The organism is Allobosea sp. 2KB_26 (genome assembly GCF_052115715.1).
In the GTDB taxonomy this organism is placed as follows: domain Bacteria; phylum Pseudomonadota; class Alphaproteobacteria; order Rhizobiales; family Beijerinckiaceae; genus Allobosea.
Map to the genome: position 1 here is coordinate 1,518,985 of NZ_JBFRHE010000001.1, position 56,131 is coordinate 1,575,115.

54 protein-coding genes and 1 tRNA gene (2 of these 55 running past the window's edge) are annotated in these 56,131 nt (G+C 64.9%); 24 read left to right on the forward strand and 31 right to left on the reverse strand.

Annotated features, from left to right (window positions below; all coding sequences use genetic code 11):
- The 3 genes from AB4099_RS07360 to rpoH form a co-directional block, all read left to right on the forward strand.
- On the forward strand, nt 1-615 hold the end of the coding sequence (locus AB4099_RS07360; protein ID WP_441477539.1) for a heme biosynthesis protein HemY. It extends 1,071 nt beyond the left edge of the window; the window shows 615 of its 1,686 coding nt (coding positions 1,072-1,686); its start codon lies beyond the left edge, outside the window; it ends in the stop codon at nt 613-615.
- 95 nt (nt 616-710) lie between these two features.
- Complete coding sequence (locus tag AB4099_RS07365; protein ID WP_441477540.1) at nt 711-1,763, forward strand: RluA family pseudouridine synthase; 1,053 nt, start codon at nt 711-713, stop codon at nt 1,761-1,763.
- A 215-nt stretch (nt 1,764-1,978) separates the two neighbouring features.
- Nucleotides 1,979-2,875, forward strand: coding sequence for an RNA polymerase sigma factor RpoH (rpoH, locus tag AB4099_RS07370; protein WP_043233872.1), 897 nt, complete (start codon nt 1,979-1,981; stop codon nt 2,873-2,875).
- A gap of 58 nt (nt 2,876-2,933) precedes the next feature.
- Here the strand turns inward: rpoH and AB4099_RS07375 are convergent, their stop codons facing one another.
- Nucleotides 2,934-3,974 (reverse strand): DUF2125 domain-containing protein, encoded by a 1,041-nt coding sequence (locus AB4099_RS07375; RefSeq protein ID WP_441477541.1) that lies wholly within the window; start codon nt 3,972-3,974, stop codon nt 2,934-2,936.
- Between the two features lie 137 nt (nt 3,975-4,111).
- Between AB4099_RS07375 and AB4099_RS07380 the strand changes: the two genes are divergently transcribed.
- Nucleotides 4,112-4,675, forward strand: coding sequence for a gamma-glutamylcyclotransferase (locus tag AB4099_RS07380; protein ID WP_113516075.1), 564 nt, complete (start codon nt 4,112-4,114; stop codon nt 4,673-4,675).
- 3 nt (nt 4,676-4,678) lie between these two features.
- On the opposite strand, the gene AB4099_RS07385 is transcribed toward AB4099_RS07380, so the two are convergent.
- From AB4099_RS07385 to ftsE, 5 genes are all read right to left on the reverse strand, one after another.
- Entirely contained in the window at nt 4,679-5,065 is a 387-nt protein-coding gene (locus AB4099_RS07385; RefSeq protein WP_113516074.1) for a hypothetical protein, read from the reverse strand.
- A gap of 93 nt (nt 5,066-5,158) precedes the next feature.
- A complete protein-coding gene (locus AB4099_RS07390) occupies nt 5,159-5,989 on the reverse strand; it encodes a lysophospholipid acyltransferase family protein (RefSeq protein ID WP_441477542.1) in 831 nt (276 codons plus the stop codon).
- Nucleotides 5,946-6,692 carry a YdcF family protein gene (locus AB4099_RS07395; RefSeq protein WP_113516073.1) on the reverse strand — a complete coding sequence of 249 codons (747 nt, stop codon included), beginning with the start codon at nt 6,690-6,692 and terminating at the stop codon, nt 5,946-5,948. The genes AB4099_RS07390 and AB4099_RS07395 overlap by 44 nt, the downstream gene beginning before the upstream one ends.
- A 135-nt stretch (nt 6,693-6,827) precedes the next feature.
- Nucleotides 6,828-7,787, reverse strand: a complete 960-nt coding sequence (locus AB4099_RS07400) for a cell division protein FtsX (RefSeq protein ID WP_113516221.1) — start codon at nt 7,785-7,787, stop codon at nt 6,828-6,830.
- Nucleotides 7,774-8,463 carry a cell division ATP-binding protein FtsE gene (ftsE, locus tag AB4099_RS07405; protein ID WP_441477690.1) on the reverse strand — a complete coding sequence of 230 codons (690 nt, stop codon included), beginning with the start codon at nt 8,461-8,463 and terminating at the stop codon, nt 7,774-7,776. Before ftsE ends, AB4099_RS07400 begins: the two co-directional genes overlap by 14 nt.
- 249 nt (nt 8,464-8,712) lie before the next feature.
- Here ftsE and AB4099_RS07410 point away from each other — a divergent pair, with 249 nt between their 5' ends.
- The 4 genes from AB4099_RS07410 to AB4099_RS07425 all read left to right on the forward strand — a co-directional run bounded on the left by AB4099_RS07410 (nt 8,713) and on the right by AB4099_RS07425 (nt 12,153).
- Entirely contained in the window at nt 8,713-9,510 is a 798-nt protein-coding gene (locus AB4099_RS07410) for a zinc-ribbon domain-containing protein (protein WP_441477543.1), read from the forward strand.
- A 153-nt stretch (nt 9,511-9,663) separates the two neighbouring features.
- Complete coding sequence (gene hpt / locus AB4099_RS07415; RefSeq protein WP_113516072.1) at nt 9,664-10,224, forward strand: hypoxanthine phosphoribosyltransferase; 561 nt, start codon at nt 9,664-9,666, stop codon at nt 10,222-10,224.
- Nucleotides 10,225-10,227: 3 nt separating this feature from the next.
- On the forward strand, nt 10,228-10,602 hold the full coding sequence (locus tag AB4099_RS07420; RefSeq protein ID WP_113516071.1) for a response regulator: 375 nt from the start codon (nt 10,228-10,230) through the stop codon (nt 10,600-10,602).
- Between the two features lie 183 nt (nt 10,603-10,785).
- Nucleotides 10,786-12,153 carry an Nramp family divalent metal transporter gene (locus tag AB4099_RS07425; protein ID WP_441477544.1) on the forward strand — a complete coding sequence of 456 codons (1,368 nt, stop codon included), beginning with the start codon at nt 10,786-10,788 and terminating at the stop codon, nt 12,151-12,153.
- Between the two features lie 13 nt (nt 12,154-12,166).
- Here the strand turns inward: AB4099_RS07425 and AB4099_RS07430 are convergent, their stop codons facing one another.
- A complete protein-coding gene (locus tag AB4099_RS07430; protein ID WP_441477545.1) occupies nt 12,167-12,676 on the reverse strand; it encodes a TspO/MBR family protein in 510 nt (169 codons plus the stop codon).
- 115 nt (nt 12,677-12,791) lie between these two features.
- On the opposite strand from AB4099_RS07430, the gene AB4099_RS07435 reads away from it, so the two are divergent.
- Together AB4099_RS07435 and AB4099_RS07440 are read left to right on the forward strand one after the other, a co-directional pair.
- Entirely contained in the window at nt 12,792-13,946 is a 1,155-nt protein-coding gene (locus AB4099_RS07435) for a trans-sulfuration enzyme family protein (RefSeq protein WP_441477546.1), read from the forward strand.
- 409 nt (nt 13,947-14,355) lie between these two features.
- Complete coding sequence (locus AB4099_RS07440) at nt 14,356-15,660, forward strand: aminotransferase class V-fold PLP-dependent enzyme (protein WP_441477547.1); 1,305 nt, start codon at nt 14,356-14,358, stop codon at nt 15,658-15,660.
- Between the two features lie 119 nt (nt 15,661-15,779).
- On the opposite strand, the gene AB4099_RS07445 is transcribed toward AB4099_RS07440, so the two are convergent.
- Nucleotides 15,780-17,402: a peptide chain release factor 3 gene (locus AB4099_RS07445; RefSeq protein ID WP_441477548.1), complete on the reverse strand. Its 1,623-nt coding sequence runs from the start codon at nt 17,400-17,402 to the stop codon at nt 15,780-15,782.
- A 171-nt stretch (nt 17,403-17,573) separates the two neighbouring features.
- Between AB4099_RS07445 and AB4099_RS07450 the strand changes: the two genes are divergently transcribed.
- A complete protein-coding gene (locus AB4099_RS07450) occupies nt 17,574-19,256 on the forward strand; it encodes a methyl-accepting chemotaxis protein (protein ID WP_441477549.1) in 1,683 nt (560 codons plus the stop codon).
- 7 nt (nt 19,257-19,263) lie between these two features.
- Here the strand turns inward: AB4099_RS07450 and AB4099_RS07455 are convergent, their stop codons facing one another.
- The 3 genes from AB4099_RS07455 to AB4099_RS07465 form a co-directional block, all read right to left on the reverse strand.
- Complete coding sequence (locus tag AB4099_RS07455) at nt 19,264-20,025, reverse strand: ABC transporter permease (protein WP_113516216.1); 762 nt, start codon at nt 20,023-20,025, stop codon at nt 19,264-19,266.
- Nucleotides 20,026-20,033: 8 nt separating this feature from the next.
- Nucleotides 20,034-20,957: an ABC transporter ATP-binding protein gene (locus AB4099_RS07460; RefSeq protein ID WP_113516215.1), complete on the reverse strand. Its 924-nt coding sequence runs from the start codon at nt 20,955-20,957 to the stop codon at nt 20,034-20,036.
- A gap of 322 nt (nt 20,958-21,279) precedes the next feature.
- Nucleotides 21,280-21,906: a hypothetical protein gene (locus tag AB4099_RS07465; protein ID WP_113516065.1), complete on the reverse strand. Its 627-nt coding sequence runs from the start codon at nt 21,904-21,906 to the stop codon at nt 21,280-21,282.
- A gap of 168 nt (nt 21,907-22,074) precedes the next feature.
- Between AB4099_RS07465 and AB4099_RS07470 the strand changes: the two genes are divergently transcribed.
- The 7 genes from AB4099_RS07470 to AB4099_RS07500 all read left to right on the forward strand — a co-directional run bounded on the left by AB4099_RS07470 (nt 22,075) and on the right by AB4099_RS07500 (nt 27,788).
- A complete protein-coding gene (locus tag AB4099_RS07470; RefSeq protein WP_441477550.1) occupies nt 22,075-23,364 on the forward strand; it encodes a DUF3422 family protein in 1,290 nt (429 codons plus the stop codon).
- Nucleotides 23,365-23,476: 112 nt separating this feature from the next.
- The gene (locus AB4099_RS07475) at nt 23,477-24,094 is read left to right on the forward strand and encodes a glutathione S-transferase family protein (protein ID WP_441477551.1); all 618 of its coding nucleotides are present in this window, start codon (nt 23,477-23,479) and stop codon (nt 24,092-24,094) included.
- A 217-nt stretch (nt 24,095-24,311) separates the two neighbouring features.
- Complete coding sequence (locus tag AB4099_RS07480) at nt 24,312-24,680, forward strand: DMT family transporter (RefSeq protein ID WP_441477552.1); 369 nt, start codon at nt 24,312-24,314, stop codon at nt 24,678-24,680.
- A 3-nt stretch (nt 24,681-24,683) separates the two neighbouring features.
- Entirely contained in the window at nt 24,684-24,818 is a 135-nt protein-coding gene (locus AB4099_RS07485) for a hypothetical protein (protein WP_441477553.1), read from the forward strand.
- 34 nt (nt 24,819-24,852) lie between these two features.
- Nucleotides 24,853-25,845, forward strand: coding sequence for an NAD-dependent epimerase/dehydratase family protein (locus AB4099_RS07490; RefSeq protein ID WP_441477554.1), 993 nt, complete (start codon nt 24,853-24,855; stop codon nt 25,843-25,845).
- Nucleotides 25,842-27,281, forward strand: a complete 1,440-nt coding sequence (locus tag AB4099_RS07495; RefSeq protein WP_441477555.1) for an aspartate aminotransferase family protein — start codon at nt 25,842-25,844, stop codon at nt 27,279-27,281. The genes AB4099_RS07490 and AB4099_RS07495 overlap by 4 nt, the downstream gene beginning before the upstream one ends.
- 126 nt (nt 27,282-27,407) lie before the next feature.
- Entirely contained in the window at nt 27,408-27,788 is a 381-nt protein-coding gene (locus AB4099_RS07500) for a VOC family protein (protein ID WP_113516059.1), read from the forward strand.
- Between the two features lie 7 nt (nt 27,789-27,795).
- Here AB4099_RS07500 and AB4099_RS07505 read toward each other — a convergent pair whose 3' ends face one another.
- The 5 genes from AB4099_RS07505 to AB4099_RS07525 form a co-directional block, all read right to left on the reverse strand.
- On the reverse strand, nt 27,796-29,109 hold the full coding sequence (locus tag AB4099_RS07505) for an FAD-binding oxidoreductase (RefSeq protein ID WP_441477556.1): 1,314 nt from the start codon (nt 29,107-29,109) through the stop codon (nt 27,796-27,798).
- On the reverse strand, nt 29,106-29,996 hold the full coding sequence (locus AB4099_RS07510; protein WP_441477557.1) for a UbiA family prenyltransferase: 891 nt from the start codon (nt 29,994-29,996) through the stop codon (nt 29,106-29,108). The genes AB4099_RS07505 and AB4099_RS07510 overlap by 4 nt, the downstream gene beginning before the upstream one ends.
- A gap of 223 nt (nt 29,997-30,219) precedes the next feature.
- Nucleotides 30,220-30,579, reverse strand: a complete 360-nt coding sequence (locus tag AB4099_RS07515) for a RidA family protein (protein ID WP_113516057.1) — start codon at nt 30,577-30,579, stop codon at nt 30,220-30,222.
- A 116-nt stretch (nt 30,580-30,695) separates the two neighbouring features.
- Nucleotides 30,696-31,085 (reverse strand): RidA family protein, encoded by a 390-nt coding sequence (locus AB4099_RS07520; protein ID WP_441477558.1) that lies wholly within the window; start codon nt 31,083-31,085, stop codon nt 30,696-30,698.
- 161 nt (nt 31,086-31,246) lie between these two features.
- Nucleotides 31,247-31,323 (reverse strand) — tRNA-Arg (locus AB4099_RS07525).
- A 28-nt stretch (nt 31,324-31,351) separates the two neighbouring features.
- Here AB4099_RS07525 and AB4099_RS07530 point away from each other — a divergent pair.
- On the forward strand, nt 31,352-32,134 hold the full coding sequence (locus AB4099_RS07530) for a thermonuclease family protein (protein ID WP_441477559.1): 783 nt from the start codon (nt 31,352-31,354) through the stop codon (nt 32,132-32,134).
- A 4-nt stretch (nt 32,135-32,138) separates the two neighbouring features.
- Nucleotides 32,139-33,617 (forward strand): M48 family metalloprotease, encoded by a 1,479-nt coding sequence (locus tag AB4099_RS07535; RefSeq protein WP_441477560.1) that lies wholly within the window; start codon nt 32,139-32,141, stop codon nt 33,615-33,617.
- A 402-nt stretch (nt 33,618-34,019) separates the two neighbouring features.
- Here the strand turns inward: AB4099_RS07535 and AB4099_RS07540 are convergent, their stop codons facing one another.
- The 5 genes from AB4099_RS07540 to AB4099_RS07560 form a co-directional block, all read right to left on the reverse strand.
- The gene (locus AB4099_RS07540; RefSeq protein ID WP_043233962.1) at nt 34,020-34,622 is read right to left on the reverse strand and encodes a CarD family transcriptional regulator; all 603 of its coding nucleotides are present in this window, start codon (nt 34,620-34,622) and stop codon (nt 34,020-34,022) included.
- A gap of 389 nt (nt 34,623-35,011) precedes the next feature.
- A complete protein-coding gene (gene fdxA, locus AB4099_RS07545) occupies nt 35,012-35,350 on the reverse strand; it encodes a ferredoxin FdxA (RefSeq protein ID WP_113516053.1) in 339 nt (112 codons plus the stop codon).
- 177 nt (nt 35,351-35,527) lie between these two features.
- Nucleotides 35,528-35,839 carry an RNA-binding S4 domain-containing protein gene (locus AB4099_RS07550; RefSeq protein WP_113516052.1) on the reverse strand — a complete coding sequence of 104 codons (312 nt, stop codon included), beginning with the start codon at nt 35,837-35,839 and terminating at the stop codon, nt 35,528-35,530.
- 42 nt (nt 35,840-35,881) lie between these two features.
- Nucleotides 35,882-39,226: a helicase-related protein gene (locus AB4099_RS07555; RefSeq protein ID WP_441477691.1), complete on the reverse strand. Its 3,345-nt coding sequence runs from the start codon at nt 39,224-39,226 to the stop codon at nt 35,882-35,884.
- 587 nt (nt 39,227-39,813) lie between these two features.
- Complete coding sequence (locus tag AB4099_RS07560; RefSeq protein ID WP_441477561.1) at nt 39,814-40,647, reverse strand: DUF3108 domain-containing protein; 834 nt, start codon at nt 40,645-40,647, stop codon at nt 39,814-39,816.
- A 265-nt stretch (nt 40,648-40,912) separates the two neighbouring features.
- On the opposite strand from AB4099_RS07560, the gene rpmB reads away from it, so the two are divergent.
- A complete protein-coding gene (rpmB, locus tag AB4099_RS07565; protein ID WP_113516050.1) occupies nt 40,913-41,200 on the forward strand; it encodes a 50S ribosomal protein L28 in 288 nt (95 codons plus the stop codon).
- 167 nt (nt 41,201-41,367) lie between these two features.
- Here the strand turns inward: rpmB and AB4099_RS07570 are convergent, their stop codons facing one another.
- The 7 genes from AB4099_RS07570 to AB4099_RS07600 form a co-directional block, all read right to left on the reverse strand.
- Nucleotides 41,368-42,375, reverse strand: coding sequence for an esterase-like activity of phytase family protein (locus AB4099_RS07570; RefSeq protein WP_441477562.1), 1,008 nt, complete (start codon nt 42,373-42,375; stop codon nt 41,368-41,370).
- Entirely contained in the window at nt 42,372-44,270 is a 1,899-nt protein-coding gene (gene cobT, locus AB4099_RS07575) for a cobaltochelatase subunit CobT (protein ID WP_441477563.1), read from the reverse strand. Before cobT ends, AB4099_RS07570 begins: the two co-directional genes overlap by 4 nt.
- A 25-nt stretch (nt 44,271-44,295) precedes the next feature.
- The gene (locus AB4099_RS07580) at nt 44,296-44,652 is read right to left on the reverse strand and encodes a GFA family protein (RefSeq protein WP_441477564.1); all 357 of its coding nucleotides are present in this window, start codon (nt 44,650-44,652) and stop codon (nt 44,296-44,298) included.
- Nucleotides 44,653-44,665: 13 nt separating this feature from the next.
- On the reverse strand, nt 44,666-45,649 hold the full coding sequence (gene cobS / locus AB4099_RS07585; protein WP_069878864.1) for a cobaltochelatase subunit CobS: 984 nt from the start codon (nt 45,647-45,649) through the stop codon (nt 44,666-44,668).
- Between the two features lie 171 nt (nt 45,650-45,820).
- The gene (locus AB4099_RS07590) at nt 45,821-46,969 is read right to left on the reverse strand and encodes a glycosyltransferase family protein (RefSeq protein WP_441477565.1); all 1,149 of its coding nucleotides are present in this window, start codon (nt 46,967-46,969) and stop codon (nt 45,821-45,823) included.
- Entirely contained in the window at nt 46,966-48,222 is a 1,257-nt protein-coding gene (locus tag AB4099_RS07595) for a glycosyltransferase (protein WP_441477566.1), read from the reverse strand. The genes AB4099_RS07590 and AB4099_RS07595 overlap by 4 nt, the downstream gene beginning before the upstream one ends.
- The gene (locus tag AB4099_RS07600; protein WP_441477567.1) at nt 48,219-48,881 is read right to left on the reverse strand and encodes a class I SAM-dependent methyltransferase; all 663 of its coding nucleotides are present in this window, start codon (nt 48,879-48,881) and stop codon (nt 48,219-48,221) included. Before AB4099_RS07600 ends, AB4099_RS07595 begins: the two co-directional genes overlap by 4 nt.
- An 84-nt stretch (nt 48,882-48,965) precedes the next feature.
- Here AB4099_RS07600 and AB4099_RS07605 point away from each other — a divergent pair, with 84 nt between their 5' ends.
- Nucleotides 48,966-49,511, forward strand: coding sequence for a hypothetical protein (locus AB4099_RS07605; protein WP_441477568.1), 546 nt, complete (start codon nt 48,966-48,968; stop codon nt 49,509-49,511).
- A 3-nt stretch (nt 49,512-49,514) separates the two neighbouring features.
- Here AB4099_RS07605 and AB4099_RS07610 read toward each other — a convergent pair whose 3' ends face one another.
- The 3 genes from AB4099_RS07610 to AB4099_RS07620 are packed head-to-tail and all read right to left on the reverse strand — an operon-like array spanning nt 49,515 to nt 54,569.
- On the reverse strand, nt 49,515-51,368 hold the full coding sequence (locus tag AB4099_RS07610) for an adenylate/guanylate cyclase domain-containing protein (RefSeq protein ID WP_441477569.1): 1,854 nt from the start codon (nt 51,366-51,368) through the stop codon (nt 49,515-49,517).
- A 16-nt stretch (nt 51,369-51,384) separates the two neighbouring features.
- Entirely contained in the window at nt 51,385-51,834 is a 450-nt protein-coding gene (locus AB4099_RS07615) for a cyclic nucleotide-binding domain-containing protein (RefSeq protein ID WP_113516041.1), read from the reverse strand.
- Nucleotides 51,831-54,569 carry an ABC transporter transmembrane domain-containing protein gene (locus tag AB4099_RS07620; RefSeq protein ID WP_441477570.1) on the reverse strand — a complete coding sequence of 913 codons (2,739 nt, stop codon included), beginning with the start codon at nt 54,567-54,569 and terminating at the stop codon, nt 51,831-51,833. The genes AB4099_RS07615 and AB4099_RS07620 overlap by 4 nt, the downstream gene beginning before the upstream one ends.
- A 159-nt stretch (nt 54,570-54,728) precedes the next feature.
- On the opposite strand from AB4099_RS07620, the gene AB4099_RS07625 reads away from it, so the two are divergent.
- A complete protein-coding gene (locus AB4099_RS07625) occupies nt 54,729-55,703 on the forward strand; it encodes a polysaccharide lyase (RefSeq protein WP_441477571.1) in 975 nt (324 codons plus the stop codon).
- Nucleotides 55,704-55,804: 101 nt separating this feature from the next.
- Nucleotides 55,805-56,131, forward strand: the beginning of a protein-coding gene (locus tag AB4099_RS07630) for an ABC transporter ATP-binding protein (RefSeq protein WP_441477572.1). The gene runs 1,554 nt beyond the window's last position; the window shows 327 of its 1,881 coding nt (coding positions 1-327); it begins with the start codon at nt 55,805-55,807; its stop codon lies beyond the right edge, outside the window.

Sequence of the window (56,131 nt, forward strand, 5' to 3'; positions counted from 1 at the left end):
GCATCCGTTCGCGTCTGCCTTCTCATGGCCGAACTCGAAGAGGCCGAGCATGGTTCGGCCGGTCGGGTTCGCGAATGGCTCTCTCGCGCCACGCGCGCACCGCGTGACGCGGCCTGGGTCGCGGACGGGCTGGTCTCTGACCATTGGCTGCCTGTCTCGCCGATCTCGGGGCGCCTCGATGCTTTCGTCTGGACTGTTCCTCCGGCGACACTCGGCAGCCAGGCGCCGGCGATCGACGATGTGCTGGCCGATCTCGACGATTCCGCGCCGCTGCTGGAAGGGCGCGCCGAGACGGTAGCGGCTGTCGAGCCCGCTAAACCGGCGATCGAGCAGGCAACGCTCGTCGCAACAGAGTCTGCGAAAACCGAGCCCGCGAAGCCTGCAGTTGACGAGAAGCCTGCGACGGAACCTGTCGCCAAGGTTGAACCGGCCGTCGCTGCCAAGCTCCCAGTTCCGGTCATCGAGACGACAGCGGCTCCTGCGGCCGCAGCCTCGGTCCGCGATCATCGCCCCTCCCCGGTGATCTTCCCGGTCTCGCACGCACCAGACGATCCGGGGCCCGAGGACGCTCAACCCGCCGCAGCCGCCAAGGCAAAATTCCGCCTCTTCGGCTGATTGGCGAGCGTGCTGGCCGGGCGCGCGCCGCATCTGCATGGGCGATCGCGCGAAAAGGGGTGCGGGTCTCCCTCCCGCCCCTTATAGCGGTCTGCATGAACACCGAACCAACTGCCCCACTATCGACCTCCTCGGACAACGCAGAGGGCGTCAGCCTGCATGTCGCTCCGGAGCAGGCAGGAATGCGCCTCGACAAGGCGCTCGCCATGCTTGCCGGCGAAATCTCACGCGCCCGCCTGCAGCAGGTCATCCGGGAGGGCGGAGTGAGCCTCAACGGCGCGATCGCAGGCGATCCGAGCCGGAAGGTCGCCGCCGGCGACGTCCTGACCCTGGTCATGCCCGCTGCCAGGCCGCCTGCGCCCGTGGGCCAATCGATCCCGCTCGAGGTCGTCTACGAGGACGATGCCCTGATCGTGATCAACAAGCCCGCCGGTCTCGTCGTCCATCCCGCGGGGGGACATGAGGACGGCACGCTGGTCAACGCGCTGATCGCTCATTGCGGAGACAGCCTCTCCGGCATTGGCGGCGTCCGGCGGCCCGGCATCGTGCATCGGCTCGACAAGGACACAAGCGGGCTTCTCGTCGTGGCCAAGACCGACAAGGCGCATCAGGGGCTTGCCAAGCAGTTTGCCGACCATGGCCGCACCGGGCCCCTGGAGCGCGCCTATCTGGCGCTGGTCTGGGGTACGCCGCGCCGGCCACATGGCACGATCGAGGCCGCGCTCGAACGCTCGCACCGCAATCGCGAGAAGATGGCGGTCGTTGCCGAGGGCCGCGGCCGCGAGGCAATCACCCACTTCACCGTCGTGGAACGCTATCCGCCGCTGCTTCGCGGACAGGAGGAAACCGAAGCGCTGGCCAGCCTGATCGAGTGCAGGCTGGAGACCGGGCGCACGCACCAGATCCGTGTCCATATGAGCCATCTCGGCCATCCCCTGCTGGGCGACCAGCTCTATGGCTCCGGCTATATGACCAAGGCGAGCCGCCTTCCCGGCGGCGCACGCGATGCGCTGGCCGCCCTCGGCCGGCAGGCGTTGCATGCGACGGTGCTTGGCTTCGCCCACCCGGTGACGAACGAAGAGATGTATTTCGAGGCTCCTCCGCCGGTCGATTTTGCAAATCTGCAAGCGGAACTCGCGGCCCTGTGAGCTAATCTGGCCACTTCGCCTACTTTCCGCCAAGCTCGGTTGGCATATAATGAGGCTTGGATGCGGATGGCTTAAGGGGCGCCGCATGGGGCCGGGCTCGACGAACCGTCACACGGTTTGCGCGTTGGTTCAGGCACATCATCCAAAAACCTGCGCGAGGGTCGTTCGCGCGGTTGGCTTGCCGCGAAGCGGGAGCCAGGAAAGGAGAAACGAGCATGGCGATTGCATCGCTGCCCGTCATGTCCGCGGAGGGCGGACTTTCACGTTACCTCGAAGAAATTCGCAAGTTCCCGATGCTGGAGCCGAGCGAGGAATACATGCTCGCCAAGAGCTGGCGCGAGCATGGCGACCGCGATGCGGCGCATAAGCTCGTCACCTCGCATCTGCGGCTGGTGGCCAAGATCGCCATGGGCTATCGCGGCTACGGTCTGCCGATCGGCGAAGTCGTATCCGAAGGCAATGTCGGCCTGATGCAGGCGGTCAAGCGCTTTGAGCCCGACAAGGGCTTCCGTCTTGCAACCTACGCCATGTGGTGGATCAAGGCCTCGATTCAGGAATACATCCTGCGCTCGTGGTCGCTGGTGAAGATGGGCACCACCGCCAACCAAAAGAAGCTGTTCTTCAACCTCCGCAAGGCGAAGAGCAAGATTTCGGCACTTGGCGAGGGCGACCTCAAGCCGGATCAGGTCAAGACCATAGCGACCAAGCTCGGCGTCAACGAGCAGGACGTCATCGATATGAACCGCCGTCTCGGCGGAGATGCGTCGCTGAACACGCCGTTGCGCGAGGATGGCGAGGGCGAATGGCAGGACTGGCTCGTCGACGACAGCGAGAGCCAGGAGCGCCGCCTCGCCGACTCCGAGGAAAGCGATAACCGCCACCAGGCGCTGCGCGAAGCGCTGACCGTGCTCAATCCGCGCGAACGCCGGATCTTCGAGGCTCGCCGGCTGGCCGATGACCCGATCACGCTCGAGCAACTCTCCGAGGAATTCGGGGTCTCGCGCGAACGCGTCCGGCAGATCGAGGTCCGCGCCTTTGAAAAGGTGCAGGAGGCAGTCAAGAAGGCCTTGACCAGGATCGAAGCACCGCGCGCCGCCCTGCCCGCGAACTGAGACCTTAATCCTTCGGCAGCACGATGCGAAAAGGGGGCGGTGACGCCCCCTTTTCTGTTCAGTAGAGCGGCGCCAAGGGCTGCAGGGGCAGCCGGAACGGCCCGAGATAGACCCGGCCCTCGCGCAGGACGACCGGCGGCAGAGGCGTAAGCCCGGGTGTGCCGGCGCTCGGCTTGCCACCAAGCAGTCCGCCAAGACCGGCGGCAAGACCACCGAGCTTTATGCCGCCAATCCGGTCGATGCCCGCCACGCCGGCATCGATCTGACCGGACATGCGATGCGTCTGGTCGAGCAGCAGACGCCCGCTCGCCTCGAGCCGGGCAGCCCCCTTTGTCATCAGCAGTCGCATCAATTCGACCTGCCCGCCGGTGGTGCGCCAGGCTTCGAGTGCCTCGGGATTGAACCCGGCCTTGAACGCCAGCGACTGGGTCAGGCTAGCCTGCATCTCGACATCACCTGGTTCAGTGGTCCCGAGCAGCGCATCGAGCGCGGGCAGCACCGAGCCCTTCGCTGTCAGCGCAAGATCTGCCACCTGCTCGGTCGCAAAACGTGCCGGGTTTCGGCGCAAATGCACATCCAGCTGATTGGCGCGCCAGGTTTCATTGCGCGCGCCCGGCGCCGTCAATGTCGCATTCGGCTCGATCAACACCATGGAGAAACGCTCGGGCTCGCGCTCCTTCAACGCCAGGCTGGCCTCGAGCTGACTCCAGCCGAGATCAAGTTTGCGGCCTTCAGGCAGGGCAGCCTGCAGTGGCCCCTTGACCTCCAGGATGACGAGGCCGGGTGAATAGATCTGCCCGACCGCCACACTCGGGCCGGTCTCGACCTTGACCGTATCGCCCCAGCGCGACGAGGTCAGCGTCAGCCCGGCGCAGCGAACCTCGATCCGAAAGGGAAAGCCTGCGACGGAGCGATCGCTGCAGGTCCATGTGCGGCCCATCTGGGCCTCTCGGGCGACAGCGCGATCGAGCCCCTCGACCACCCGCCCCTTGACGAAGAACCAGAAGCCGGACCAGGCCACGGCCAGCAGCACGAGCAGGGCGAAGGGCGCATAAAGCCAGAAGCGGCCTCGGCGGCGCTCGGAAGGGAGGTCGGTCATGCGGCAGCGATCCATTGCGCGAAAGCGGCGGGATTGTTAGCTCCCGCTCGCAGGAAGCGCCAGACCCGCCATTCTCTCGGCCGATTCGGACGCTTCCTTCGTCAAGCAGCTTCTGACGGCGAAACTGTGGGATAACGATGACAGCGAATGCAGCTTCTGACGATCTCTGGGTCTTCGGCTACGGTTCGTTGATCTGGCGCCCCGGCTTTGCCTTCGAGGAAAGCGTGGCGGCCCGGCTCAACGGATATCACCGCTCGCTCTGCGTCTTCTCGCATGTCCATCGCGGCACGCCGGAACGGCCGGGGCTCGTGCTCGGACTGGATCGTGGCGGAATTTGCCGGGGGCTCGCCTTCAGGGTCGCGCCCGCCCACGCCGCCGAGACCATCGCCTATCTGCGCGAGCGCGAGCAGGCGACCTCCGTCTATCTCGAACGCCATCTGCCCGTCAGGCTCGAGGATGGCCGCCGCATTCGGGCGCTGGTCTATGTGGCCGACCGCAGACACCTGCAATATGCTGGCCGACTCCCGGCCGAGGAATTGCTCAAGCTGGTGCGTCAGGGCCGAGGTAGCTCCGGCGAGAATCCCGATTACGTCCTGCGCACGCATGATCATCTGCGCAAGATGGGCATCTTCGACCCGGTCCTGAGCCATCTGGCTCATGTGCTGGCCCCCGGTCTGCCCGAGCCGCGGCCGCCGCTCTGAGCCTCACACCTGCGGCATCAGGTCGAGCAACGCCGCCCGGCGGCTCAAGCCGTCCTCGGCGAGCAGATGGATATGGATCTCGCTCGCCCCTGCCAGCACGACCGAACGGCGCCAGCGCGTCAGCGCCGCTTCAATCCCGAAAGGGCCGCTCTCGCGCGCCGCGATGATTTGCCGGTCCTCGGATACCGCCAGCAGCACGGCATCACTGAAGCCGAGCGCATGATCGTCCGTGACCGAGAAGACCGAGGCGACATAGCGCCGCCCTGATCGACCGCGCCAGGCGGTGAAGCGACGCTCGCCCAATCCCGCGGCGCTGCGGAGCGGCATTTCGCGCGCATCCGCACCGGGTTCGATGCTCCATTCGTCCAGCTTAAGGGCGAGAACAGGCATTTGTTCCTCCTTTGTTCTGAACAAAAAGAGAACAAATTTGATCGCCTGTCAAGCATGGCCCGCCTTGTAGGCAGGATGCCCACCGAGGCTCGTCTAAGCGAGGGGGTCCTGCCCGATCCTGGCGAGTTCGCCACGCCCCGTAGCGAGCAGCCTGTCGCTCGCAGTCTCGATGCGCTCCTGCAACTGCGCCTGGAAAGCTTCCTTCGACATGCCGGGCAGGATCGGCGGCAGGATCTCGACGCGAATCGTTCCGGGCCGGCGCAGGAATTTGCGGCGCGGCCAGTAGAGCCCCGAATTGAGCGCAACCGGTACACAGGGCACGCCGAGCTCGGCATAGAGATGCGCGACGCCGAACTTGTAGGCCGGTGGCGCCCCGGCCGGGCGGCGCGTTCCTTCGGGGAAGATCAGGAGCTGGCGGCCGTTCTGGCCGAGTTCGACCTTGGCGCGGCGGGTCACATGCGAAAGCGCCCGTGCCCGCGCGCCACGATTGACCGGGATCATGCGCATCTTCCACAGGCACCAGCCGAAGAACGGGATCCACGTCAGTTCGCGCTTCAGGATAAAGACCGGATCCTGGAAGATGGTAACGAGCGCGAAAGTCTCCCAGAACGACTGATGCTTCGCAGCCACCATCATGCCGCCCTGCGGAATATTCTCGAGACCGGTAATCTCGTAGCGGGTTCCAGCCGTCACTCGCATGAGCCACAACGCACTGCGCGCCCAGTTCAGGGCGACCGCCAGCATATAGCGTCGCGGCAAGGCAAGCGCGGGCAATGCCCCGAAGATCAGCCACAGGATCAGGTTCAGATAGAACAGGACGTTGAAAAGGAGCGAGCGCAGAACGAGCATGGCGCGCAAAGAGCGCGCCGGCTCGCCGACGTCAAGCGCCGCGCTCTTCCACCCCCAGCCGCGTGCGCTTTTCATTCTCGGGGCCGAGCACGCTGGCAGGTTTGGATGAGACCGGCTTTCGCCCGCCGATGATCACCGACAGGCGCGATGTTTCCGGATCGTCCTCCAGCATGCTGCGCAGCCGCGCCACCAAGTATTTCACATATTCCGGGACGAGCACCTTGGCGACGCGCCATTCGTTCCACCAACTCGATGCATCGATATGCTCGGTCACCACCGGATGCGGCACGACGCGAACGCCTGGCATGGCGTGGCTGAACTCGGCCAGCGCCCGCGGCATATGATAATTGGAGGTGACCAGCAGCAGTGACTTGAAGTCGTGCCGGCGGACCCAGCGCCGTGCCTCGATGGCATTGCCGATGGTGTTGCGGGCGCGATAGTCGAGATCGACGCAACAGCCGAGCAGTTCGCGCGCAGAGGGGTTGAGCTTCGCAAGTTCCTCGCGGCCCGTGCGCTCGTTGACACCGCTGATCAGCAAGCGAGAGCCGCGCTCGGCCCCGAGCAAGCCGATCGCATCGCCAACACGCTGAGCCCCGCCGGTCACGACGACGATCGCATCCGTGCGCGGCGCGACCGCCGGCTCGCGCTGTTCGATCCTGGCAATGAACCCGGCATAACCACAGGCGAGCGCAATCGCGAGCAGGGCAGCAACGGCAAGCGTCAGGCGCCATGCCCAGACTCCTGCGGAGCTCCTCCTGCTCGTCGCGGTCGGCGACATCGCGTTGTCCCCACCCCTCACCGGCAGCTGTCCGTGTCTGATTCCCATCATCACCATGTCTTGCCAGGCTAAACTGGCAATCGGGCATAAGGGCGACGTGAAAAGCCGTCCTTCGCCTCAGAGATTAAGACTTCACTACCCCAGCACCCGCAAATAATGGCGCACGGTAAACCGCGAAACGAGACCGGATATCGCCGCCACCACCATCGCCACCAGAAGCACGGCGGCATAACCCGACCAGCCGATCTCGAAAGCCCCGAACATGGCCTGAATCTGCTCTGACCCAGGCGAGGAACTCCAACTGGACGCGAGCCAGCCGAGAATGGCGATGGCCACGATCGCAGCAAGCCCTCCAGCCGCCCCTCCCTTGAGCCCGAGCCTGACGAAACGCGCCTGGAATTCCCGCGCGATGAAGTCATCATCAGCTCCGACAAGATGCAAGACCTCGACACTGTCACGGCTGCCGGCCATCGCCCCGCGCGTCGCAAAGGCCACCGCCAGCGCCGCGGCAGTCAGGACCAGCAGCACGACGACGACACCGGCAAGGATGATGGTGTTGGCCATGGTCGAGAGACGGCGCAGCCAGAGGCGGTGATCGTCCAGGCTCGCAGTCGGGACGTCGCGCCGCAGCGTTTCCTTGAAAGCCGCAATTTCCGCGGAGTTGCCGCTTCGCAATTTCAACACGATCAGCCGCGGCACCGGCAGCTCGACGAGATCGAGCCCCGCGCCCAGCCAGGGCTCGAGCAGCTTGTCCGATTCGGCCTTTGGGACGGCGCGAACCTCGTCGACGCCGGCAACGGCACGTGCCATCTCGACCGAGCGCGCGACGTCGCTCTCAATGTTGCGGCGCGTGTCCGGCCTGATCTGGATCGTCATCTCATTGGCGACTGCACCGCGCCACTGCTCCGAGGCATGCGCGGCGAGCAGCGCCGCGCCGGCACTGAGAGCCGCAAGAAAGGTCAGGATCGCAATCACGGCGACCAGCGCCCGTCCGGCAGCCGAATCGACCGGGACCAGCGGCTGGTCCCGTCGGAGATTGAGCGGAAGCGCGCGTTCACGCGGCTCCCCATCCTGCTCGAAGTCAGCCGTCGACATGAAGATGGCCGTCGGCAATGACAAGGCGCGGAGCATCATAGAGCTCCATCAGCGCGAGATCATGGGTTGCGATCACGACGGCGGTGCCGAGCGACTGCAATTCCATGAACAGGCGCAGCAACCGCCGGCCGAGCGCGGGGTCGACATTCCCGGTGGGCTCGTCCGCCAGCAACAGCTCCGGCCGCCCGATCAGGGCGCGCGCGATCGCGGCGCGCTGCTTCTCGCCGCCCGAAAGAATGGTGGGTACGGCATGCATGCGCTCGCCGAGACCGACCCAGCGCAGCAGCTCGACGACCTCGGCCCGGTAGCTCGTCTCCTCCTTGCCGAGCACGCGCAGCGGCAGCGCGACGTTCTCGTAGACGGTGAGGTGGTCGAGCAGGCGAAAATCCTGGAACACCACCCCCATGCGACGGCGAAAGGCCGTGAGCGTCGTCGCATCCAGCCGCGACACATCCTGGCCGAACAGGTTCACCAGCCCACGCGTCGGTTTCAGCGCCATCAGCACGAGCCGGATCAAGGTCGTTTTGCCGGCGCCCGACGGGCCGGTCAGATACTGGAACGAGCGCGGCGCGATGCTGAAGTTGATGTCCTTCAACACCTCCGGGCCCATGCCGTAACGCAGACCGACATTCTCGAACCGAACCAAGCCCTCGTCCCTTCGGAGCAAGCCCGGCAGTCGCGGGCATCCCTTGCGAATCTCGACCGCGATCCTACACCGCAAGCCGGTGCCGGCGGAAAGCCGGCCTATCTTCAAACCATGCAGTACAGGTTCTTCACGGGGCGTTAACCATAAATCCCTCCAATGGGTCGAGACCTCCACAAGCCGCACGCGAGAGCTTGAATCGCACTGCGCCCGGGAAGAAATCTGCAGCGGCACGTGAGTCACGCGTACCGGTGCCCTTGCGAAAGAGTCATTCGCCAAACCATGCTGATCGTCTGTCCGTCCTGCTCCAGCCAATATGAACTCGATGCGGCCAAACTTGGCCCGTCCGGGCGCAAGGTGCGTTGCGCCAAATGCGAGACGCGCTGGCATGTCGAGGCGGAGCCCCAGCCGGTCGCATTTCCCGATGCGCCGAGCAGCGAGGAAACGACCGCGCTGCTCGACGAAGAGCTGCGCCGCGCAGCCGAGATCGAGGAACAAGTGTCCGCGCTCGCAGCCGAGCGGGCAGCCCTGGCCGAAGGCAATGAGCCAGGCCGCCCTGGGGCCAGGCCGCGCGGTCGCCGTTCGGCGCGCACAGGTCGAAAGCCCGTTCCGCTGCCGCTGGGCACCCGCCTGCGAACCATGGCTGCGCCGACGCTCGCGATCGGCGGTCTTGCCGTGCTCGGGCTGCTTGTCTGGAAGCGGGATATGGCGGTCCGCGGCGCTCCCCAGCTCGCTGTCGTCTTCGAGAAGATCGGCCTGCCGGTGAACGTGCGCGGCCTCAGTCTGACGGGCATCGAGAGCGGGGTCGTGCAGGACGCGCAAGGTCGCTTCCTGGTGGTCGAGGGCGACGTCACCAACATCACCAAGACCGTCGCCAAAGTGCCGCAGATCGAGGTTGCAGTGCGCGATTCGGCCGGCCAGACCCTCTATACCTGGGCAACAGAGCCGCCGCGCCCGACCCTGGAACCATCGGAGCTCGTCCGTTTCCGAGCCCGGCTCGCGGCCCCCCCGGAGGCCGGTCAATCCGTGTTGGTGCGCTTCACGGCCGCCAAGTCGGCCGGGATCGCCAGCGCACGCTGATCAGACAACGGTGGAGGTTGCCCGCGCCTTCACCTCGCCGCACTATCCCGCCGCAAGCGATCGTATAAACCTGCGATTAGAACCAGACTGCGCAGCACGCTGCGCCAAAACGGGCGCCGGCAGCCGGCGAGACCCGGAAGGACATTGACGACGATGACTCAGCCCCAACGCATCCGGGTGCTCTACGAAGAGGCGGCGATCGCCAAGCGGAATGAGGAAATGGCGCACGAGATCGCTGCCGCCTACCCGCCCGACCTGCTGGTCGTCGCAGTGCTCAAGGGCAGTTTCATGTTCGTCGCCGACCTCATCCGGGCGATGCATCGCGCCGGCATGACGCCGCAGGTCGAATTCGTCCATCTCTCGAGCTATCGCGCTGCAACCATCTCCTCCGGGCAGGTTGAAATCCTGCGCGACGTGCAGAGCGATGTTCGTGGCCGTCAGGTGCTGCTGGTCGACGACATCCTCGAATCCGGCCGAACCCTTGCCTTTGCCAAGGATCTGCTGGCCGCCCGTGGCGCATCGCGCGTTTCGACAGCAGTGCTTCTGGAGAAGCCGGCCAAGCGCGCCGTCAATATCCAGGCCGATTATGTCGGCTTCGACTGTCCCGACTACTTCGTCGTCGGCTACGGCATGGATGTCGCACATTCCTATCGGCAGCTGCCCTATGTCGGCGTCATCGAGACCGCCGATCAGGCCGGCCTTCCGGGTATCTGAGCGATGTCACGTATTCTGGTCGTCGACGATGAGGAAAGCCTGCGCGCCCTGGTGGCGCGCGGTCTCACGCTTGACGGACATGTCTGCATGATGGCGGGCGACGGCGCCGAGGCGCTGGAGATTCTCATGGCGGAGAAGGGGCGTTTCGACCTCCTGCTCACCGATATCCGCATGCCGCTGATGGACGGAATCGCGCTGGCGCTCGCCGCCAAGCAGGAGTTTCCGGACCTGCCGATCATGCTGATGACGGGCTATGCCGAGCAGCGTGAGCGCGCCAAGAGCCTGGAGGCGATCGTCTCGGAAGTGATGACGAAACCCTTCACCATCGCCGAATTGCGCGCCACCGTCATGCGCGTGATCGAGCGCTCGATCGGCTGAACATCGCAATTATCCCGGTATCACGCTCTCCGGACGATTCATCGGGCCAGAGAACGCCGACCTTTGGCGATAGCCGCAGACTTTCGTCGCGGCATTTATTGCAACCGAGTTGCAGCTGCATTGACGGGTTTTGCTCGACCTGTCATCCTGCTCTTGCAAATGAATTGCAGGTCGGGGTCGAGCATGACAATCGATGTCGTGAGCACGTCGAAGGATGTCGCGGACGCGGCGCACCCCGCCGGGTGGCAACGGCCGCGGGGTGATCCGTCGCTGCTGGACGTCTTTCGATCGATCCCGGTTTCGGCCAAGGCCACTCCCTGGCGCAAGTTCCTCACATTTCTCGGGCCGGGCTATCTGGTGGCCGTCGGCTACATGGACCCCGGCAACTGGGCGACCTCGCTCGCGGGGGGCGCGCAGTTCGGCTACACGCTGCTGGTTGTCGCCCTCGTCTCCAATATCATGGCGATCATCCTGCAGTCGCTTTGCGCGCGGCTGGCGGTCGCGACCGGCAGGGACCTCGCCCAGGCCTGCCGTGATGCCTATCCGCGCTGGGTCTCCTGGCCGCTCTGGATCTTTGCGGAACTGGCGATCTGCGCGACCGATCTCGCCGAGGTCATCGGCACGGCGATCGGCCTCAACCTGCTCTTCGGGATTCCGCTCGAAATCGGCGTATTGATCACCGCGCTCGATGTCTTCGTCATCCTCTGGCTGCAGACCAAGGGCTTTCGCTGGATCGAAGCCTTCATCATCACGCTGCTCGGCGTCATTGCGGCCTGTTTCGCCGTCCAGATCGCGCTCGCCGACCCGGACTGGGGCCAGGTCATTCGCGGCTTCGCCCCGACGACCGACATCGTCACCAATCCCAACATGCTCTACCTCGCGCTCGGCATCATCGGCGCGACGGTGATGCCGCATAACCTCTATCTGCATTCCGGCATCGTGCAGACCCGCGCCTATGGCGGCAGCCTGCCGGAGAAGCGTGAGGCGCTGAAATACGCAACACTGGATTCGACCGTCGCCTTGATGTTCGCGCTGACCATCAACGCAGCGATCCTGATCCTCGCCGCCGCGACCTTCTACAAGACAGGTCAGAACACCGTCTCCGAACTCGGGCGCGCACATGAACTGCTCGCCCCGCTGCTCGGCGCCTCGATCGCCCCATCGCTTTTCGCCGTTGCGCTGCTCTGCTGCGGCCTGAACTCGACGGTGACCGCGACCATGGCGGGACAGATCGTCATGGAAGGCTTCATTGACATCAAGCTGGCGGCTTGGCTGCGCCGCCTGGTCACGCGCCTCGTCGCCATCATTCCCGCGATCGTCGTGACGATCGTCTATGGCGAAGCGCAGACCGGCAAGCTGCTCATCCTCTCGCAGGTGATCCTGAGCTTCCAGCTGCCCTTCGCCATCGTGCCGCTCGTCATGTTCACGGCGTCGCGCAAGAAGATGGGCGAACTGGTCTCGCCGCGCTGGCTGACGGCGAGCGCCTTCGTCATCGCGGCGATCATCATCGCCCTGAACGTCAAGCTGATCTTCGACGTCGCCTTCGGCTGAACCGAGCGGAGATCTATCGGTTCAGCCACCAGATCGAGATTGTCAGCACGGTCGCGAAGGACACCCAGGCGGCATAGGGCCAGAACAGGTTAGCCGCGAGACGATCGAGCGGCGCGAAGCGCTTGATGGTGACCAGGATCATCGCCAGCAGCGGCAGGATCACCACGATCCCGATGAGCGGGCTCTGCATTCCGAAGAATGCGAATGACCACAGCACGTTCAGCAGAAGCTGGACATGATAGGCGATCAGCGCCCCGGACTTGCCGGGAGCCTCCGCTGGCAGCCTGAGGATGCGGTAGACGCTCAACGCCATGCTCGCAAACAGCGCCGTCCAGACCGGCGCGAACAACCAGTTCGGCGGGTTGAATGGCGGCTTGGCAAGTGTCGCATACCAGCCTGGAATCTGCGGGACCGTTACCGCGCTGCCCAGCAGCGAGGCGGCGACCACCGGGACGATCGCAATCAGAAGATCACCCCAGATCGGCCTCGGCGAAGGCCCGGCCTTGCTCGACAAAGTGCTCATGCCCCCAGCATGGGGTGCGTCTGCGGTATCGGCAAGCCGAGACCCTTGCGCCAACCCCCGTGCCTGCGCCAGATGGACATTCCCGTTCCTCATGGAACCTTTCCGGAATCGCTCCATGACCAAGCGCCCGCTTCATCCCCGTTCGCTGGCCGCCCAGGCCATGGGCAAGATCGATCCGCTCACCAAGGGCGTCGTGACGCCGATCCATATCGCCACGACCTATATCCGCGACGAGGACAACGGTTACTCCTCCGGCTTCGTCTATGGACGCCCGGACAACGAGACGGTGCGCGAGGCGGAAACCGTGCTCGCGATGCTGGAAGAGGCGAAGGCAGGGGCACTGCTCTTCAGCTCGGGCATGGCGGCCGCCACGGCTGTCTTCCAGGCGCTCTCGCCGGGCGATCATGTCGTCGCCTCGAAGGTGATGTACTGGGCGCTTCGCTCCTGGCTTCTGACCGAGGCCACGCGTTGGGGACTAAAGATCGAATTCGTCGAGACAGACGATCTCACCGCGCTGAAGGCCGCCGTGAAGCCAGGCGTCACCAAGCTGGTCTGGGCCGAGACGCCCTCAAACCCGCTCTGGACCATCACCGACATCGCCGCCGCGGCCGAGATCGCCCATGCGGCCGGTGCGAAGCTTGCCGTCGATTCGACCTGCGCGTCTCCGGTCCATACCCGGCCGCTTACGCTCGGTGCCGACATCGTCATGCACGCTGCCACCAAGGTGCTGAACGGCCATTCCGACGTCGTCGCCGGCGCCCTCTGCGCCCGCGAGGATGATGCCTTCTGGAACCGCGTGAAAACCGTCCGCAAGATGCAGGGCGGCATTCTCGGCCCCTTCGAGGCCTATCTGCTGATGCGCGGCATGCGCACCCTGCACGTCCGCCAGGAACGCCAGACGGCCTCCGCCATGACGCTCGCCCAGAAGCTCTCCGCCCATCCGCTGGTGGCCCGTGTTCTCTATCCCGGACTGCCACAACATCCCGGCCATGACATCGCGGCGCGCCAGATGCAGAACGGCTTCGGCTATATGCTGTCGATCCAGGTCACCGGCGGCGAGAAGGCGGCGATCAAGGCGGCGGCGCATGTCGAACTCTACAAGCGCGCCACCTCGCTGGGCGGCGTCGAGAGTCTGATCGAGCATCGCGCCTCGATCGAGGGCGCAGGCTCGCCCTGCCCGGTCGATCTGCTTCGCCTCTCGACCGGCATCGAAGATGTCGAGGATCTCTACAACGACCTCGACCAGGCGCTGAAGACCGGACACGCCTAGAACCGGCGCCCCCGGACCATAGCCCGCAGGCGCACGCGCCCACCCTTTCCGCCGCCTTTGAGCGGCGGCGGAAAGGGTCCCGAATTGCCGGTCGTTCGAGCAGCCTCAGGGCTGGAACAGGCCGCAGCCGTGGGAACGCATGCGTCGCCTTGAATGGTATCGTGGCCGCACGCGCTTGCCGCGTGCGAACGGCACGGCCCGCCTCTTCCGCGGGCGGCGTCGTGAAGCCATGGGAGCTCAATCTCCGGGCTAGCCCGGGCGCGACCGCGAAGCCCGTCGGCGCCGACCGCCAAGCGCGATCCTTCCGAGCGTGCCGGCGGACAAGTCTCGTGATCGATCCGGTCGATCGTCACAGGCCTGCAACAGCCGATCGTTAGCTCTGCGCGGCATCAGCGAGGAGATGACGCTCATGACCGGCCAAGCCTTTGCAACGAATCGCCGCACGCTTCTGCTCGGCCTTGGCGCCGCAGCGTTGATACCGCAGGCAATGCCTGCCGCCGCGCGCAGCCTGCCGGCTCTTCCGACCGCCAATCCCGGCACCGATACGAGCTACTGGAACACAGTTCGCGGCCTCTACAGCGTCACGCCCGACATGGTGAATCTTGAGAACGGCTATTGGGGCATCATGGCCGAGCCCGTGAAGGCCGAATACAAGCGCCTGACCGACTTCGTGAACTTCGAGAACACGGTCTATGCCCGCAGCAGGATCGGCGCCGATCTCGACAACGTTCGCACCCCACTCGCCGCATTCCTCGGCGTGGCGCGTGAGGAGATCGCGCTGACGCGCGGCGCAACCGAAGCGCTGCAGGCCCTGATCTCCGGCTACAACAGGCTCAAGCCCGGCGACACCGTGCTCTATGCCGATCTCGACTACGATTCGATGCAGTATGCGATGAACTGGCTGAAGGCCCGGCGCGGCGTCGATGTCGTCAGGTTCGACATCCCCGAGCCCGCCACGCGCCAGGCAGTGCTCGATGCCTATGATGCGGCGCTCAAGGCCAATCCCAGGACGAAGCTTCTCCTGCTGACCCATATCAGCCATCGCACCGGCCTGATGATGCCGGTCAAGGAACTGGCCGCGATGGCCAAGGCGCGCGGCGCCGATGTCATCCTCGATGCCGCCCATAGCTGGGGCCAGGTCGCCTTCCAGGCCCGGGATCTCGGCGTCGATTTCATCGGCTTCAACCTGCACAAATGGATCGGCGCGCCGCTCGGTGTCGGCCTGCTCTACGTTGCCAAGGATCGGCTCGGCGATATCGATCCCTATATGGCCGACGAGGATTTCAAGGCCGACGATGTCCGCTCCCGGATCCATACCGGCACGCCGAACTTCGCCGCGCAGCTCGCAGTCCCCGCCGCACTCGCCCTGCATCAGGAGATCGGCCCGGAGGCCAAGGAGGCGCGCTACCGCCACCTGCGCAATCACTGGGTCGCCAAGGTACGCGAACTCAAGGGCGTCGAGATCCAGACCCCGGACGATCCCGGCATGGTGGCCGGCATCACCTCGTTCGCCCTGACCGGCAAGCGTAGCCCTGCGGAGACCAATGCGATCGTTGCGGAGCTGCGCGACAAGCACAAGGTCATGACCGTTCGCCGCGGCGGCGTCGCCCAGGGCAACACGATCCGGATCTCGCCGGCCCCCTACATCATGGAGGCGGATCTCGATCGCTTCGTCGAGGCCCTGGCGATCGTCTCCGGCAATCGCGCGGGATAATCCCTCGGCCCGCGGGAGCGCGGAACGCGGCCGCGCCGCATCCTCAAGAGGCGACAACGGGGTGAGGCGCGTTGCCGATCCCCGTTCTCGCTTCTCCCTCCCCTCGGAGGAGGAGAGTTTCAGGCCTTCGCGACCTTCTGATAGTCCTTGACGTCGGAGAAGGTGATCTCCGGGACGCGCTCCGCATCGTATTTCAGTGTGAACTGGGACGAGGCCATGAAGACCGGGTCGCCATCGAGGTCGTCCGCCATCGAGGACGGCTTCAGCGCGACGAACTTTGCGAGCGCCGCCTGATCGTCCGAGGAGACCCAGCGCGCGATCGCGAACTGGCATGGCTCGAAATCGACGGGCAGCGAATACTCGACATCCATGCGCTCCTTCAGCACGTCGAGCTGCAATGCGCCAACCACGCCGACGATCGCCGGCGCGCCGTCATGCGGCAGGAAGAGCTGGACGACCCCCTCCTCCGCCATCTGCTGCAGGGCCTCGCGCAGCTTCTTCGCCTTCATCGCGTCCTTGAGCTTGACGCGGCGCAGGATTTCCGGCGCGAAGCTCGGCACGCCCTTGAAGACGATGTCCTCGCCCTCGGTGAGCGTATCGCCGATGCGCAAGGTGCCATGGTTCGGCAGGCCGACGATGTCGCCGGCAAAGGCCTCTTCGGCAATCGAGCGGTCGCGCGCGAAGAAGAACTGCGGCGCATTCAGCGGCATCGGCTTGCCCGTGCGAACCAGCTTCGCCTTCATGCCGCGCGAAAGCTTGCCCGAGCAGACCCGCATGAAGGCGATGCGGTCGCGATGGTTCGGATCCATGTTCGCCTGGATCTTGAAGACGAAGCCGGTCATTTTCGGCTCCTCCGCCTCGACCGCGCGTATGTCCGCGACCTGGGCGCGTGGGCTCGGCGCATGCCGGCCGAGCGCGTCGATCAGGTCGCGCACACCATAGTCACGCAGCGCCGCACCGAAATAGACCGGCGTCAGATGGCCCTCGCGGAAGGACTCCAGGTCGAACGGCTTCAGGCCCTCGCGCGCCAGGAAAACCTCCTCCCGCCAGGTCTCGGCAAGGCCGTTCGGCAGGAGCTCGTCGAAGAGCGGATCGTCCTCGCCCGCAACGGGCGTTCCCGCATCGCTCTCGTCGCCCTTCTGGTTGCGACGGAAGGTATTCGAGGCGAAATCGAGTGTCCCGACGAAGTCGCGCCCGCGCCCGACCGGCCAGGTCATCGGCGCGACGTCGAGCGCCAGCGTCGTCTCGATCTCGTTGATCAGGTCGAAGGGATCGCGCGTCTCGCGATCGACCTTGTTGATGAAGGTCACGATCGGGATATCGCGTAACCGGCAGACCTCGAACAGCTTCTTGGTCCGCGCCTCGATACCCTTGGCGGCGTCGATCACCATCACCGCGGAGTCGACCGCCGTCAGCGTGCGATAAGTGTCTTCCGAGAAGTCCTCGTGGCCCGGCGTGTCGAGCAGGTTGAAGACGTGCCCGCCATACTCGAAGGTCATCACCGAGGTGACGACCGAGATGCCGCGCTGCCGCTCGATCTTCATCCAGTCGGATGATGTCTGGCGGCGGCCCGCCTTGGCGCGCACTTCGCCGGCAAGCTGAATCGCGCCGCCGAAATAGAGCAGCTTCTCGGTCAGCGTCGTCTTGCCGGCGTCCGGGTGCGAGATGATGGCGAAGGTGCGCCGGCGCGCATGCGGCGCAACGGCGGTCGCCGGGGCATCAAGGGTGGAGATATCGGTCATGCCGGTGTCAAGACAGGAAGGGCGCCCGCTGTCAATCATCCGCAGCACGACTCCGATGCCAACCGCCCCCTGGTGGGCGCGCAGATCACCAGGGATTAACCATTCGCAGCCATCATCCGGCGCCGCGATCACATCTGCGCCAGCTGCGGCGGCGCTCCAACCCACGAGCGGATGGCGTCCCTGCGCAAGATTTCGAGCCAGATCTTCGGAGCCGTTCTGCTTCTTGCCGTCACTGCCGCTCTGGCCACCATCCTCGGCGTCCAGGCGCTCGGCCGCTACGCGGCGATGACGGACGAGATGCAACTCGCATCACGCCGCGTGCTCATCGCGGAACGTATCAACGGATTGGTCAACGCCGTCGTGATGGAAACGCGCGGGCTCTATATGAGCCGCGATTCCGCCGATGCCGAGCGTTTCGCCCAGCCACTCCTGGATGATCTGGCTCAGATCCATGAGGTCATGGACGATTGGCGCCCTCTCGTTCAGGCCGAGGACAGCGCAGCCTTTGCCGCCGTTTCCGATCAGATCGAACAATTCATCCGCTTCCGGCGCGAGACGGTCCGGCTCGCGCGCTCGGAAGGCCCGTTTGCAGCCGACAGGCATGGCAATAACGAGGTCAACCGGGCGAACCGCAAGGCCCTGAATGAAGCGCTGAAGCACATCGCGATCCTCAACGACGTCAACAGCCGCATCATTGATGCCCGTCTCGACGCGCTGCAGGACAGCAGCGCCCGGCGCCAAATGATCATCGGTGCCCTGATGATCGCGGCCGGGCTCGCCCTCGCACTCTGGATCGTGCACCGGCGCGTTTCACAGCCGCTCAGACGGCTGGCGGCAACGATGCGTCGGTTGGCGCAGTCGGAACCGGTCGCCGCGATTCCCCTGGCCGCACGCCCGGACGAGATCGGCGACATGGCCCGCTCGGTCGTCGTCTTTCGCGACAACGCCATGGCGCGCGCCGAGCTCGAAGGCGCTGCTCGGGTAACCGAGACGGCCCGGGCCGAGCGCCAGATCAGGATCGACGAGCTCATCGGCAGCTTCGATGCCAGGATCGACGCCGTGCTGAAGACGGTGAGAGCCGGCTCGAGCCAGATGGAGAGCACGGCCCGGACGTTGAACGATGCTGCAACGGCCGCAACCTCGCAGGCCGCGGACGCTCGCGCTGCCTGCCTCGATGCCGCCGACAGCGTTCGCAATGTTGCCGCGGCCTCGGAACAGCTCTCCGGCTCGATCGCCGAGATCACGGGGCGCGTCGCCAAGGCCAATGGTGTCGTTGGCAATGCTGCGCGCGATGCCATCAGCGCGAGCGCGAATGTCGCCAACCTGACCTATGCCGCCGAAGAGATTGGCAAGATCGTCTCGATGATCCGCGACATTGCCGCCCAGACCAATCTCCTCGCCCTCAACGCCTCGATCGAGGCGGCACGTGCCGGCGAGGCCGGACGCGGCTTCAGCATCGTCGCTGGCGAGGTGAAGACCCTGGCGAGCCGGACATCCCAGGCGACGGACGAGATCGCCGCCCAGATCGCGGCGTTCGAGACCGAGACACGCGGCGCGGTCGCCGCGATCGAAGCGATCGCGGCGGTGATGGCCGAAGTGGCCCAGCACACCGTGGCGATTGCGGGGGCGACAGAGCAGCAGATGCAGGCAACCGCGCAGATCGCCCGCAACGCGCAGGCGACGTCGGATGGCACCATCCGCGTCTCCCGCAAGATGGAAGGGGTCACCGCTGCATCCGAAGAGACCATGCTCTCGGCAAGTCAGGTTCTGAAGACGGCCGAAAGCCTGAGCCGTGAAGCGGAGACGCTGCGGGGTGCCGTCGAGACCTTCTTCTCTGACGTGAAGGCGGCCTGAGGCCGGCTCAGGTCTTCAGGCGATATCCGGTCCGGAAGATCCAGCCGACCGTCGCAATGCAAGCAGCGAGGAAGATCAGCGTCATTCCCAGGCTGACCACGATGCCGACCTCGGAGACGCCGAAGAAGCTCCAGCGGAAACCGCTGATCAGGTAGACGACCGGGTTGAACAGCGCCACCGTCCGCCAGATTCCCGGCAGCATGTCGATCGAGTAGAACGACCCGCCGAGGAAGGTCAGCGGCGTCACCACCAGCAGCGGGATCACCTGCAGCTTCTCGAAGCCGTCGGCCCAGATGCCGATGATGAAGCCGAACAGGCTGAAGGTCATCGCAGTCAGGAACAGGAAAAGCAGCATCCACAGCGGATGCTCGACCCTGAGCGGCACGAAGGCCGTCGCCGTGAGCAGGATGATCAGGCCGAGAAAGATGGATTTCGTGGCCGCCGCGCCGACATAGGCGATGACCGCCTCCCACCACGCCACGGGCGCCGAGAGCAATTCATAGATCGTACCGGTGAATTTCGGGAAATAGATCGCAAACGAGGCGTTGGCGATGCTCTGTGTCAGCAGCGAGAGCATGATCAGGCCGGGCACGATGAAGGAGCCATAGGCGACGCCGTCGATCGCCTGCATGCGTGAACCGATCGCGGCACCGAAGACGATGAAATAGAGCGAGGTCGAGATCACCGGTGAGACGATGCTCTGCAGCGGTGTGCGCCAGGTGCGCGCCATCTCGAAGCGATAGATCGCGCGCATCGCGTGGAGATTGATAGCCATGATCAGTGCCGCTCCCTCACCAGGCTCACGAAGATGTCTTCCAGCGAGCTCTGGCTGGTGCGCAGATCCCTGAAGCGGATACCTGCGGTCGCGAGATCCTGCAGGAGCGCGGTGATGCCCGTCCGCTCCGCCTTGGTGTCATAGGTGTAGACCAGTTCCTCGCCCTCGGCCGCGAGCGCCAGATCATAGGCCGCAAGGCCCTCCGGCACTGCGGCTAGCGGCTCCTGCAGGGAGAGCGAAAGCTGCTTCTTGCCGAGCTTGCGCATCAGCTCGGCCTTGTCCTCGACCAGGATGATCTCGCCCTTGCTGATCACGCCGATCCGGTCGGCCATTTCCTCGGCCTCCTCGATGTAATGCGTGGTCAGGATGATGGTGACGCCGTCATCCCTGAGGCGGCGCACGAGCTTCCACATGTCCTGGCGGAGCTCGACATCGACGCCCGCCGTCGGCTCGTCGAGAAACAGGATCTGCGGTTCATGCGCCAGCGCTTTGGCGATCAGCACCCGCCGCTTCATGCCACCGGAGAGCGTCATGATCCTGTTGTCCCGCTTGTCCCAGAGCGAGAGATCCTTGAGCACGCGCTCGACATGGGCCGGATTCCGCGGCAGGCCGAACAGCCCGCGGCTGAAGCTGACCGTCGCCCAGACGGTCTCGAAGGCATCGGTGGTCAACTCTTGCGGCACCAGCCCGATGCGGGCGCGCGCGGCCCGATACTCCTTGATGATGTCGTGCCCATCGGCGAGCACACTGCCCGATGTCGGGTTCACCAGTCCGCAGATGATGCTGATCAGCGTCGTCTTGCCGGCGCCGTTGGGGCCGAGCAATGCGAAGATCTCGCCGCGGCGGATTTCCAGATCGACCGATTTCAGCGCGCTGAAGCCGGACGCGTAAGTCTTGGACAGGTTGGAAACGCGGATGATGGACATGGCCACGATATAGGGGAAGCGAGGGACGGATGCGACCGCGCCGCCATGCGCCGCGAGCACGTCACCAGACCATATGACGACTGACTGATTTCGTCAGTAGTAAAATCAAAATGGCCGGGACAAGCCCGGCCATCCCCGCTCCTCGCTGGCAAATCGTCTCAGCGCATGAAGAACCAGAGCAGGATGATGACGGGAATCGGCACGCCAAGCAGCCAAAGTGCAATCGAACGCATTGGAACAGCCCCTGAAAAATGATCGTGCTGGTGCAACGTCTTTGGGCTGCCGAAGGTTCCGCGCCCCATCCTCCCGCCTCGGCCCACCCTCACGAAAACAGCGTCGCGCTTCCATGCCAGAGCGGTCGATAGCCATTCGCGAGGGCCGCGATCGTCGCAGGCGGCGTCAGCACCAGGACGGCCCCCGATATCCGCCGCCGTCGCTCGATATATCCGTCGGGAGACCAGAGCAGCGCGGCCTCACCGCGCAAGGCCAGCCACTCGCCGGGACCAGCCTCGATCATGGTGCCATCAGGCAATCCAGCGGCCTGGAGTTGGTGCTTCTGCTTGGCTCGCCCGATCCGGCGCTCGCCGTCGAGAATCCGGTCGATCTCGGGGAAAAGCGGCACGGACATGAGACCGAGGCCTCGGACCAGCGCCGCGCGATAGCCCAGCGCATCCGCCCGCCGGCACTCCATGCAGGGCCGGTGCCCGGCCGCAAGCGCCGTCACCTCGTCGCAAAAGAACAGCTCGGTGTAACCCTTGCCCCAGACCTGTCGCCGTCGCCCCTTGAAGGACAGCACGCAGCAGATCCACTGCCGTGTCGCATACGACCGGATCGGTATGGCCTGCGTCTGCGGATCGTGAAACCGGCCACCACGATTGCCGAACAGCAGGCCACGCGCAGGGTCGCGGGCGAGCGAGCCGTCGGGCCTGACACGGTTGGGCAGGGGCATGGGGGCTCCGGATGGGTTCTCTCGTCAGAGCTTGGCACGACATGCTGCCGGATCCTGTCGGCAGCCTTCTCCCCTCCCTGCTTGCGGCACCATGCCCATCTGGCCGGGCACGGAACTTTACGGCAGTCTTGCCCCTCTCGGGAGCGGTCGAATGGGCGTCGGGGCGACATGATCCAGCACCAGAACGGCGGCCTCGTGCCGCACCCGGACCGCGCGGTCATTCTCGCCGAGGTCCACGCCCGCCCCTTCGCGCCGATCGAAACTCCGCGCCGCCTGCTGCATTTCGCCTTCCTGACCAATGCCGCCCAGGCAGCGGCCGACCGCGACGCCTTGGCGCGTTTTTGCTCCGAGCGCGGTGTGACGCCCCCGGCGGAAGGAGCCAAGCATCATCGCGCGCGCGTCGCGGATACTGGCTTGCGCTGGGAGCAGCATAGCGAGTTCACGACCTATAGCTGGGAGTTGTCCGCGCCCGAACGCTCCGCCTTCGTTCCCGCCGCAATCGATCTGCAGCATCCCATGCAGGGGTTGCCACAGCCCGGCCCGCACCTCGTCTCGATCGACCTCCATCTCCTGCCCGCGATCGGGACCGGGGAACTCGATGCAATCTTCGATCCCGCGAGCCTCGCCGCGTCCCTGGTCGATCATTCCGGCGCGATTGCGGCAACCGATTTCCGGGTCGGTGCCGGCGGTTTCGTCCGCATTCTCCTCCTCGACCGCGAACTGACACCGTCCCGTTCGGGAGCCTTGACCCAGAGGCTTCTGGAGATCGAAACCTATCGAACCTTGGCGCTGCTCGGCCTGCCGGAGGCGCAGCGCATCGCGCCATCGGTGCGCGCCACGGAAGAAACGCTGGTCCGTATCGCCTCGACGATGACCGCAACGGAGGGCCTTGTCTCCGACAATGCGCTGCTCGACGAGATGACCGCGCTTGCCGCGCGTCTCGAATCCGAGGCGGCGGCCACGAACTATCGCTTCGGTGCGAGCCGCGCCTATGACAACATCGTCCAGCAGCGCCTGATCGCGATCGGCGAAACGCCGCATGCCGGCTGGCCAACGCTCGCAGCCTTCCTGTCGCGGCGGATGGCGCCGGCGATGCGCACCTGCCAGATGCTGCAGGAGCGCCAGAGCGACCTGTCACGCAAGCTGGCGCGCGCCGCCAACCTGCTGCGCACCCGCGTCGATGTCGCGCTCGAGCAGCAGAACCGCGACCTGTTGGCGGCCATGAACGAGCGCACCCGCCTCCAGCTCCGGCTGCAGCAGACGGTCGAGGGCCTCTCCGTCGCGGCGATCGGCTATTATGTCGTCAGCCTCTTCGGCTATCTCGCCAAGGGCGCGAAGGACGCCGGATTCCTGCCCATCGACGTCGGCATGGCGACAGCGCTTTTCGTGCCCATTGCCCTCATCGGCGTCTGGTCGGCGGTCCGCCGCATCCGGCGCGGGCATAGCGAAGAGAGCTGACCGCGAGCCGCGCGACTCCTGACACCTACTGACATCGAGTGCCGTCAAAACTCCCGCCATCGCCCTGACGACGCACCGTATCGGGAGCGCCGTCCTCATGATGGAGAGAGCCATGTTGACCGTCTACCATGCTCCGCAATCGCGTTCCTTCGGTGTGCTCTGGCTGCTGGAGGAACTCGGGCAGCCCTACCGGATGGAGATGATCGACATTCGCGGCAAGAGCGGCGCGCCCGAAGACTACCGGGCCATCCAGCCTCACAAGAAGGTCCCCGCCATCGTCCACGACGGCATCACCGTCACCGAGCGTGCCGCGATTTGCATCTACCTCGCCGACGCTTTCCCGCAGGCTGGTCTCGCGCCTGCGCTGAGTGACCCTGCGCGCGCCGCCTATCTGACGTCGCTGGTCTACACCGACGCCGTACTCGATCCGATCATCGCGACCAGGGCGACCAACATCGAATACGTCCCGCAGCATTTCTCTTTCGGCTCGCACGAGGACGCCGTCGCCTATCTGGAGAAGCGCCTCGGCAATCATGACTTCGCGGCCGGCGACCGCTTCACCGCCGCCGACACCCAGCTCGGCAGCGGCCTTCATTTCGGCATGAACATCATCGGCGCGCTGCCGCGCCTGCCTGTCTTCGAGACCTATCTCGCTCGCGTATTCTCGCGGCGGGCGTTGCAGCGCACCCTCGAGAAGGATGGTGTCCTTGAAGAAGGGCAGGTCGCCTGAGCACAGGTCTCGGGGACCGGTCGATCTTGCATGCCGCGGCTGCCGCCATGCCCGCCAGAACCGGCGGGGAACAGGGCATGCGAGATCCGCGAGACTTGTCCGCAAGGCCTCAGCATCTTCTTAAGGTTACGGTGAGGTAAGGTCGCTGACGTAAGGCATTTGAAGTATTTTCAGCCGCATTCAGGGCCCGTCAAGAACGCGGACAAATGCTGCCCCGATGAATTCCTACATACCCCTGATTCTGTTTACCGTGCTGACCAATGCAGCCGCACAACTGATGCTGAAACGGGGCATGACCGGCATCGGTAACCTCGATATCGCGAATGACGGACTGATTTTGACCATATTTCGGGTCGTCTTCAACCCCTTCGTCTTCGCCGGCCTCTGCACCTTCGTGGTCAGCATGGCCTCGCATCTGATCGTATTGTCCAAGGTACAGATCAGTTACGCCTACCCGTTCCTGAGCCTCGCTTATGTCGTGGTCGCGGTCTACGCCTACTTCGTCTTCCAGGAAGACCTGAGCCCTGCCCGCATCGCCGGCATTGGCTTCATCGTCCTTGGCACCATCTTCATCGCACAGAGCTGAGTCATGATGGACCTGATCGCACGTTTCGTTCTCCGCCTCGGCACCCTGTTCGAACCGCCCGAGAACAGGCCCGCCTTGCGCCCGGTGCCCGTGCCGGTCCGTGACCGGCGCCCTCGCCTTCCCGACACGTCGCGCTGACGCAGCTCACCATCGAACCGGCGGCAAACAGAGCATGAAACACATCATCATCGGCGGAGACGGCTTCGTCGGCTCGCATCTCGCAGCGGATCTCGCCGCCATGGGCGCGGAGGTGCTGGTCGCGGATATCCAGAAGAGCGGTCACGCTCACTATGCGACGGTCCCCTTCCAGACGATCGACGTAACCAGAGCCGAGAGCGTGGAGAGCATCCCGCTCGGCCAGGATGATCTCGTCTACAATCTCTCGGCCAAGATGCTCTCGCCGATCGTGACCCGCAGGGAACGCCATGATTTCTTCTGGCCGGTGAACTATCACGGCACCGCCAACATCCTGAACTGGATGGAGAAGCGCGGCGCCAACAAGCTCGTCCACTTCACCACGGACATGATCTACGGCCACTCCATCACCGTGCCGCAGGACGAGACCCATCCGGCAAAGCCCCTCGGCGAATATGGCGAGAGCAAGCTCGCCACCGAGACCCTGGCGCAGACCTATCGCGACAAGGGTTTTCGGATCCCGATCTTCCGGCCACGCCTGATCATCGGCCCGGGCCGCCTCGGCATCCTCGTCAAGCTCTTCCGTCTGATCGACATGAACCTGCCGGTGCCGATGATCGGCGGCGGCGGCAACCCCTACCAGTTCATCTCGGTGTTCGACTGCGCCAGCGCCTGCACCGCAGCCTGGAAGGCCGACTTCCCCAACAGCGCCTATAATCTCGGCTCGGATGATCCGCCGCCGGTGAAGACGCTGCTGGGCGACCTGATCAGGCATGCCGGCTCGAAATCGATCCTGCTGCCGACCCCTGCACCCTTGGTCAAGTTCGCCTTGAACACGCTTGACGCGATCAACCTGCCGATCATGGACCCGGAGCAGTACATGATCGCCGACGAAATCTGCATTCTCGATACCAGCAAGGCCAAGCGCGAGCTCGGCTGGGCCCCGAAATACCGCGACGAGGATATGCTGCTCGCCGCCTATACCGAATATCGCAAGAGCAAGGGCGAGCAGAGGAGCAAGGCCGCATGAGCATGCCCGCTTTCAGGAACGACGATTCCCCCGCCCGCCCGAAGCTGATCAGCGTCGAGGAGGCCAAGCAGCTCGACGCCGCACAGGTGAAGGAGCTCTTTGCCAACCATATCAATCCCGGGCAGCTGCACTTCCTCAAGCTGCTCGGCTTCGACAAGATCATCGTCGATCGTGCCGAGGGCATGCATTACATCACCCGGGACGGACGCAGGATCCTCGATTTCTTCGGCGGGTTCTGCTCGGTCGCCTTCGGCCATAACCACCCGCGCATCATCGCCGCCCGGCAGAAGTTCCAGGACGAGAACCGCCACGAGATCTGCATGGCGTTCATGTCGCAATATGCGGCCGCCCTGGCCAGGAATCTCGCCACGATCTCGCCCGGCGATCTCGACATGGTCTTTCTCGGCTCGACCGGCTCGGAGGCCATGGAAGCTGCGCTGAAGGTCGCGGAGCAGGTTCAGGGCCCCGGCAAGTCGAAGATCCTGCATGCCGCGAACTCATTTCACGGCAAGACCAAGGGCGTGCTCTCGGTCACGGATTCGACGCTCTACCAGTCCCAGTTCAAGCTGATCGAGAACCGGGTCAAGGTACCGTTCGGCAATATCGAGGCCGTACGCCTGGCGCTCGAATCCGACCCGGCGATCGGCATCGTCGTGATGGAGACGATCCAGGGTGGCGGCGGCATCGTCGAGGCGCCCGAAGGCTTCTGGCGCGACCTGCGCGCGCTCTGCGACAAGCACGGCGTGCTCTGGATTGCCGACGAGGTCCAGTGCGGGCTCGGTCGCACCGGCCAGTTCTTCGCCTTCGAGCGTGACGGCGTCGTGCCCGACGTCACCGCACTCGCCAAGGCTCTCGGCGGCTCGAAGGCCGCGATGGGCGCCATGATCGCCCGGCGCGAGCTCTACATGAAGGCCTATGGCAAACCGAAAACCGCGTTGATCCATGCCCAGGCCACCTTCGGCGGCATGGGCGAGGCCTGCGTCAGCGCGATCGAGGCCCTCAACGTGCTCTATGAGGAAGACCTCATGGGCAACGCCAAGCGCCAGGGCGACTACCTGATCGAGCGGCTGAACATCCTTCGCGCCAAGCACCCAACCCTACTCAAGGAAATCCGCGGCCGCGGCCTGATGATCGGCGTCGAGTTCCAGGACATCAGCGAGGCCATGCCTTTCGGCGTCAAGCACATGGTCGCGCTGCTCGACGACAAGCTGAAGGGTTCGCTCTGCGGCTTTGTCGGCGCGCTGCTCTTGAAGGATTACGACGTGCTCGTCGCCTTCACCGAATACAACCGCAACGTCATCCGCCTCGAACCGCCGCTGATCGTGACACGCGAACAATGCGACCAGTTCATCGAGGCACTCGACGACCTGCTCTCGCGCGGCATCACGCGGATCGTCACCGATTATCTGCGCAAGGTAGCGACTGCGAAGAACTGAGCGCCCTGCCCAGGCAGCTCCCCAGGGCCGGCATGCGCCGGCCCTTTTGCGTCGGAGTGCCTGCTGACATAAATCCGTCGCCGCATGTGCAGAACTCTCCCTCCCGCAGCGTCAGTCCGGTGAGCCATGTTGAGCCATCTCTCCTTCGGTGTGTCCGATCTCGCACGGGCGATCGCCTTCTATGATGCTGCGCTGGCGCCGCTCGGGCTCGTGCGGGTCTGGACGGTTTCCGATGGAGCGGGCTACGGGCCACCGAACGGCGGCGACCTCCTGGCGCTGAAGCTGCAGGCCGGCCCGGTCACCCCGCCCGGGCCAGGTTTCCACCTCGCCTTCGCGGCCGGCTCGCGTCAGGCTGCCGACGACTTCCATCGGGCCGCGCTTGCCGCGGGCGGTAGGGACAATGGCGCTCCGGGGTTGCGACCGCGCTACGCACCTGACTATTACGCGGCTTTCGTCATCGATCCGGAAGGCTATCGGCTCGAAGCGGTCACCCGGGCAATGGTCTGAATTGCCTTCAGCCCGCGGTCACGCGGCGCCAGAAGCCGGATGAGAAGCCCGGATCGACATGCCGGGCAAAATCCCGCCACTGTGGGAAGGATGCCTCGAAGGTTGCCGGCGACATGCGAGCATCCTTGTAAGGGTTCACCCGCCCGCCGGCCGCGATTGCCACGCGATCGAGCTCATCCAGCAGCTTGAGCGTCCGCTCGCCGCGATGTGGGAAATCGAGCGTCAGCGTCGCGCCTGCAACCGGAAAGGACATGATGCCCGGCGAGGGCACGTCTCCAAACAGCTTCAACACCGTCAGAAAGGATGCCTCGCCAGCCGCGAGTGTCCGCCTCAGCATCTCCTCGACCGCTCTGTGTGCGTGAGCCATCGGCACCGCGCATTGGAACTGGCGCAGGCCCCGCGGGCCATAGGCGCGGTTCCAGTTGTTCACGCGGTCGAGCGGGTAGAAGAACGGCCGATAGGGAATGCGCCGCGGCTCCGGCGAGCGCGGCTGCGCGGCCCGGTAGAGCATGTTGAAGGCGCGCAGCGTCAGGCGGTTGATCAGGGGAAAGGGAGGATTGATCGGGAATGGCAGCGGGCGCGCAGTGCGCGGCTGCGGCAGCTCCGACGCCGGTGCGTGATTGGCCCGGAAAAAGACGCCGCGCCCGAAACCGGTCCCACCGGCAAGCGAGTCGATCCAGGCCACGGTGTAGTCATGCGTTGCATCGGATTCCACCGCGACCTCGAAGAAGCGGCCGAGGCTCGGAAAGTGGATTGCCTCCTGGCGCATTTCAGCGGATGGGATCGGCATCAGCTGCAATGTCACCTGGGTGATCAACCCGGTCAGCCCATAGCCGCCGATCGTGGCCGCGAAGAGCTCCCTGTTCATGTCGGGCGCGCAGGTGAGCCGGACTCCATCCGAACGTGCCAGCTCGAAGGCACGCACGTGCCGCCCGAACGTGCCGGCGCGATGGTGGTTCTTGCCGTGCACGTCGTTGGCGAGCGCCCCCCCGACGGTCACAAAGGCGGTGCCCGGCGTGACCGGCAGAAACCAGCCCAGCGGAACCACATGCTCCAGGATGGTGTCGAGCAACACGCCGGCTTCGCAGGTGATCAGCCCGCTTTCGCGATCGAAGGCCAAGATCTGATCGAGGCGGCGCGCCGCGATCAGCCCACCGCCATCATTCAGGCAGGAATCGCCGTAGGAACGGCCATTGCCGTAAGCGAGCACCGTGGATGGGTAGCGCCCGGGCTCGGCGCTCCAGACATCCGGCATGATGATCTGCGTATTCCGGGCGATCAGGCCGCCCCAGGACCGGTATTCGGGTGCTCGTCCGGTCACGGCAGGACCGTCGCTGCGACCATGATCAGCAGCACCAACCCACCCGTTACCTGACTGCGCCAGTCGCGGATCATGAAGACCAGCGGATCATCCGGCATCTGGCCCCGGCGGGCGAGAAACCAGATCCGCGCCATTTGATAGAGAATGACCGGGCAAACCAGCCAGATGATCTCGGGGTGGCGATAAAGCTGCTTCACCGCCGCGCTGTCGACATAGAGTGCCATGATCAGCGCACAGGTGCAGCCCGAGGCCATGCCGAGCTGCGACAGCGCCTCGATATCCTCGGCCTGATAGCCGCGGCCAGCCTTCTTCAGTCCGGACTGATCCTGCGTGATCCGCAGCTCCGCATAGCGCTTCACCAGCGCGAGGCTGAAGAACAGGAACATCGAGAAGGCGAGCAGCCAGGACGAAACGGGAATCGCCGCCGCGGCGTTGCCGGCCAGGATGCGCAGGGTATGCAATGCTGCAAGCCCAAGCACATCGACCAGCAGTTTGCGCTTGAGAACGAACAGATAGAGCAGCGCCAGCACCAGATAGGCGGTCAGCGCCAGGAGGAACATGCGCGGCTCAGGCACGAACACCGACGAGGCGAAGGCCGCGATCATCAGCAGTGGTACCGCAGCATAGGCCTGCCTCGCGGTGATCTCGCCGGCAGCCAAAGGACGCTTGCACTTGGTCGGATGGCGGCGGTCGGCCTCGACATCGACGATATCGTTGAGGAGATAGATCGCCGAGGCGAGCAGGCTGAACGCGATGAAGGCAACCGCCCCGTGACCGAGCGCCGCGAGATCGAACACATCATGGTTCAGCAGGATGGGGACGAAGACGAGCCCGTTCTTGAGCCAATGATGCGGTCGCATCGCTCGGATCATCGCGCGAACAGACATGTCAAAGCCCTTGTCCACCTTTCAGGGCCCCCGGTCGATCGAACGATGATCGTCATGGCTTCCCGTGCGAGGCGAACAGGAATGGCCTCGGCGCGTCCTGCTATGGCGGTCAAATCCCTAAACCGCGGTGGAAATCGGGTCCGCCGCGCCGAGATTCAACCGCCATGCTTAATGACTGGCTGACGATAGGTCAGATATCCAACACGGCGCACGCCCCCCGAATTCAGAGGACCTTCTTCGCGGCCACAGCGGTGATCTCGATCGCATATCCCGGCGAAGCGAGCTTCGCCTCCACCGTTGCGCGCGCCGGCGCGCTGCCCCGGGCGACCCATTTGTCCCAGACGGCGTTCATCTCGGCGATCCCAGCAATATCGGTCAGGAAGATCTGAACGCTCAGAATCCGGTCCTTCGCGCTGCCCGCGGCTTCGAGCGTCTCCTCGAGCAGGGCCAACACCTCTTCGGTCTGCCGTGTCAGTGTCTCCCCTTCGGTCTTCTCCGCGACATGGCCGGCGAGAAAGACAATGCCGTTGAAAATGGCGGCATCGCACCACCGTTCCGTCAGGCCTACACGTTCGATCGACATGGCTCGGTATCTCTCTGGTTGCTTGAATCGTGACGGTACTTCGCGTTCGGGAGACCCGGCCCGGTCTCGGGATACACCCCGAGACAGACGTGCCAGCCACTGCGCGATCTCGAGGGCTACCTCATCTCACCGAGATACGCGGTCGCGTCGATCTCGACGAGACAGTCGGGCGAGCCGAGGCCATTGACGATGCAGGACACGCGATGCGGCGAATCCTCGGCGAAATTGGCGAAATAAACCTCGTTCATCGGCTCCCAATAGGCACGGTCGGTGACATAGACGGTGCACTTCACGATATCCGTCAGGCTGCCGCCTGCCTCCTCGAGGAGAGCACGGATGTTGTCGATGCATTGCTGCGTCTGACGCCGTGCGTCGCCGACAGCATATTTGCCCTCCCTGTCCATCCCGACGCAGCAGACGAACATGAAGTCCCCGGCGACCGTCGCCTGGGCGAAGGGAAGCCTTCCCTTGAAGACACGGTCGGAAGAGATCGTACGCTTGGGCATCGTGAACCTATGGAGTGGGAGTTGCGCGGCAGCGAGCCGCGATCAGGCGCCGTCGCGAGGCCTGCACAAGCCAGCAACGGCGCCGGAGCCGAGCCTAACCTGTGGTCAGAAGCCGAGCCAGGCGGATCACCCAGTCCAGTCTCAGATTGCTGTGGGAGAACTGGCGTCCCGGAAGGGATTCGAACCCCTGACCTACGGTTTAGGAAACCGTTGCTCTATCCTGCTGAGCTACCGGGACGCACGTGAATGCGTTTAGCATAAAGCGCATGCGGGTGAAGCCTCTTGTTGCGATCATGCTGAGTCTCGTTGCAGCGGCGGGCAATGCCCTGGCGAACGATCCTTGTCCCGGCTTGTCTCCTGAAACGCCGGCAGTTCGATTGACTGGAGCCGATGCCCGGGGCGATCTGCTGCTCGGCGATGGCCGGCGCATTCGCCTTGTCGGACTGGCTCCCAGGCAGGACGAAACGGAGACCGCACGGTTCGCGTCAGCCTTGGCGGCATGGCAAGGCCGTGATCTCAAGCTCGTCATCCTGGCCGAGCCCGATCGCTGGGGCCGCATCCCGGCGCGCCTGCTGGCCGATCCGGATGCACAGGGGGCCGCACCGCTCGATCTGTCAGCGGCCCTCATCCGAAGCGGCGCGGCCTGGCATTTGCCCGATTCCTTCAGCAGCCCCTGTGATGCGCTCTTGCGGGCAGCTGCCTCGAATACCGCCCCATCCTCGCGACAAACTCGCCATAAACCGGCCAATCTCGTCGATGGTCACGATATTGCCGCGTTGAAGGTGCACGCCGGCCGGGTCATCGTGCTGGAGGGGCGGATCGCATCGATCGGCGAGCGACCGCAGCGTTCCTATCTGAATTTTTCGCGCCGGCGGGGAGCCGGTGCGTCGGTCGTCGTGTCGAGGAGGCTCTGGCGGGAGATGCGGGAGGTCGGCTGGACCGCCAGGACACTGACGGGTAAACGCGTGTGGGCGCGCGGCGTACTGAGCGGGCCGGATGGATTGTCGCTCGAACTCCCCTCCCGCGCAGCCCTGGAACTGATCGATTAGAACCATGCTGGCCTTTCGCCGACAGACTGTGTCACGCCCCATGGCGCGACTGGGCGCCCTGCTCCTGCCCGCCCTGCTGCTTTCCGGCTGCTTCGGCGACCAGAGCGTCCTGCCCCCGCAACCGGCCGATGGCGAGCTTGCCCCGCGGCTGAGCACCTTCCAGCGCGCGTCGGACCGCGAGCATTTGCGACTGCTGGCCGCCTTCGGCGGCGAGTATCGCGCGCCGAACGCTCGGGCCCAGCTCAACGAAGTCGTCGCCCGGCTCGTCAAGGCTGGCGAAGGGCAGATCGGCAGCTACGAGATCACCATCCTGAACTCGCCGGCGGTAAACGCCTTTGCCCTGCCGAACGGCCGGCTCTACGTCACGCGCGGGCTGCTGGCGCTCGCCAACGATACCAGCGAGATCGCTTCGGTGCTCGCTCACGAGATCGCCCACGTCACCGCCCATCACGCGATCGAACGGGCGGAGGCCGAAGCCGAATCCGCGCTTGTCACGCAAGTCGTCACGCAGGTGCTCAACGATCCGGCTGCTGGCGCCTCCGTTCAGGCGGGCTCCAAGATCTCTCTCGCCCGCTTCTCGCGACAGCAGGAACTGATTGCCGACCAGATCAGCGTCCGCAACATCGCGCGCGCCGGCTACGATCCCTATGGAGCGGGCCGCTTCCTGGGCGCGCTCGGCCGCAATACCAGCTTCCGCAACAGTGGCCAGGGCCAGAGCGGCAGCGAGAAGCGGCTCGATATTCTCTCCAGCCATCCCTCGACCCCGGAGCGCGTCGCCGCCGTCACGGCGTCCGCCCGCCAGATCGGTGCACCGGGGCTTGGCGAGCGCGACGCGGCCCGCTGGCTCGCCGCGATCGACGGCATCGCCTATGGCGACGACCCGAGCGATGGCGTGGTGCGAGGCCGGCGCTATCTCAACAGCACGTTGCGCATCACCTTCGCTGCCCCCGACGGGTTCGACCTTGAGGCGGCCCGCGACATGGTCATTGGTGTCAGCGGCAACGGCGCCCAGGCGCTGCGTTTTGATTCGGTCACGCTCAAGCCAGGCCAGACGCTCGAATCCTATGTCGCCTCCGGCTGGATCGACGGGGTCGAGACCGGTCCCGTTGAGAAGCTCGACCTTGACGGCCAGGCCGCCGTCCTGGCCAGCGGCAAGGGGACCGACTGGACCTTCAGGCTCGCCGCCATCCAGGCAGGCAATCGCGTCTATCGCTTCATCCTGGCGGCCCGCGGCAGCAGCGATCCGGAGCGCCCGATGCGCGCCGTGCTCAGCAGCTTCCGGGTCCTGACTGCAGCGGAAGCACAGGCCACGAAGCCTCTGCAGTTGCGGATCGTCAGCGCCTCCGAAGGCGACACGCCTGCAACGCTGGCCGCCCGCATGGGGACACATGAGCGCGCGTTCGACCTCTTCCTGCTGCTGAACGGGCTCGATCGCAACAGCAAGCTGACGCCCGGCCAGCGCTACAAGATCGTCGCCGAATAGGGACTGCCCGCGCGGGCAGTCCTAGCTTTCCTTGCTGCAGCATCGGGCGCCACCGACGGAACCGGCGTGATCGGCCTCTGCAGGCGCCCCCTGCACCGGCAACAACCTTGCCGGCGCCGCTTCCGAACTGACTGGCTGCAAGGTACTCCATGGGCGCTCGCCCGATCTGGCCCAGGTCCCGTGGGGTCACGCAGATCAAGGCCCGCCTGCTGATCCACCGGACCGCGCGCGATGGGCGGCCGGTCGAGCAGCTGCCGGATCACGAGAAGACGCCCAGGGCCGCCAAGCCAGCCTGGGAGCGCTTAGTCGCCCTTCTCCCGCGCAAAAACCGGAGCCGTCTGGCCAAGAAAAAACCCGGCGGTTGCCCGCCGGGTTGATTGGCATCATGCCGGAGGAATCGCCTCAGGCGGCTTCTTCCTGCAGATCGTCATTATCGCTTTCGAGATCGGCATCAGCCGGGTCGACCTCGGTGCCCTTGGCCGCACGACGCGGCGACTTGGCGAGCTGGCCTTCGATCTTCTTCAGCGCTTCGGTCTCGGTCACGTCGTCGACGACCGCGATCTCACGGGTCATGCGGTCAACCGCAGCCTCGTAGAGCTGACGCTCGGAATAGGACTGCTCGGGCTGCGCCTCGGAACGGTAGAGATCGCGGACGACCTCGGCGATGGCGACGAGATCGCCTGAATTGATCTTCGCTTCATATTCCTGGGCGCGGCGCGACCACATGGTGCGCTTGATCCGGGCGCGGCCGGTCAACGTCGTCAGCGCCTTGCTGACGATATCGGTATCGGCAAGCTTGCGCAGGCCGACGCTTATTGCCTTGGCGGTGGGAACGCGCAGCGTCATCTTGTCCTTGGCAAAGCTGACGACGAAGAGTTCAAGCTTGAAGCCGGCAACCTCCTGCTCTTCGATCGCCGTGATCTGGCCGACGCCATGGGACGGGTAGACGACGAACTCGCCCGTCTTGAAACCCTGGCGCACAACAGCTTTCTTCGCAGTGGACATGCCGTTACGACTCCTGACGGGACCGCTTGAGACGGCCCACGATGACACGTCCCCGGCCGGAATGACCGGAGACACTCTGCCTGATGCGTTGTAATCCCGACCGAGCGGTCACGGACCCGCAGCCTCACGCTCCCTCAGCCGATTGCTACTTGACCACCGAACACGGAAATCTCCACGCTCCGGCCTTCTGCCGGAAGCCTTGGTCATCCCGTATCTATGGGGGTGCCCCGTTTATGAATCCTCGCAGGGGCAGGCGGAACCAATTCGACTGCACGAAAAGGTGTATCACAAAAAACACGCCGAATCAAAGGTAAACGCCGATTAACACCGGAACTGCTTGTCGCAGCGCCGGTGTGCCCATGCTTCGGCCGCTCCCCCGTGGGTGAGATTCAGTCGCCTTCGCCGGGGTTCGGCGAGAAATGCTCTTCGAGCTTTCCGGGCACGCCGTCGAATTCCTTGGCGTCGGCCGGTGGGTCCTTCTTCTGGGTGAGGTTCGGCCAGCTCGACGCATATTTCGAGTTGAGCTGCAGCCAGCTCTCAAGGCCGGGTTCGGTATCGGGCTTGATCGCCTCGGCCGGGCATTCCGGCTCGCAGACACCACAATCGATGCACTCGTCGGGATGGATGACGAGCATGTTCTCGCCTTCATAGAAGCAGTCGACAGGACAGACCTCGACGCAGTCCATGTACTTGCACTTGATGCAGTTTTCGGTGACCACATAGGTCATGTCGCCAGTCCTTCCCGGTCCATCCTGCCGGATCATAAAGACCCGGAAGGCGGGTGTTTCAAGGTCGATATCGGGGCCGCGGCAGAAAGAAAAATCTCTTCCAGCCAGCTCCGAGAGGAAACTCCTCCTGAAGCGCCCAAGCCTGCCCTGGCAGGCCTATCGAACCGCTCCCGCGCTCTATCCGCTCGGATCGTCCTCCGCAAGCGGCGCGTCGCCGCGCATGCTCTCGCCCAGGCGCTCGTAGAGCCGTTGCGCTTCCTCATAGGGACCGCGCCTGCTGCCCAGAGCAAGCAGGCGCACCACCATGGTCTCATGCACCAACGCCAGCGTCAGCACGTCACCGAGCTTGAGGCCAAGCGCTGCATTCACGGCGCGCCGACCATTCACGCGGACATGGCCGTCATCCACCAGGCGCACGGCGACCGAGCGCGTCTTGGCGAAACGCGCGAACCAGAGCCACTTGTCGAGACGCTGGCGATCTTCCCGCAAGGACAGCCTTTCCGCTCAGCCCCAGGTCAGTTTCAGCCCAGGTCAGTTCTTGCGCCCGCCGCCCTCGAGCTGGGCCTTGAGCGCCGCAAGCTTGGCAAACGGCGAATCCGGATCAGGCTCGCGCTCGACCGGGCGCGGCTTTGATGCCTGCTGGAAGCGCTCGCTGCCCCGCTCCTCGCGGCGTGGACCGCCAGGGCGTCCATCACGCTTGAAGTCCGGGCGCGGGCCACGCCCCTGCTCTGGACGGCCATTGCGCTGCGGCCGGCCATTGCGCTTCTGATCCCCGTCGCGCGGCTGCGCATCCTGCCGGCCGGCATCGCCTTGAGACGCGTTGGCGGCAGCCGGACGGCTACGATCGCCTTGGCGGCGACGCTCGTCGGGCCGGCCGTCACGGCTCGGGCGCTCACCACGGCCTGCGCCAGGCTGACGCTCGCCCTGAGCGCCATCGCGGCGACCGCGCCCGGCATGCTCCGGCCTGCGCCCGCCCTGGTGACGATGCGGCCGCCAGACCTCGATTTCCTGCACCTCGGTCGCAGCAACGACGTCAGCTGCAGCCTCGGAGGCAACGGTCTCCGACGCAACGGTCTCAAGGGCCAGTGTCTCGGACACAGGTGTCTCGTCGGCAGGTGCCGGCAGAGCAGACATGGCATCGGCTGGCACCGGATGCGCGGCCTGCTCGAGCTCGGTCTCCACCGCAATCGGGGCGTCGGCCGTTTCAGGCGCGGCAGCCTCCAGCGAGGCAGCCTCGGCGGTCTCGATGTCAGCGGTAGCCATGGGCTCGTCGACAACACCGGCGCCGGCCTCATCGGCCCCGACCGTCGCAACGGCCTCGTGCCCAGCTGGAACGTCCGTTGTGTCCGCCGTCGGTGCCTCAGCGACCGGAGCGGCAGCCGCGACCGGTGGCTGCGCCAGCGGCACTGTGATCGCCGGTCCCGGACGCTTGGCCGAGACATAGCCGAGGGAGCGCAGGATCGAGGCGAAATCCTCGCCCGCACAACCGACCAGCGAGGTCATGGCACCGGTCACGACAAAACCGTCCTGATCGGCCGCGCCGGTGGGCGGCTGGCCCTGGGTCAGGCCCGGGCGATAGGCGATAGCTGGCCGGATCAGGTCAGCAAGCCGCTCGAGGATATCGACACGCACGGCGCGCTCGCCGCAGACGCGATAGCCGGCAGCGCGATAGAGGCCCTTCGGCACCGCCTTGTCGACGGCAAAGGATGTCCGGCCCGAGGCTGCGAGATGGGCAATATCGTCGAGGCCAGACGTATCGGGTCCGCCATGCTTCAGCGCCCAGAGCTGGGCCGCCAGCGCGCGCGGCGCCGGCTTCAGCAGGGCGGGGACGTATAGATGAAAGGCTCCGAAGCGGATGCCGAGCTGACGGAGTGCCGCGCGGCCCTCCTGATCCAGCGTCTTCATCTCCTCGCCAACCTTGGCGCGCTCCAGCACGCCCAGCGACTCCCCGGCCTGATAGGCGATGCCGCGCGCGATGCCGGTGACATTCTCGGCATTCTCGAGCAACTGCAACGCACCAAGCAGACGGGCGATGTGGTTCTTCAGCCAGAGAGTGAGGCGCGCGTCGACCTGCTCACGCGCCGGTCCGGTCAGGTGCTCCTCGACCAGCAAGCGCAGGCGCGGCTCCAGAACCTTGTCGCCGGCGACAAGCCGCGCGACCGGCTCACCGATCCAGCGCACCAGCCCGTCATGCGAAAGCACGAAGGCATCATCAGCCGCGAGTACGACACGCGCGGCGCGCGCCTCGATCTCGCTGGCAAGCGCCTTCATCGCGGCCATGTTCAAGGCTTTCGCCTCGGGCCCGCCAGCCTTGGGATCCGCCGTGAAGCGAAATCCCTGAAGCATCCCGACATGCTGTCCCTCGACGAGCACGTCGCCCGTCGTGGTGACCTCAGCCTCCAACATTGCATTCTCCCGCAAACGACGCATCAGCACGCTCGTGCGCCGATCGACGAAACGGCTGGCTAGCCGCTCGTGCAAAGCGTCCGACAGTTTGTCCTCTACAAGACGCGCCACCCCCTGCCAATGCTCTGGATCAGGTAACCAGTCAGGACGGTTTGCGACATAGGTCCAAGTTCGGACCTGCGCAATGCGGGCTGACAGCGTGTCGATCTCGCCATCGGTCCGGTCAAGCGCATCGAGTTGGGCACGATACCAGTCCGGATCGAGCCGTCCGTGGCGCATCAGGCGAAGATACAGCGTGGTGGCGAGATCAGCATGCTGCATCGGCGCGATCTTGCGATAATCCGGCAGGCCACACACCTCCCAGAGCCGCTCGACTGCTGCACGGCCCTGCGCCAGCGGCCTGACATCGGCATCGCGGGCCAGAACCTCCAGCGTCGTCATGTCCTCCGCGATTAGCGCACGGGTCAGCCCCTGCTCCGTTGGCTGGACGTTCAGGCTGGCGATCAGCCCGTCGACGGAGCGCAGATCGAGATCGGAATTGCGCCATTGCAGCTGCCGCACCGATTCAAAACGGTGATTCTCGATCGCCTCGACCAGTTCGGCGTCAAAGGGCGGACAACGCCCGCTCGTGCCAAAGGTGCCGTCGCGCAGATGGCGGCCGGCGCGCCCGGCAACCTGGCCGAACTCCGCGGGGTTCAGCTTGCGGAAATGATGACCGTCGAATTTCCGGTCCGACGCGAAGGCGATGTGATCGACATCGAGATTGAGACCCATGCCGATCGCGTCGGTCGCAACGAGATAATCGACGTCGCCCGACTGGTAGATCTCAACCTGGGCATTGCGCGTGCGCGGCGAGAGCGCGCCGAGCACCACGGCCGCCCCGCCCTTCTGCCGACGGATCAGTTCGGCGATCGCATAAACCTCCTCGACGGAGAAAGCGACGATCGCACTGCGTCGTGGCAGGCGGGTGATCTTCTTGTCGCCGGCAAATGTGAGTTGCGACAGGCGTGGGCGCGTGACGACGTTCACGCCGGGAATGAGCTGCTCGATCAGCGGCTTCATGGTACCCGCGCCGATCAGCATCGTCTCGGCCCGGCCGCGGCGGTTCAGCAGGCGGTCGGTGAAGACATGACCGCGATCGAGATCGGCAGCGAGCTGGATCTCGTCAATCGCGACGAAATCAACGGCGAGATCGCGCGGCATGGCCTCAACGGTGCAGACCCAGAAGCGGGGCCGCTGCGGCTTGATCTTTTCCTCGCCGGTGACCAGCGCCACCGCCTCGGGGCCGACCTTATCGACCACGCGACCATAGACCTCGCGCGCCAGCAGGCGCAGCGGCAGGCCAATCATTCCGGTCGGGTGCGCCACCATCCGCTCGATCGCCAGATGCGTCTTACCGGTATTGGTGGGCCCGAGAACTGCTGTGACACCCTGCGCACGAACCGAGGGCGGAAGAGAGCGTGCTGAAATCAAGACGCGACCGATCGTTTCCTTTGGGCCCTTGCCGGTAGCAGACACCGAGGAAAGCGTCCTACCTTGGCACAAGCTGGAGCGCCGAAATTAAGCTGCGGAACGAGTCCTGAACGAAGCAAGCCCGAATCGCTGACTCCGACAGAATCGGGTTTCGTTCACGGCAAGATATCGCGGGGACGGCCGCGCGTACCACCATATCTGGAATCGTGACACGAGCTTGATCCACTCATTTTCGCGACCAGCGTAAACGGCCGGGCGCCGACAGTGCTCCGCGCTATTTATGTCGTGCTCACGGCGAAACGAGGGGCAGCCTCATGTTTTCTGCCGACGCAACAGCGCGGGATCGGTGTGAACCACCGCCCCAGCGCGGTGCGGGCAAGGCCAGCCCGGCTCGAAGATGTCCAACCACGCGGCACTTCATGCCGCGACCTATCCAAAACCGCTGCTCTGCGGCGATCCAGGGGCGCCGGTTTTCCTGCCGAGGCGGCACATCTCGCCGCGCGCCTGCTCGGTTGCCATTTGATCAATTGCGGCGCCGGCGCGCGGCGAGATGCGGGAGAAGCAGCCCGGCGCGACCGAGCCGCTCAGTTCTGCCGCGCGGCCGTGGTGGTGGTCGGATCGACCTTGAAGCTCGATGCCTCGATCACCGCCGTCCCGATCATGGTCTTCACCGAGATGCGGATCGGCACCATCACATTGGTGCCGTTGACGGGGGCGAGCCAGGTGTTGATCTCGCGATTCTCGGTCATGAACTTGGTGCTCGGCCGCAGGGCCCGATGCCCTGCGATCGGCACATAACGCGCCTGGCAGATCGTGACCGGGCCGCTATAGCCCTCGAGCTTCACCTGGCGCGAACCGGAATAGCTCAGCTTGATGTCATAGCGCGCGGCGCCGTCGAAGATCGGCAGCGTCCGGTTACAGGCGGCACCGTTCCCGCCCTTGCCCTCCACAGGCATCAGGAAGGCACTGATCGGATCAACCACATTGCGCTTGTGGCTCTCGTTGAGCGGCACACGATCGGGCTTGTCGTCGATCGGCGGCGCAATATCCACGGCCTGCACCGTGCCACCGTCGAGGGCCATGCGCACGGTACGGCTCTCGCTTGAGTTCGCCGACGAAACAGCGAAGGTTGCAGGCGACAGGCGCCCGCCATGAAGATTGCCGGTTGCCGCCCCTGAGCCGCGTCCGCCCGTGAAACTGCCGACCAGACCCGTCATCTTGGCCACGATATCGAGCTTGTAGCTGCTGCCGTCGATGCCGCCGCTGAGATGGGCGGTGCCGAGCGTCAGGCCGAGCAGGGAGACATCATATTTGGCCTCCAACGAGGCAGCCGCCGCTGACGACGCCCCGATGCCGGAGGCCAGGGCCAGCGCAGCAAGACCAAGTCCGGCCAGGGACGACGCGATGGCGGGCTTCATCCAACTCCTCCGGACGGGCATGCTTCGCACCGGCATGCACTGCGAATCGGTCCGAATCGTGACCCCTTTTGCAAAGTTTGGCGAGTGGCAATGCCGCCACGCCGCCGCCGCCCCGATCGTGCTATGGAATCTGTCGCGGTCCTTGACGCCGCAGCCGGGCTTGGCTATAGACCCGCGACTTCAATTTGACTTCCGGTGCTCGTGGGCCGGCACGTCGCGTGTCGGCATTTTTGTTTGAGACAACCGGTTCCAAGGGAACGATATCATGGCTCGCCGTTGCGAACTGACCGGGAAAGCCACCCTCACCGGGCACCTCGTCAGCCACTCGAACCGCAAGACGAAGACCGTCTTCCGGCCGAACCTCGTCAATGTCACGCTCCGTTCGGACGCGCTTGGCCGCTCCGTGCGCCTGCGGGTCTCGGCGAACGCCCTGCGTACGGTCGATCACCGTGGCGGACTTGACGCTTTCCTGGTCAAGGAGCCGGCAGGCAACCTCTCGACCGGCGCACTCACGCTGAAGCGTGACATCGAGAAGAAGCTCGCGACCAACTGAGCGCGCGGTTTCTTCACGGAATGAATGAAGCGGCCGAAAGGCCGCTTTTTTCGTTTGCATAGAAGGCGAGTGGTCAGCCCTGTATCGTCTGTTCACGGTGCTTGGTCGCCGGCACATTCAGGACTCGTGCTCGCCGCAAGCGCGAACATGACGTTACGCGGGCCCCCTTACCCCAACTCGAACTCCAGCAGCACGGTGCGCTGCAGGAAGGAAAAATTGTCGTCCGAGATCAGGGTCAGAACCGTCTTGCCCTGCTCCTGATGGACGCAAAGCCCTTCCATATTGTCGATTTCCTGGCCGAGATCGGCCTCGATCAGGGAGGGGCCATCGAGCATCGCACCTGGCCGGAGGCTTGCGCCGGGAACGCGGCGAATGCGCATGCCGACACCACGCAGAGGCTTGTACCAGCGCTCCAGCAGCAGCATGTCGCCGCCGGGCAGGAAGGCCAGATCGGTGATGTCGAAGCCGCCATGGCGCCGTACCTGAAACAGGCCGGGCTGCCGCCCCCCGATGATCACGCCGAGCGTCGGTTCGTCCTCCCCGCCCGAGCGCTCGGCAATGGCAACGACCGCGCCCGCAAGCGGTTGCCCGGCCGGAACAACACCAATCGCCTCCAGCCCGCGATTGCTCGGCAGGCGCTTCACCTCGCGCGGGACCGGGACGATGCGCGCACGCGCCTCGACACCGTCCCGCGACCAATCGAAACGCAGGACGTCATGCGTCCGCTCGACGCCGATATAGGCGACGCCATCGGCGATCGTGAGGCTCTCCGTATCGAAATAGCGCGAACGATGCAGCGGGCGCCCGGAAGCGCCGAGGATTGGTCCGAGTTCGGCCTGCTCGAAGCGCACGATCCGCCCCTTCTCCGAGACAGTCTTCGTCGTCAGCCAGAAACCGTTATCGGTGATCGCAACCAGATCGACGCCGTTGCGTGAGCGCCAGAGGCCGGAAAATCCGCCGAAGCGCGGATGGTCGCCGCGCAACACCAGCCCGCCCCGGAAATTGAGCTGACCGAAGCGGCTCTTGCCGGGATTGCGCGGCTCGAAAGCATCGAAGCCGCGCACGCTGATGGTGAGCTCTCTACGGCCCGGCTCGATGCTCTGAGCCTGAGCGGCAGGCAAGCCGAAGCTGGCGGCGCCCAGCCCCAGGAGAACGCCGCGTCTGGTCAGCCTCATTGCATGCGACGAGAAACCGGGGCCTTGCCAGCGGTGGGACCGTCCTCCTCGAAGAGCTCGGCCAGCTTCTCCGTCATCACCCCGCCGAGTTCCTCCGCATCGACGATGGTGACGGCGCGGCGATAATAACGCGTCACGTCATGGCCGATGCCGATGGCGATCAGTTCGACCGGCGAGCGCGTCTCGATCTCGGCGATGATATGGCGCAGATGCCGCTCGAGGTAATTGCCGGCATTCACCGACAGCGTCGAATCGTCGACCGGCGCTCCATCCGAGATCACCATGAGGATCTTGCGCTGCTCGGGCCGCGCGAGCAGCCGCTTATGCGCCCAGTCCAGCGCCTCGCCGTCGATATTCTCCTTGAGCAGGCCCTCGCGCATCATCAGCCCGAGATTCTTGCGAGCCCGGCGCCAGGGAGCATCCGCCGCCTTGTAGATGATGTGCCTGAGATCGTTCAGCCGGCCCGGATTGGGCGGCTTGCCGGATTGCAGCCAGGCCTCGCGAGACAACCCGCCCTTCCAGGCGCGCGTGGTGAAGCCGAGCAGCTCGACCTTGACGCCGCAGCGCTCCAGCGTCCGCGCCAGGATGTCGGCGCAGGTCGCGGCAACCGTGATCGGCCGACCGCGCATCGAGCCGGAATTGTCGATCAGCAGCGTCACGACCGTATCGCGGAAATTCGTGTCCGATTCCTGCCGGAAGGAGAGCGGCTGGAACGGGTCGATGATGATCCGCGGCAAGCGCGAAGGATCAAGCGAGCCTTCTTCCAGATCGAACTGCCAGGACCGGTTCTGCTGCGCCATCAGGCGACGCTGCAGCCGGTTGGCAAGCCGTGCCACCACGCCCTGGAGATGAGCGAGCTGCTTGTCGAGATAGGCCCGCAGTCGGGTCAGTTCCTCGGCATCGCAGAGTTCCTCGGCGGTGACCGTCTCGTCGAACTTGACGGTGTAGGGCTTGTAGTCCGTTTGCGGCCGGTCGTTCTGGCGGCCCTCGCGGGGGCGCGGCGCCTCGCCCGCCTCCTCGGATTCGGAGGAATCATCCTCCTCGTCCCAGTCGCCGGCCGGAGCATCGGTGGCTTCCGACGCCCCCTCCTGCAGTTCGTCGGTCGCATCCTCGCTGACCTCGACCTCCGAACGCTCGCCACCGCTTTCCTGCTCGGCCTCGCCATCCTGCTGCTGCTGATCTTCGGAGGACTGGTCCTGGTTGTCCTCGTCCTCTTCCTCGTCCTGGCCCTGCGAACTCTGCTCGGCCATGTCGAGGGACGCCAGCATATCGCGCACCGTCCGTGAAAAGGCGCGCTGATCCTCGACCGACTGCGACAACCGGTCGAGATCGGCGCCGGCCTTCGCCTCGATCACGTCGCGCCAGAGATCGACGATCTTGGTCGCGGCCTGCGGCGGCTTCAGCCCCGTCAGGCGCTCACGCACCATCAATGCGAGAGCGTCTTCCAGCGGGGCGTCGGCCCGATCGGAGATTTCCTCGTAGCGGCCACCGCGATGGTAGCGATCTTCCAGCATGGCGGTGATATTGCCGGCCATGCCGCTCATCCGGCGCGAGCCGACGCATTCGACCCGGGCCTGCTCGACGGCGTCGAAGACAGCACGCGCCGCATCGCCCTCCGGTGCGGCACGGCGGTGGATCGAGGCGTCATGACAGGCGAGCCTGAGTGCCATCGAATCCGAGTGGCCGCGCAGGATCGCGACATCCTGGATCGTCAGCTTGCGCGGCGGCTCGGGCAGGCGAGCGCGTTCGCCAACCAGCGACGGCTTGTCCGCCGCGAAGACGATTTCCATCTCGGGCTTGCGCGCGATCGCCTTCATCGCACCGGAAATGGCGCGCTTCAGCGGCTCTGCTGGTGCTTCCTTGGGCTGACCGGGCTTACGATTGGAGATGGACAAGGCGGAGCCGTCCTTTGACTTGATGCTAGCGCGAGCGCCCGTCGAACATCGTCGACTCGAGTTCGGCGGGCTCGACACCCTCGAGGCAGCGGACATTCACCGCGGCCATCGGCGTGCCGTCCGGCATCGAGCCGCGAGCGAAGGATTCGATGCCGCAGGTTTCGCAGAACAGGTGCTGGATCTTCTGCGTGTGGAAACGGTATTCGGTCAGCGCATCCTCGCCCTTTTCAAGGGTGAAGGCCGTCGCCGGCGAAAAGGTCAGGATCGAGCCGCGACGCTGGCAATAGGAGCAATTGCAGGTGATCGTCCGGTCGAGACTGGCCTCGACCGTGAATCCGACTCGCCCGCAATGGCAGCTCCCCTGATAGCGCGCGCTCGCCATAACCCGCTTCCCCTCAGCTCAGAACGACGTTGACCGCGCTCTCCGGCAATTCCTTGCCGAAGGAGCGCTGGAAGAACTCCGCCACCAGAGTGCGCTCCATCTCGTCGCACTTGTTCAGGAACGTCACCCGGAAGGCGAAACCGATATCGCCGAAGATCGCGGCATTCTCAGCCCAGGTAATGACCGTGCGCGGGCTCATGACGGTCGAGAGATCGCCGTTCATGAAGGCGTTTCGGGTCAGGTCGGCGACGCGGACCATCTTGTTGACGATGTCCTTGCCCTCGGGCGAGGCCTGATAGTGCTTCGACTTGGCGAGCACGATCGCGACTTCATTGTCGTGCGGCAGGTAGTTCAGCGTGGTCACGATCGACCAGCGGTCCATCTGGCCCTGGTTGATCTGCTGGGTGCCGTGATAGAGGCCCGACGTGTCGCCGAGGCCGACCGTGTTCGCCGTCGCGAACATCCGGAAGGCGGGGTGAGGACGGATGACGCGCTTCTGATCGAGCAGCGTCAGCTTGCCGGACTGCTCCAGCACGCGCTGGATCACGAACATCACGTCCGGACGACCGGCGTCGTACTCGTCAAAGACGAGCGCGATATTGTTCTGCAGCGCCCAGGGCAGGATGCCGTCCTGGAACTCGGTGATCTGCTTGCCTTCCTTCAGCACGATCGCGTCCTTGCCGACGAGATCAAGCCGCGAGACGTGGCTGTCGAGGTTAACGCGCACGCAAGGCCAGTTGAGGCGGGCCGCGACCTGTTCGATATGGGTCGATTTGCCGGTGCCGTGATAGCCCGAGATCATGACGCGTCGATTATGCGCAAAGCCCGCGAGAATCGCGATCGTGGTGTCCCGGTCAAATCGGTAGTCGACGTCGAGATCGGGCACATGGGCGTCAGCCTGCGAGTAGGCCGGCACTTCGAGATCGGAGTCGATCCCAAAAGTCTGGCGCACCGACAGCTTCATATCGGGAAGGCCCTGGGCAATCGTCGTCGTCATTGTCTTGTCTCCGGGCGCAGAACAGTGCCGGGCGAACCACCGGTTGTCCCACTGCCGACCGAAAGGGGAGGCGTACCAAACCTAATTAGTGCGAAAGCGTCGGAGCGGCAATTCGCAAACCGCCGCAACGGCAATACGCAGGAGGCATGTCACAAAAGACATGGCGAGCGCTCAGGCGCGTTCGGCCAGCAGCTTAGCAATGACCGCGACGGAGGTTTCGGCCCCTGCCCTGTCGATCGTGAGCGGTGGGGCCGCACCGGCCCCCAGCATCTCCGTCACCGCTTCCTCCAACCCGATCGGTGTCAGCGAATCAGGTCCGGACAGGCGCAGACAGCGTGCGAGGCCCGCACGCTCCATCGCCTCGGCGCGGACCGCCTGCTCGGTCTCGTTTCCGGCATCGAAGGGCACCACGATGGCCGGCCGCCCGGCGCGGACCAGATCGAGCACCGTGTTGTAGCCGGCCTGGCTGATCGAAAGCGCACATCCTGCAAGCAGTCCTGGGAAATCCGGTCTCGCACGTTCTACGCGGACATGCGCCGGGACCTTGCCCTCCAGCTCGGCGAATTCTGCTGCGCCAATCCCCTGACCGCCAAGTATACGCCAGCGCCTGCGATTGCCCATCCGCGTCGCAGTCGCGATGACAAGCTCGAACAACGGCAAGGCTGCAGCCGAACCACCTCCGGACACCACGATCTCGCCCGGCTCCAAGGGAGCGGCGCGTTCCTCAGGCCCTGTCAGGTAACCGGTGTAGCGCAGCTTTCGCGCCAGCTCTGGCGCTACCGGCCAGGACCGCTCCAGCGGCAGGAAGGCTGGATCGCCATGGACGAGGACCGCGTCGAAATGTGTCGCGATGCGCTCTTCGGCCTCACGGATGCGATCGCCGCGCGGCGTCACCAGGACATCCCGCACCGAGGACAGAACCAGAGTCCTTGGATTGGCCGCCCTCGCCACGCCGATCAGGCCGAGAAATTCATCGGCCAATTGTCGGCGTCCAAACGGAAAATGCTCGGTGATGACGACATCGGGCCGGTGCTGCGCCGTGAGATCGGAGAGCATCCCCCGGCGCGAGGCGCGATAATCCTGCGAAACCGGGTTCCCCTCAGGATCGAGCAGATTCCGGAAGTCGACGCCCTCGACCCTGACCGGCGGCAACTGGGCGAAGGTGAACGGACCGTCCGGGACGGATCGTTGGGCGGCCCCGCCACTGACCAGCATGGTTTCGAATCCGGCAGCCCCAAGGGCACGCGCAAGATGTGTGGCCCTGACAAGATGACCGCTGCCGAGCAGGTGTGTGACGGCGATCAGAGCGCGGGGCGTCATGATCGCCGCCGGTTCGCCGCTTTCAGCAGCATCGCCTGGACGCGATCGAGTCCCGCCGCTGCCGAGAAAGCCTGCGCCAGTCTCTGGAAGGCGGCCTGTCCAAGGGCTGCGCGCCGCATGGGGGATGACGCCAGATCAGCCAATTGCCGCGCCAGTGCCACCCGATCGCCCGGCGCGACGAGCACACCTTCGACGCCTTCGCGTACGAACTCGGGAATGCCTGCGAAATCGGTCGCAACGATCGGCAGGGCCTGGCTGGCGGCCTCCATCACGACATTGGGCAGACCATCGCGATCACCATCGCCCGCCTGCCTCGAGGGCAATACGAAGAGATCCGCCTCGCGCAGGGCCGCGATCACCTCCTGCTGCGCCTTCGGCCCCGCCCAGGTCACCCGCTGCGCCAGTCCGAGTTCTGCCGACAACGCCTTCAACGCAGCGAGCCTTTCGCCGCCGCCGATATGGGTCAGCCGCCAGTGCAATTCTGCCGGCAGCGCCGCCAGAGCGCCGAGCAGATCGTCAAAACCCTTCTTCTCCACCGCCCGGCCTATCGTGATGAAACGCACCGGATCGGCGGGGTCGCGACCATCGCGCATGGCCCGCGCAACCGGAGGCGCGGGAAACCGCGCCAGGTCGAGCCCGTGATAGAGCAGAGCGACCTTGTCGGTACGATCCGCAAGCCGGATCAGCTCCGCATGCCCATCACGGGTGCAGGTGACGCCCCAGGCCGCGTCGGCGATCTTTTCGCGCTTCTCCCAGTCCGGGGTCGTCCAGATATCCTTGGCATGGGCAGAAAAGGACCAGCTCAAACCGCGCAGCAGCGCCGCGTAACGGATCACCGAGGCCGGCGTGTGCAGATAATGAACGTGCAGATGGTCAATGCTATCAGGGAGTTCCCGCGCCATCACGCAGGCCTGACCGAAGCGGCGCACCCTGTTGCGCGTCGGATCACGGGCAAGATCGCGCAGGAAGACCGGCAGGAGCCGAAGGAATCCTGGCCGGAGCAGAGCCCGCCCGATGCCGCGCAGCACACGGCCCGGCTCGTCATGCAGATATTCCGGCAGGTAGGTCACGGGCGCCGTGATCTGCTTGTGCATGAGGTGGCGCGCGCCATCCGTCGGCTGACGCAGCGACCAGATCGAGAAGGGCAGCCCGCGCTGCTGCAGGCCCAGCAATTCCTGCGCGATGAACGTCTCCGACAGGCGCGGATAGCCCTTCATCGCAATCGCGATCCGCGGCTGCTTCGCCTCGCTCATCGCCGGCCGATCAGCATGAAGCGCGTATAGTTCTTGCTCGGCAGCGCACCGGAGAAATGGATCTCGGACAGTCCGACCTGCTCCTTGAACGCTTCAAGGCTGGCGACGCAGCTCTTGTGGTCCGGCTCGCGATAATAATCGTTCGACTGCAGCAGCACCGGCAGGCCGGGCGGCAGCGACGCGACCCAGCCGGGCACATCGGAAAGATGCTCGCAGCTCGTGTTGATCACCAGGCCTGGCTGCTCCCGCTCGCTCGTGAAATCGAGCTGCATCATATCGGCGGTGACAGCGCTGAAGCGCTCCTTGGCGACATGGCGGCGGTTCAGGCGTTGGGCGATCTCCGCACAAGCGGGATCGCGGTCGAGGCTGACGACCTTGTCGAGGTCGAGTCGCGGATCGTCCAGCAGCAGAGCCCCGAGCACGCCGTACCAGGCCCCGAGCACCCAGACCGGCCCGTCGGGACGCGGCAAGGTCTCCGCCAGCGCGTCGACCAGCCAGCGCTTGGACGCGATCTGCTTGTGGTTGAAGGCGATCCAGAGTTCTGGCGGCATCCCCTGCCCGATCAGCCGCGCCAGATCGGCCACGACCCTGTTTCCAGTCAGGGCTGCGACACCGCGCAGAATGTCGTAGAAGGCGTCCGAAGGCGTGTCGGTTGTCATGCCGTATCGCGAAGGGGTGGGATGAATTCGGCCGGACCATATGCAAGCCCGGATATAAAGGCCAGTCACGAGAATGACGGCGCAATGGCCCCTTCGGGGACCTTGCTGCCCCATCTTGCCGGCCCCGGCGCCTGCTTGAGGCAGGTCCTCGCCGCGCATGCGGTGCGGCACTGCCCGCATATCGTGGAGATCGGTGGCGCCGGGCTGCCAATCACGGGCTTTCTCACGCATTCCCCGCAATCGGTGACGGTGATCGACCCGAAGATCCCGGCTTTCAAAGCAGGCATGCTGAACGGTAAGCCCTGCACGGTCCTGCATCAGGCCGCCAAGCTTCAGGCCATCGCGCTTGCCCCGCCGAAACCCTATGCGCTGGTACTGCTCGGCCTGTCGCTGAAGCCCTTCGGGGGAGCGGCGGCAACCGCGCCCGAACTGCTCGCCCTCGCGGAGGCAGCTGAAACCCTTGTGATCGACTACGCGCTCGATCTGGAACGCGCCCTCGGCCAGATCGGCGCGATCACGGCGACACGGCCGGCTCCGCCTCTCATCGATCTCGCCATGACCATCGACGATCCGGCATTGCGCAGCGCCGGATATGACCGCCGCCGCTTCCTGGTCTATGGCCCGCTCTGAGCTTCAGACGTCCTGATTTTCGGGCTTCTGGTCAGCCTGTGTCTTGGGGCGCCGTCCAGCTGGTTTCGCGGGGATGGGCGTCTCCGTGGGCGCCCGCCGCTCCCCATTGCCAGCATCCTGCGTCGCGCCTTGCGCGGCCACTGCGCCGGCGTCCACCGCGTCAGCCTCATCTGCAGCATCGATGCGCGGCGTCCTGGCGAAGCCATAGGCCGCCATCGGCGCATCCCGGCCCTTGATCATCACCTTCAGGGGAACGGCTTCCGCAAAACTCCGGCCGGTCACTGCAACAGTCGTCTCCGAAACCACGATATCGGCGAGAACACGCCGTGTCGCGGCCTCGAACTGGCTCGCGATCGCCACCGTCTCGCCGACCGTGATCTCATGCCGACCGAGGCTGTCATTCTCGACCGCGCCGACCACAGCCTGGCCGGTATGGATGCCGATGCCGATCCGCAGCGGCAGCGGCAGGGCCGCGCTGAACTCACGATTCAGGGCGTCGACCGCCCGCACGATGTCGCCAGCAGCCGCGATCGAAGCCAGCGCCGCCTTGGCCGGGCTGGCTTCCAGGCCGAACACCGCCATGAAGCCATCGCCATAGAGAGCATCGATGCGCCCACCATGAGCGATGATCGCCTGAGCCATCTCGTCGAAGAAGCGATTGAGCAATCCGATCAGCTCATGCGGCAATTGCCGCTCCGACAGCGCCGAGAAAGCGCGCAAATCGGCCACCATCACGGTCAGGCCGCGCCGGGCAATGGAACTATCCAGTTCGACGGCTCGTATGGCCGATCCCAGTTTGGATGCGAGCAGCAACTGCACCTGCAGGTCGTCGCGCGGTCGGATCTGGCAGGCGAGGCGGACACGCGGCGGCGCCGAAATCCGCCGGAGCAGCTTCGCCTCGTTCGGCCCTGGCGCCGGAAGCTCATCCGCACCATCGAGGACCAGCACGCGGCAGGTGGCACAGCGCGCGCGCCCACCGCAAAGCGCCGCATGGGGAATATTGAAGCGCCGGAACAGCTCGAGCACGGTTGGTCCGGGCACGACCTTGCGCACGCCATGGCCGACGAAGCGCACCGTGATCGCACGGGTCGTCCGCACCCGGAACTCACGGAAGGCAACGAAGATCGCGAAGGCGCCGACGAGCCCGAAGAAGCTGCTCTTCACCCACATTTCGTGCCAGTTGGACATGGCCGAGCGGGCGTCGCTGCGTGCCTCCGGCGGCAGGGCCATTTGCACCGCCTCGCGCGCAGCGACGGAGAAGCCGATCAGGGCAAGAACCGGAATCAGGATCGCGACCAGAAGAAAGGGATCGCGCCATCGCGCGTAGCTATCCCGGCTGCGCAGGATGAAGTGCAGCCCGATCATGCCATGCGTCCAGACCAGGAGCAGGAGCAGAGACTGCGCCAAGGCGTGCCCGGGCCAGAGCCGTCGCAGCACCGCGTGGTAGCTCTCGTCGATATGGAAATAATGCCCGATGATCCGGGTGCTGACGATATGGTCGACGAGAAGCAGGGGGATGGCGAGGCCCAGAGCGATCTGCAGGATTTCGCGCACCGGCATGCGGAAAGTCCGGCGCTGCGCGACCCGCACCAGGGCAAAGAGCGGGTGAACGATCAGAGCGCCATAGAGCGCGACGGTTCCCGGCCAGGAATGCCAGATTGCGTAACGCCATTCCTGCACCTGCTCCATCGCCGCGAGACCGGCGATCCCCACGGCATGGTTGAGGAAATGGGTCGTTGCGAAGGCGAGCAGGATGAACCCTGACACCAGGCGAATATCCCGGCTCCAGGACGAAACCTGGTTCATGCCGGCATCGAATCCAGGCGAACGCTTCGTGCCGGTCTGCGGCAGACTCATGAGCTTTCCCGTGTCCTCAATGGACCTTCTCGCTATGCAGGACGTAATTGGCCAGTCGGTACAGGCGCGAGGCCAGATCACGGGACAGCGCAACGCTGAAATCGGGGACGGTGCCGAGCAGTTCGAAGAACAGATCCTTCGGCAGACGCAGCGCGCAGACTTCGGTCTTGGCGACAGCTTCGCCGAGATAGGCCTGGTCGCTCAGCATCGGCACGTCGCCGAAGATGCTTCCCGTCTCGAACTGGAAGCGCTTGGCGGGGCGTTCACCCTCCATGTGGAGGAGCTCCACCTCCCCCTCCAGGATAAAGTAGACGCCTTGCGGCCTCTCTCCTTCCCGGATGATGACGGTCCCCGGCTCGAAATGCAGGCGTTCACCCATCAAGGCCACAAGCTTGAGCCGTGGCGCCGGCAGGCTGCGAAAGAGCGGTATGCACCGCAGGCAGGCGATATCGCTCTCGAGCGTCATTGTCGCACCTCTACCCCCTCGGCGACCCGCAATGGAGGCGAAACGGTTCGATGTTCCGTTTCGTCCTCGCCATCGCTGTCGCCGTCTTCAATCACGCCGAAGGATCCGTTGAACACGAGCCTCGGCGAAATGTCTCTGGCGAGACTACCATCACCAAGAAGTAGAAACAGTGTCATCCCGGCACAATGCTTGCGCAAGCGGCTGATGATTTCGTCACCCTTGTTCGTCGTGGCAAGCAGCGCGCTCGGATCGAGAATCGCGATCTGCGGCACCTTGATCAAGGCTTGGGCGAGCGGGATCGCGAGCCGGATCCGGGCCGGCAAGTAGCGACCGCGCAACCCGCAATCGGTGTTCAGTCCGACGCGATAGAGCGAGCCGTCCAGACCTGCGCGAGACAGCGCCGTTCGCATGATGTCGGCAACCTTGCGGCCGGCATCGCTGATGCCGAAACCGATACGCCCAAACAGGAGATTGTCGCGGATGCTGGCACCATCCATGACGCGCTCGGGGTCATAGAAATCGACCGAATTGGCAGCATCCGCCGGCAAATGGGCCTTGAAACTTGCCCGCGCACGCAAAATCCGCCGCCGCAGGGCGTCATCGAGCAAGTTGAGGCGGTGCTTCGGCTCGATATAGCCGAGCGCGAGCGCCATCAGGTTTCGCTCCGTTTCCGGATCGAGCGGGCTGCGCATATCGTGCTTGGCCAGAACGGAGGCCAGGCCCTTGAGCATCTCGAAGTCGAAGTTCGTGCCAAAGGAATATCTTTCGAACAAGGCATGGCCGGCCGGCAGTCCCTCGAAGATCTCGACCACCGTCGAGACGATGCGCGCCCCCACTTCGACGAGCGGCTCGATCAGCGCTTCGGCCTGCATCAGGGCGCGCGCATAGGGCTCCGCCAGCAGGGTATCATTCGCGAAACGCGCGCCCTTGCGCGCCCCGAATATCAGATTCTCCGCAATGGTCGCGTTGGCATTGTAGCGTTTGGGATCGAATGTCTCGACCAGTCCGGCAAGCTTGCTCTTGGACAGTTCCGCCGCCACGACCTTGCGGGCTTCGGTGATCCTGTCGATGATCGACTGGTCGAGCGGCAGGACGACCTTGCCGTCCAGTCCGAGTTCGTAGACGTCCTCGTCGCAGCCAAGGACCTCCAGAATCCGCTGGATATGCGCTTCAAGCTCGGCGGCGTCGGCGAGCCCCACCCCTTCATAGTCGGTCCAGTCGGCAGCAAACGAGAAGGGCGTATTGCCGGAACGGACCGCTTCCATCAGCCGCCTGTGCTCTTGCGGCGTGATCGGTTCCTTTGGCTTCAGGCTCGGCCGCCGGCGCCTGAGGGGCAGCAGGATGTTGTCGCGCAATGTGCCGTTGATGATCTCGACCTCCTGACCGGCATAACCGATCAGATGGCTTGCCTTCTCGACCGAAAATCGCGAGAGGCTGATCCTGTCGATCAGGACCCGTCCCGAATAGGACATGATCTGCCGTCCGAGGATGCGGCCGAAGACGTCGCGCGCGCCCCCGGGCGGCCCGATGACGGCAACGACGCTGGGACGGGGCACCTGAAACGACAAGGGCGACAGCAGCGGCTGGCCGCGGTTATCGAGCATCTGGACACTGTCGAGCCTGATCTCGCCCTTGTCGGGCAGGTTCGAACAATCCTCCTCCTCGTCGAGCACCATCGTCTCGTCAGGGTTGAACTGGCCGACGACCTGTTCGTACTTGATGGTGACGTCGTTGCGCTGCTGATCCCAGTCGATCAGTTCCTTGATCGGCGGCGGCAAATCGCGATAGGCCGCGATGACGGCAACGAGCTGGCCGATATCAAGCCGGCCCTGCAGGGCGAAATAGCCCCCGACTGCGTAGAAGAAGAATGGCGTGATCTGCGCCAGCAGGTTGTTGAGGAACTTGACCGCGAATTTGCGCTTGTAGAGCGCGTAGCGGATGTCGAAGAGGTTGCCGAGACGTCCGGCAATATCCGACTGCATGTAATTGGTGACACCATGCCCCTGGATGGTCGGACCAGCATCGACGATCTCGCCGATCCGCCCCGCAAGCAGACGCGATGCGATCTGCCGTTCGCGGCCAAGCCGCAACTGCTCCCGGCGCAGGATCGGAATGATGATCGCCTGGGCGATGACGATGACCAGTGCGATCGAGCCCAGCCAGACGCTTTGCACCATGATGAAGACGAGCGCCGTCAACGCCTGGCTGAGCAGGAAGACCGGCTGGATGAAGGCATCGCCGACGAAGCCACCGACCGGCTCGACCTCGTCCTTGATCATGCTCGCCACTTCGGCCGGCTTGACGGACCTGATGTCCTCCGGCTGGAAGCGCATGAGCTGGCTGAACAGGTCATAACGCATGCGCCTCAGCATACGTTCGCCGAGGATGCCCTTGCGCACGTTGATCACGTACTTGAAGACGCCGTTGATCAGCACCAGTACAAGGAAATAGAAGCTCAGGCCGAAAAGCAGCCCGAGTTGGCCGACCTGGAAGCCATCGAAGAGATGAATACTGCCGCCACCGAGCATCTCCGGCCAGTGCAGCGTGATGTCCATCAGCGTGGTGCTGGTATTGCCGTCCTTGAAGGCTCCGCCCTGGATCGCATCGTTGACGATGCGCTTTGGCACGACAAACGAGACCCAGTTGAATGGAATCGAGGCAAGGATGATCAGCAGGACGACGATCTGTTCGCCACGGCTCTTCTGCCAGATGTAACGAAAGAGGTTCGTCTCCAAGGGACGTCCTGTCTGGCGGACCGGATGGTGCACCGCTTATTGAGTTTCGCGTCATATGTGTGTCAGTCACGGCGCTTGCGCAATGTCGCAATGCGGCATGCCCACGGCTTGCTTGGCCCCCGGCCGCATGTTTCGATCACAATGCGCGGAGGGACAAGGATGCGGCTGAGAGGTGTCGGACGCCGGTTGGCGGGGATTGTCCTGCTCGCGCTGGCAACGCCGTCATTTGTTGCGGCCCAGGACGGATCTTCGCTGCTCCTCAGGGATGGCTTCGGTGCCGGGCGCTTCGCGCCCGAAGGCGGCCTCTACTACAAGGACAATGCCGAACAGCGCGCCGGGCAGGTGACATTTCAGGAGAAAGCCACCCCGGATGGCAGAGGTGCGCTGACCCTGTCGGTCAAGCCGCTCTGCGCGAAGGGCGCGCGCAACTGCAGCGAAAGGGCCGAGGTCTGGGAGAAGCCCGAGGTCCTGGCAAGCTACGATCAGACGGTCTGGCACGGCTTCGCCATACGCCTCGACGATCCCGTGCCGCAAGACGATGCCCGCTATGTCATGGCGCAGTGGAAGCGCCAGATCACGCCCGGAGCAGACGGAGATTATTCGCCCTTTCTGGCGCTCAGGCTGTTTCAGGGGCGGCTTGGTGTCACCGTAGAGACCGACATGATCGAGGTCTTTCCGATCGGCGGCGCAGAACGCCCAGACGGCTGCCTCCCCGGAGAGGCCCTGGCCGTGAACCGTCGTGTCGCGCGGCAGACCCGCGCACTGGTTGCGCTCGAGACCGGCGGCACGCGGGCCGACTATCCCGCCTATTTCAATGCCTGCGCGCCAGCAATCCAGGTGACCCATCACGCCGGGCTGCCGCCTGCTCGCGCGGGCTGGATCGACTTCGTCTTTCGCTCAAGCCCCGGCCCGCAGGGCAACGGCCATGTCGAGATCGTGGCGAACGGCCGACACGTCGCCACGATCAAAGGCCCGATCGGCCATCGCGGTCCAGGCCTCGGAAAGAAGCAGTATTTCAAGTTCGGACCTTACCGCGCCGCCAACGAGGGCTCGTGGAGCGTAAGTTACGACGATTTCCGGCGCGGGCCGCGTTGCGCGGATGTCATCCGGAACGGGCAATGTCCGCCGGAATGAGCGCGCGCAAGACAGAGATTGGCAAGACGCAACTTTCCACGTCTAGTGCCAGGGGACCCGGTGACCCGGGAGTGAATACGGGGTTCAGGCGTTAGCAGCTCATGGATATCTTGCGGATCAGCGATTTGCGGATCGGCTTCACGGTGCACGGGTTCGCCCGGGATGTCGTGAAGGGGGTCAGTCTGCGTGTCCCCGCGGGGAAGACTGTTGCCCTTGTCGGCGAGTCCGGATCCGGCAAATCGGTGATCTCGCAGGCGATCATGGGGCTCCTGCCCCGCGCGGGCGCCGTCACCGGCGGCGAGATCCTGTTTCGCGATCCGCTCGACCGGGGCACCGTGATCGACATTGCGGGCCTGACCGCCGAAGGCGAGGAGATTCGCGCGCTGCGCGGCGGCCGTATCGGCATGATCTTCCAGGAGCCGATGTCC

Bases quoted from the DNA above. Each gene is read 5' to 3' on its own strand.
- AB4099_RS07365 (WP_441477540.1), top strand. From the start codon at position 711: ATGAACACCGAACCAACTGCCCCACTATCGACCTCCTCGGACAACGCA.
- rpoH (WP_043233872.1), top strand. From the start codon at position 1,979: ATGGCGATTGCATCGCTGCCCGTCATGTCCGCGGAGGGCGGACTTTCA.
- AB4099_RS07375 (WP_441477541.1), bottom strand. From the start codon at position 3,974: ATGACCGACCTCCCTTCCGAGCGCCGCCGAGGCCGCTTCTGGCTTTAT.
- AB4099_RS07380 (WP_113516075.1), top strand. From the start codon at position 4,112: ATGACAGCGAATGCAGCTTCTGACGATCTCTGGGTCTTCGGCTACGGT.
- AB4099_RS07385 (WP_113516074.1), bottom strand. From the start codon at position 5,065: ATGCCTGTTCTCGCCCTTAAGCTGGACGAATGGAGCATCGAACCCGGT.
- AB4099_RS07390 (WP_441477542.1), bottom strand. From the start codon at position 5,989: ATGAAAAGCGCACGCGGCTGGGGGTGGAAGAGCGCGGCGCTTGACGTC.
- AB4099_RS07395 (WP_113516073.1), bottom strand. From the start codon at position 6,692: ATGTCGCCGACCGCGACGAGCAGGAGGAGCTCCGCAGGAGTCTGGGCA.
- AB4099_RS07400 (WP_113516221.1), bottom strand. From the start codon at position 7,787: ATGTCGACGGCTGACTTCGAGCAGGATGGGGAGCCGCGTGAACGCGCG.
- AB4099_RS07410 (WP_441477543.1), top strand. From the start codon at position 8,713: ATGCTGATCGTCTGTCCGTCCTGCTCCAGCCAATATGAACTCGATGCG.
- hpt (WP_113516072.1), top strand. From the start codon at position 9,664: ATGACTCAGCCCCAACGCATCCGGGTGCTCTACGAAGAGGCGGCGATC.
- AB4099_RS07420 (WP_113516071.1), top strand. From the start codon at position 10,228: ATGTCACGTATTCTGGTCGTCGACGATGAGGAAAGCCTGCGCGCCCTG.
- AB4099_RS07425 (WP_441477544.1), top strand. From the start codon at position 10,786: ATGACAATCGATGTCGTGAGCACGTCGAAGGATGTCGCGGACGCGGCG.
- AB4099_RS07430 (WP_441477545.1), bottom strand. From the start codon at position 12,676: ATGAGCACTTTGTCGAGCAAGGCCGGGCCTTCGCCGAGGCCGATCTGG.
- AB4099_RS07435 (WP_441477546.1), top strand. From the start codon at position 12,792: ATGACCAAGCGCCCGCTTCATCCCCGTTCGCTGGCCGCCCAGGCCATG.
- AB4099_RS07440 (WP_441477547.1), top strand. From the start codon at position 14,356: ATGACCGGCCAAGCCTTTGCAACGAATCGCCGCACGCTTCTGCTCGGC.
- AB4099_RS07445 (WP_441477548.1), bottom strand. From the start codon at position 17,402: ATGACCGATATCTCCACCCTTGATGCCCCGGCGACCGCCGTTGCGCCG.
- AB4099_RS07450 (WP_441477549.1), top strand. From the start codon at position 17,574: ATGGCGTCCCTGCGCAAGATTTCGAGCCAGATCTTCGGAGCCGTTCTG.
- AB4099_RS07460 (WP_113516215.1), bottom strand. From the start codon at position 20,957: ATGTCCATCATCCGCGTTTCCAACCTGTCCAAGACTTACGCGTCCGGC.
- AB4099_RS07465 (WP_113516065.1), bottom strand. From the start codon at position 21,906: ATGCCCCTGCCCAACCGTGTCAGGCCCGACGGCTCGCTCGCCCGCGAC.
- AB4099_RS07470 (WP_441477550.1), top strand. From the start codon at position 22,075: ATGATCCAGCACCAGAACGGCGGCCTCGTGCCGCACCCGGACCGCGCG.
- AB4099_RS07475 (WP_441477551.1), top strand. From the start codon at position 23,477: ATGTTGACCGTCTACCATGCTCCGCAATCGCGTTCCTTCGGTGTGCTC.
- AB4099_RS07480 (WP_441477552.1), top strand. From the start codon at position 24,312: ATGAATTCCTACATACCCCTGATTCTGTTTACCGTGCTGACCAATGCA.
- AB4099_RS07485 (WP_441477553.1), top strand. From the start codon at position 24,684: ATGATGGACCTGATCGCACGTTTCGTTCTCCGCCTCGGCACCCTGTTC.
- AB4099_RS07490 (WP_441477554.1), top strand. From the start codon at position 24,853: ATGAAACACATCATCATCGGCGGAGACGGCTTCGTCGGCTCGCATCTC.
- AB4099_RS07495 (WP_441477555.1), top strand. From the start codon at position 25,842: ATGAGCATGCCCGCTTTCAGGAACGACGATTCCCCCGCCCGCCCGAAG.
- AB4099_RS07500 (WP_113516059.1), top strand. From the start codon at position 27,408: ATGTTGAGCCATCTCTCCTTCGGTGTGTCCGATCTCGCACGGGCGATC.
- AB4099_RS07510 (WP_441477557.1), bottom strand. From the start codon at position 29,996: ATGTCTGTTCGCGCGATGATCCGAGCGATGCGACCGCATCATTGGCTC.
- AB4099_RS07515 (WP_113516057.1), bottom strand. From the start codon at position 30,579: ATGTCGATCGAACGTGTAGGCCTGACGGAACGGTGGTGCGATGCCGCC.
- AB4099_RS07520 (WP_441477558.1), bottom strand. From the start codon at position 31,085: ATGCCCAAGCGTACGATCTCTTCCGACCGTGTCTTCAAGGGAAGGCTT.
- AB4099_RS07530 (WP_441477559.1), top strand. From the start codon at position 31,352: ATGCGGGTGAAGCCTCTTGTTGCGATCATGCTGAGTCTCGTTGCAGCG.
- AB4099_RS07535 (WP_441477560.1), top strand. From the start codon at position 32,139: ATGCTGGCCTTTCGCCGACAGACTGTGTCACGCCCCATGGCGCGACTG.
- AB4099_RS07540 (WP_043233962.1), bottom strand. From the start codon at position 34,622: ATGTCCACTGCGAAGAAAGCTGTTGTGCGCCAGGGTTTCAAGACGGGC.
- fdxA (WP_113516053.1), bottom strand. From the start codon at position 35,350: ATGACCTATGTGGTCACCGAAAACTGCATCAAGTGCAAGTACATGGAC.
- AB4099_RS07560 (WP_441477561.1), bottom strand. From the start codon at position 40,647: ATGAAGCCCGCCATCGCGTCGTCCCTGGCCGGACTTGGTCTTGCTGCG.
- rpmB (WP_113516050.1), top strand. From the start codon at position 40,913: ATGGCTCGCCGTTGCGAACTGACCGGGAAAGCCACCCTCACCGGGCAC.
- AB4099_RS07570 (WP_441477562.1), bottom strand. From the start codon at position 42,375: ATGAGGCTGACCAGACGCGGCGTTCTCCTGGGGCTGGGCGCCGCCAGC.
- AB4099_RS07580 (WP_441477564.1), bottom strand. From the start codon at position 44,652: ATGGCGAGCGCGCGCTATCAGGGGAGCTGCCATTGCGGGCGAGTCGGA.
- cobS (WP_069878864.1), bottom strand. From the start codon at position 45,649: ATGACGACGACGATTGCCCAGGGCCTTCCCGATATGAAGCTGTCGGTG.
- AB4099_RS07590 (WP_441477565.1), bottom strand. From the start codon at position 46,969: ATGACGCCCCGCGCTCTGATCGCCGTCACACACCTGCTCGGCAGCGGT.
- AB4099_RS07595 (WP_441477566.1), bottom strand. From the start codon at position 48,222: ATGAGCGAGGCGAAGCAGCCGCGGATCGCGATTGCGATGAAGGGCTAT.
- AB4099_RS07600 (WP_441477567.1), bottom strand. From the start codon at position 48,881: ATGACAACCGACACGCCTTCGGACGCCTTCTACGACATTCTGCGCGGT.
- AB4099_RS07605 (WP_441477568.1), top strand. From the start codon at position 48,966: ATGGCCCCTTCGGGGACCTTGCTGCCCCATCTTGCCGGCCCCGGCGCC.
- AB4099_RS07610 (WP_441477569.1), bottom strand. From the start codon at position 51,368: ATGAGTCTGCCGCAGACCGGCACGAAGCGTTCGCCTGGATTCGATGCC.
- AB4099_RS07615 (WP_113516041.1), bottom strand. From the start codon at position 51,834: ATGACGCTCGAGAGCGATATCGCCTGCCTGCGGTGCATACCGCTCTTT.
- AB4099_RS07625 (WP_441477571.1), top strand. From the start codon at position 54,729: ATGCGGCTGAGAGGTGTCGGACGCCGGTTGGCGGGGATTGTCCTGCTC.